This window comes from Streptomyces sp. NPDC107454 (assembly GCF_055582885.1).
The window spans coordinates 1-57671 of record NZ_JBVJPA010000012.1; the positions used below are offsets into that span (position 1 = coordinate 1).

The 57671-nt window shown below is 72.3% G+C and carries 51 protein-coding genes (1 of these 51 running past the window's edge); 33 read left to right on the forward strand and 18 right to left on the reverse strand.

Features of this window, described 5'->3' with window-relative positions; all coding sequences use genetic code 11:
- The coding region (gene dnaE / locus ACZ69M_RS29255; RefSeq protein ID WP_470054419.1) for a DNA polymerase III subunit alpha at window positions 1–2550 on the forward strand (2550 nt) is incomplete at its 5' end.
- Between the two features lie 143 nt (window positions 2551–2693).
- Here the strand turns inward: dnaE and ACZ69M_RS29260 are convergent.
- Window positions 2694–2870 carry a hypothetical protein gene (locus ACZ69M_RS29260; protein ID WP_167552113.1) on the reverse strand — a complete coding sequence of 59 codons (177 nt, stop codon included), beginning with the start codon at window positions 2868–2870 and terminating at the stop codon, window positions 2694–2696.
- 228 nt (window positions 2871–3098) lie between these two features.
- Between ACZ69M_RS29260 and ACZ69M_RS29265 the strand changes: the two genes are divergently transcribed.
- The 4 genes from ACZ69M_RS29265 (at window position 3099) to ACZ69M_RS29280 (ending at window position 7179) form a co-directional block, all read left to right on the forward strand.
- The gene (locus ACZ69M_RS29265) at window positions 3099–4316 is read left to right on the forward strand and encodes an NYN domain-containing protein (protein ID WP_352046572.1); all 1218 of its coding nucleotides are present in this window, start codon (window positions 3099–3101) and stop codon (window positions 4314–4316) included.
- 167 nt (window positions 4317–4483) lie between these two features.
- Window positions 4484–5506, forward strand: a complete 1023-nt coding sequence (locus ACZ69M_RS29270; RefSeq protein WP_470054422.1) for an ABC transporter ATP-binding protein — start codon at window positions 4484–4486, stop codon at window positions 5504–5506.
- Window positions 5507–5657: 151 nt separating this feature from the next.
- Window positions 5658–6479, forward strand: a complete 822-nt coding sequence (locus ACZ69M_RS29275; protein WP_470054424.1) for an ABC transporter permease — start codon at window positions 5658–5660, stop codon at window positions 6477–6479.
- Between the two features lie 34 nt (window positions 6480–6513).
- Entirely contained in the window at window positions 6514–7179 is a 666-nt protein-coding gene (locus ACZ69M_RS29280) for an AAA family ATPase (RefSeq protein WP_470054426.1), read from the forward strand.
- Window positions 7180–7356: 177 nt separating this feature from the next.
- On the opposite strand, the gene ybaK is transcribed toward ACZ69M_RS29280, so the two are convergent.
- The 4 genes from ybaK to ACZ69M_RS29300 all read right to left on the reverse strand — a co-directional run bounded on the left by ybaK (window position 7357) and on the right by ACZ69M_RS29300 (window position 11404).
- Complete coding sequence (ybaK, locus tag ACZ69M_RS29285) at window positions 7357–7857, reverse strand: Cys-tRNA(Pro) deacylase (RefSeq protein WP_470054428.1); 501 nt, start codon at window positions 7855–7857, stop codon at window positions 7357–7359.
- Window positions 7858–7870: 13 nt separating this feature from the next.
- Window positions 7871–8611 (reverse strand): LON peptidase substrate-binding domain-containing protein, encoded by a 741-nt coding sequence (locus ACZ69M_RS29290; RefSeq protein ID WP_470054430.1) that lies wholly within the window; start codon window positions 8609–8611, stop codon window positions 7871–7873.
- An 11-nt stretch (window positions 8612–8622) separates the two neighbouring features.
- On the reverse strand, window positions 8623–9654 hold the full coding sequence (locus ACZ69M_RS29295; RefSeq protein ID WP_470054975.1) for a hypothetical protein: 1032 nt from the start codon (window positions 9652–9654) through the stop codon (window positions 8623–8625).
- 172 nt (window positions 9655–9826) lie between these two features.
- Window positions 9827–11404 (reverse strand): oxidoreductase, encoded by a 1578-nt coding sequence (locus ACZ69M_RS29300; protein WP_470054432.1) that lies wholly within the window; start codon window positions 11402–11404, stop codon window positions 9827–9829.
- A 174-nt stretch (window positions 11405–11578) separates the two neighbouring features.
- Here ACZ69M_RS29300 and hisD point away from each other — a divergent pair, with 174 nt between their 5' ends.
- The 10 genes from hisD (at window position 11579) to ACZ69M_RS29350 (ending at window position 19286) form a co-directional block, all read left to right on the forward strand.
- Window positions 11579–12904 carry a histidinol dehydrogenase gene (hisD, locus tag ACZ69M_RS29305; RefSeq protein WP_470054434.1) on the forward strand — a complete coding sequence of 442 codons (1326 nt, stop codon included), beginning with the start codon at window positions 11579–11581 and terminating at the stop codon, window positions 12902–12904.
- Complete coding sequence (locus ACZ69M_RS29310) at window positions 12901–14016, forward strand: histidinol-phosphate transaminase (protein ID WP_470054435.1); 1116 nt, start codon at window positions 12901–12903, stop codon at window positions 14014–14016. The genes hisD and ACZ69M_RS29310 overlap by 4 nt, the downstream gene beginning before the upstream one ends.
- Window positions 14013–14606 (forward strand): imidazoleglycerol-phosphate dehydratase HisB, encoded by a 594-nt coding sequence (gene hisB / locus ACZ69M_RS29315; RefSeq protein ID WP_054217455.1) that lies wholly within the window; start codon window positions 14013–14015, stop codon window positions 14604–14606. Before ACZ69M_RS29310 ends, hisB begins: the two co-directional genes overlap by 4 nt.
- Before the next feature lie 4 nt (window positions 14607–14610).
- Window positions 14611–14775 (forward strand): hypothetical protein, encoded by a 165-nt coding sequence (locus tag ACZ69M_RS29320; RefSeq protein ID WP_054231464.1) that lies wholly within the window; start codon window positions 14611–14613, stop codon window positions 14773–14775.
- Window positions 14766–15413: an imidazole glycerol phosphate synthase subunit HisH gene (gene hisH / locus ACZ69M_RS29325; protein WP_470054436.1), complete on the forward strand. Its 648-nt coding sequence runs from the start codon at window positions 14766–14768 to the stop codon at window positions 15411–15413. Before ACZ69M_RS29320 ends, hisH begins: the two co-directional genes overlap by 10 nt.
- Complete coding sequence (gene priA / locus ACZ69M_RS29330; protein ID WP_470054437.1) at window positions 15410–16135, forward strand: bifunctional 1-(5-phosphoribosyl)-5-((5-phosphoribosylamino)methylideneamino)imidazole-4-carboxamide isomerase/phosphoribosylanthranilate isomerase PriA; 726 nt, start codon at window positions 15410–15412, stop codon at window positions 16133–16135. The genes hisH and priA overlap by 4 nt, the downstream gene beginning before the upstream one ends.
- Window positions 16132–16545, forward strand: a complete 414-nt coding sequence (locus tag ACZ69M_RS29335) for a RidA family protein (RefSeq protein ID WP_470054438.1) — start codon at window positions 16132–16134, stop codon at window positions 16543–16545. The genes priA and ACZ69M_RS29335 overlap by 4 nt, the downstream gene beginning before the upstream one ends.
- Entirely contained in the window at window positions 16542–17297 is a 756-nt protein-coding gene (gene hisF / locus ACZ69M_RS29340; protein ID WP_470054439.1) for an imidazole glycerol phosphate synthase subunit HisF, read from the forward strand. Before ACZ69M_RS29335 ends, hisF begins: the two co-directional genes overlap by 4 nt.
- Window positions 17298–17433: 136 nt before the next feature.
- Window positions 17434–18024, forward strand: a complete 591-nt coding sequence (locus tag ACZ69M_RS29345; protein WP_470054441.1) for an ArsR/SmtB family transcription factor — start codon at window positions 17434–17436, stop codon at window positions 18022–18024.
- A gap of 14 nt (window positions 18025–18038) precedes the next feature.
- Window positions 18039–19286 (forward strand): MFS transporter, encoded by a 1248-nt coding sequence (locus tag ACZ69M_RS29350; RefSeq protein ID WP_470054443.1) that lies wholly within the window; start codon window positions 18039–18041, stop codon window positions 19284–19286.
- 360 nt (window positions 19287–19646) lie between these two features.
- Here the strand turns inward: ACZ69M_RS29350 and ACZ69M_RS29355 are convergent, their stop codons facing one another.
- On the reverse strand, window positions 19647–20282 hold the full coding sequence (locus ACZ69M_RS29355; RefSeq protein ID WP_470054445.1) for a TIGR03085 family metal-binding protein: 636 nt from the start codon (window positions 20280–20282) through the stop codon (window positions 19647–19649).
- A gap of 119 nt (window positions 20283–20401) precedes the next feature.
- On the opposite strand from ACZ69M_RS29355, the gene hisI reads away from it, so the two are divergent.
- From hisI to lgt, 11 genes are all read left to right on the forward strand, one after another.
- Window positions 20402–20827: a phosphoribosyl-AMP cyclohydrolase gene (hisI, locus tag ACZ69M_RS29360; RefSeq protein WP_470054447.1), complete on the forward strand. Its 426-nt coding sequence runs from the start codon at window positions 20402–20404 to the stop codon at window positions 20825–20827.
- Window positions 20828–20838: 11 nt separating this feature from the next.
- Complete coding sequence (locus ACZ69M_RS29365; RefSeq protein ID WP_470054449.1) at window positions 20839–22326, forward strand: anthranilate synthase component I; 1488 nt, start codon at window positions 20839–20841, stop codon at window positions 22324–22326.
- A gap of 96 nt (window positions 22327–22422) precedes the next feature.
- The gene (locus tag ACZ69M_RS29370) at window positions 22423–23076 is read left to right on the forward strand and encodes a TIGR02234 family membrane protein (protein ID WP_352046555.1); all 654 of its coding nucleotides are present in this window, start codon (window positions 22423–22425) and stop codon (window positions 23074–23076) included.
- A 169-nt stretch (window positions 23077–23245) separates the two neighbouring features.
- Window positions 23246–23497, forward strand: a complete 252-nt coding sequence (locus ACZ69M_RS29375) for an HGxxPAAW family protein (RefSeq protein ID WP_352046554.1) — start codon at window positions 23246–23248, stop codon at window positions 23495–23497.
- 113 nt (window positions 23498–23610) lie between these two features.
- On the forward strand, window positions 23611–24063 hold the full coding sequence (locus tag ACZ69M_RS29380) for a DUF2752 domain-containing protein (RefSeq protein ID WP_470054452.1): 453 nt from the start codon (window positions 23611–23613) through the stop codon (window positions 24061–24063).
- A gap of 158 nt (window positions 24064–24221) precedes the next feature.
- Window positions 24222–25031, forward strand: a complete 810-nt coding sequence (gene trpC, locus ACZ69M_RS29385) for an indole-3-glycerol phosphate synthase TrpC (RefSeq protein WP_470054454.1) — start codon at window positions 24222–24224, stop codon at window positions 25029–25031.
- Window positions 25032–25038: 7 nt separating this feature from the next.
- Window positions 25039–25323, forward strand: a complete 285-nt coding sequence (gene trpM / locus ACZ69M_RS29390; protein ID WP_373561064.1) for a tryptophan biosynthesis modulator TrpM — start codon at window positions 25039–25041, stop codon at window positions 25321–25323.
- Window positions 25324–25519: 196 nt separating this feature from the next.
- Window positions 25520–26812 carry a tryptophan synthase subunit beta gene (gene trpB, locus ACZ69M_RS29395; RefSeq protein ID WP_470054456.1) on the forward strand — a complete coding sequence of 431 codons (1293 nt, stop codon included), beginning with the start codon at window positions 25520–25522 and terminating at the stop codon, window positions 26810–26812.
- A complete protein-coding gene (gene trpA, locus ACZ69M_RS29400) occupies window positions 26809–27624 on the forward strand; it encodes a tryptophan synthase subunit alpha (protein ID WP_329369278.1) in 816 nt (271 codons plus the stop codon). The genes trpB and trpA overlap by 4 nt, the downstream gene beginning before the upstream one ends.
- Window positions 27625–27741: 117 nt before the next feature.
- Entirely contained in the window at window positions 27742–28518 is a 777-nt protein-coding gene (locus ACZ69M_RS29405; RefSeq protein ID WP_470054459.1) for a DsbA family protein, read from the forward strand.
- 191 nt (window positions 28519–28709) lie between these two features.
- Window positions 28710–29798 (forward strand): prolipoprotein diacylglyceryl transferase, encoded by a 1089-nt coding sequence (lgt, locus tag ACZ69M_RS29410; RefSeq protein ID WP_470054461.1) that lies wholly within the window; start codon window positions 28710–28712, stop codon window positions 29796–29798.
- Window positions 29799–29854: 56 nt separating this feature from the next.
- Here the strand turns inward: lgt and ACZ69M_RS29415 are convergent, their stop codons facing one another.
- Genes ACZ69M_RS29415 through ACZ69M_RS29445 form a run of 7 tightly spaced genes read right to left on the reverse strand, consistent with a single transcriptional unit; the run spans window position 29855 to window position 37908 of the window.
- Window positions 29855–30691, reverse strand: a complete 837-nt coding sequence (locus tag ACZ69M_RS29415) for an HpcH/HpaI aldolase/citrate lyase family protein (RefSeq protein WP_470054463.1) — start codon at window positions 30689–30691, stop codon at window positions 29855–29857.
- Complete coding sequence (locus ACZ69M_RS29420; protein WP_470054465.1) at window positions 30688–31908, reverse strand: CaiB/BaiF CoA transferase family protein; 1221 nt, start codon at window positions 31906–31908, stop codon at window positions 30688–30690. Before ACZ69M_RS29420 ends, ACZ69M_RS29415 begins: the two co-directional genes overlap by 4 nt.
- Complete coding sequence (rbsK, locus tag ACZ69M_RS29425; protein WP_470054467.1) at window positions 31905–32816, reverse strand: ribokinase; 912 nt, start codon at window positions 32814–32816, stop codon at window positions 31905–31907. Before rbsK ends, ACZ69M_RS29420 begins: the two co-directional genes overlap by 4 nt.
- Window positions 32813–34186 carry an ADP-ribosylglycohydrolase family protein gene (locus tag ACZ69M_RS29430; RefSeq protein ID WP_470054977.1) on the reverse strand — a complete coding sequence of 458 codons (1374 nt, stop codon included), beginning with the start codon at window positions 34184–34186 and terminating at the stop codon, window positions 32813–32815. Before ACZ69M_RS29430 ends, rbsK begins: the two co-directional genes overlap by 4 nt.
- Window positions 34186–35346: an ADP-ribosylglycohydrolase family protein gene (locus ACZ69M_RS29435; protein WP_470054469.1), complete on the reverse strand. Its 1161-nt coding sequence runs from the start codon at window positions 35344–35346 to the stop codon at window positions 34186–34188. Before ACZ69M_RS29435 ends, ACZ69M_RS29430 begins: the two co-directional genes overlap by 1 nt.
- A 7-nt stretch (window positions 35347–35353) precedes the next feature.
- On the reverse strand, window positions 35354–36811 hold the full coding sequence (locus ACZ69M_RS29440) for an ADP-ribosylglycohydrolase family protein (RefSeq protein WP_470054471.1): 1458 nt from the start codon (window positions 36809–36811) through the stop codon (window positions 35354–35356).
- Window positions 36808–37908 carry an ADP-ribosylglycohydrolase family protein gene (locus ACZ69M_RS29445; RefSeq protein WP_470054473.1) on the reverse strand — a complete coding sequence of 367 codons (1101 nt, stop codon included), beginning with the start codon at window positions 37906–37908 and terminating at the stop codon, window positions 36808–36810. The genes ACZ69M_RS29440 and ACZ69M_RS29445 overlap by 4 nt, the downstream gene beginning before the upstream one ends.
- A 249-nt stretch (window positions 37909–38157) precedes the next feature.
- On the opposite strand from ACZ69M_RS29445, the gene ACZ69M_RS29450 reads away from it, so the two are divergent.
- The 3 genes from ACZ69M_RS29450 (at window position 38158) to ACZ69M_RS29460 (ending at window position 45300) form a co-directional block, all read left to right on the forward strand.
- Window positions 38158–38889: a VIT1/CCC1 transporter family protein gene (locus ACZ69M_RS29450; protein WP_470054475.1), complete on the forward strand. Its 732-nt coding sequence runs from the start codon at window positions 38158–38160 to the stop codon at window positions 38887–38889.
- A 365-nt stretch (window positions 38890–39254) separates the two neighbouring features.
- Window positions 39255–43847, forward strand: a complete 4593-nt coding sequence (gene gltB, locus ACZ69M_RS29455) for a glutamate synthase large subunit (protein WP_470054477.1) — start codon at window positions 39255–39257, stop codon at window positions 43845–43847.
- Window positions 43840–45300: a glutamate synthase subunit beta gene (locus ACZ69M_RS29460; protein WP_470054479.1), complete on the forward strand. Its 1461-nt coding sequence runs from the start codon at window positions 43840–43842 to the stop codon at window positions 45298–45300. Before gltB ends, ACZ69M_RS29460 begins: the two co-directional genes overlap by 8 nt.
- A 141-nt stretch (window positions 45301–45441) precedes the next feature.
- On the opposite strand, the gene ACZ69M_RS29465 is transcribed toward ACZ69M_RS29460, so the two are convergent.
- From ACZ69M_RS29465 to ACZ69M_RS29475, 3 genes are read right to left on the reverse strand one after another with little or no spacing between them, the layout of a single operon-like run.
- Window positions 45442–46452 (reverse strand): ABC transporter ATP-binding protein, encoded by a 1011-nt coding sequence (locus ACZ69M_RS29465; protein WP_470054481.1) that lies wholly within the window; start codon window positions 46450–46452, stop codon window positions 45442–45444.
- A complete protein-coding gene (locus tag ACZ69M_RS29470; RefSeq protein ID WP_470054483.1) occupies window positions 46449–49226 on the reverse strand; it encodes an ABC transporter permease in 2778 nt (925 codons plus the stop codon). The genes ACZ69M_RS29465 and ACZ69M_RS29470 overlap by 4 nt, the downstream gene beginning before the upstream one ends.
- Before the next feature lies 1 nt (window position 49227).
- A complete protein-coding gene (locus ACZ69M_RS29475) occupies window positions 49228–52662 on the reverse strand; it encodes an FtsX-like permease family protein (protein WP_470054485.1) in 3435 nt (1144 codons plus the stop codon).
- A gap of 103 nt (window positions 52663–52765) precedes the next feature.
- On the opposite strand from ACZ69M_RS29475, the gene ACZ69M_RS29480 reads away from it, so the two are divergent.
- Window positions 52766–53497 (forward strand): ABC transporter ATP-binding protein, encoded by a 732-nt coding sequence (locus ACZ69M_RS29480; protein WP_470054487.1) that lies wholly within the window; start codon window positions 52766–52768, stop codon window positions 53495–53497.
- A 68-nt stretch (window positions 53498–53565) separates the two neighbouring features.
- Here the strand turns inward: ACZ69M_RS29480 and ACZ69M_RS29485 are convergent, their stop codons facing one another.
- Both ACZ69M_RS29485 and ACZ69M_RS29490 read right to left on the reverse strand, forming a co-directional pair.
- A complete protein-coding gene (locus ACZ69M_RS29485; RefSeq protein WP_470054489.1) occupies window positions 53566–54414 on the reverse strand; it encodes a chitosanase in 849 nt (282 codons plus the stop codon).
- Between the two features lie 20 nt (window positions 54415–54434).
- Window positions 54435–55382 carry a rhomboid family intramembrane serine protease gene (locus tag ACZ69M_RS29490; protein ID WP_470054491.1) on the reverse strand — a complete coding sequence of 316 codons (948 nt, stop codon included), beginning with the start codon at window positions 55380–55382 and terminating at the stop codon, window positions 54435–54437.
- Between the two features lie 157 nt (window positions 55383–55539).
- Here ACZ69M_RS29490 and ACZ69M_RS29495 point away from each other — a divergent pair, with 157 nt between their 5' ends.
- The 3 genes from ACZ69M_RS29495 to qcrB form a co-directional block, all read left to right on the forward strand.
- Window positions 55540–56259, forward strand: coding sequence for a vWA domain-containing protein (locus tag ACZ69M_RS29495; RefSeq protein WP_470054493.1), 720 nt, complete (start codon window positions 55540–55542; stop codon window positions 56257–56259).
- The gene (locus ACZ69M_RS29500; RefSeq protein ID WP_470054495.1) at window positions 56256–56816 is read left to right on the forward strand and encodes a HutD/Ves family protein; all 561 of its coding nucleotides are present in this window, start codon (window positions 56256–56258) and stop codon (window positions 56814–56816) included. Before ACZ69M_RS29495 ends, ACZ69M_RS29500 begins: the two co-directional genes overlap by 4 nt.
- Window positions 56817–57116: 300 nt before the next feature.
- Window positions 57117–57671, forward strand: the 5' portion of a protein-coding gene (gene qcrB, locus ACZ69M_RS29505; protein ID WP_470054497.1) for a cytochrome bc1 complex cytochrome b subunit. The gene runs 1107 nt beyond the window's last position; 555 of the gene's 1662 nt are visible here — the first part of the coding sequence; its start codon is at window positions 57117–57119; the stop codon falls past the right edge of the window.

Consider the following 57671-nt stretch of genomic DNA (forward strand, 5'->3'; position numbering starts at 1 on the left):
GGCGGCGTCCCCGACGACCGCCAGAAGCAGGCCGAGTACGAGATGGACGTCATCATCCAGATGGGGTTCCCGGGGTACTTCCTCGTCGTCGCCGAGTTCATCATGTGGGCCAAGAAGCAGGGCATCGCCGTGGGCCCGGGCCGTGGCTCGGCGGCCGGATCGATCGTCGCGTACGCCATGGGCATCACCGACCTCGACCCGATCCCGCACGGTCTGATCTTCGAGCGGTTCCTGAACCCCGAGCGCGTCTCCATGCCCGACGTCGACATCGACTTCGACGAGCGCAGGCGCGTCGAAGTGATCAGGTACGTGACCGAGAAATACGGCGCCGACAAGGTCGCCATGATCGGCACCTACGGAAAGATCAAGGCGAAGAACGCCATCAAGGACTCCGCGCGCGTCCTGGGCTACCCGTACGCCATGGGCGACCGCCTCACCAAGGCGATGCCCGCCGACGTGCTCGGCAAGGGCATCGACCTCAGCGGCATCACCGACTCCTCGCACCCGCGCTACAGCGAGGCCGGCGAGATCCGCGCGATGTACGAGAACGAGCCGGACGTGAAGAAGGTCATCGACACCGCCAAGGGCGTCGAGGGCCTGGTCCGGCAGATGGGCGTGCACGCCGCCGGCGTCATCATGTCCAGCGAGCCCATCGTCGACCACGCCCCGGTCTGGGTGCGGCACACCGACGGTGTGACCATCACGCAGTGGGACTACCCGCAGTGCGAGTCGCTCGGCCTGCTGAAGATGGACTTCCTCGGCCTGCGCAACCTGACGATCATGGACGACGCCGTCAAGATGGTGAAGTCCAACAAGGGCGTCGACCTCGACCTGCTGGCCCTCCCGCTCGACGATCCGACGACCTTCGAACTGCTCCAGCGCGGCGAGACCCTCGGCGTCTTCCAGTTCGACGGCGGCCCCATGCGCTCGCTGCTGCGCCTGATGAAGCCCGACAACTTCGAAGACATCTCCGCCGTCTCGGCGCTCTACCGTCCCGGCCCGATGGGCATGGACTCGCACACGAACTACGCGCTCCGCAAGAACGGCCTTCAGGAGATCACGCCGATCCACAAGGAGTTGGAGGAGCCCCTCCAGGAGGTCCTGGCGGTCACCTACGGCCTGATCGTGTACCAGGAGCAGGTGCAGAAGGCCGCCCAGATCATCGCCGGGTACTCGCTCGGCGAGGCCGACATCCTCCGCCGCGTGATGGGCAAGAAGAAGCCCGACGAGCTGGCGAAGAACTTCACCATCTTCCAGTCCGGCGCCCAGAAGAACGGCTACAGCGACGAGGCGATCCAGGCCCTGTGGGACGTGCTGGTCCCCTTCGCCGGCTACGCCTTCAACAAGGCGCACTCGGCCGCGTACGGACTGGTCTCGTACTGGACCGCCTATCTGAAGGCGAACTACCCCGCCGAGTACATGGCGGGCCTGCTCACCTCGGTCAAGGACGACAAGGACAAGTCCGCGATCTATCTGAACGAGTGCCGGCGCATGGGCATCAAGGTGCTGCCGCCCAACGTCAACGAGTCGGAGCAGAACTTCGCCGCGCAGGGCGACGACGTGATCCTCTTCGGCCTCTCCGCTGTCCGCAACGTCGGCACGAACGTCGTCGAGTCGATCATCAAGAGCCGCAAGGCCAAGGGGAAGTACGCCTCCTTCCCGGACTACCTCGACAAGGTCGAGGCCGTCGCCTGCAACAAGCGCACCACGGAATCGCTGATCAAGGCGGGCGCGTTCGACACCATGGGGCACACCCGCAAGGGCCTCACCGCGCAGTTCGAGCCGATGATCGACAACGTGGTGCAGGTCAAGCGCAAGGAGGCCGAGGGCCAGTTCGACCTCTTCGGCGGCATGGGCGACGAGGACACCAGCGAGCCCGGCTTCGGACTCGACGTGGAGTTCACCACCGACGAGTGGGACAAGGCCTATCTGCTCGCCCAGGAGCGGGAGATGCTCGGTCTTTACGTCTCCGACCACCCGCTCTTCGGCCTGGAGCACGTGCTGTCCGACAAGGCCGACGCGGGCATCTCCCAGCTCACCGGAGGTGAGCACGCGGACGGCGCGGTCGTCACCATCGGCGGCATCATCTCGGGCCTCCAGCGCAAGATGACCAAGCAGGGCAACGCCTGGGCGATCGCCACGGTGGAGGACCTGGCCGGTTCCATCGAGTGCATGTTCTTCCCGGCGACGTACCAGCTGGTGTCGACCCAACTCGTCGAGGACGCGGTCGTCTTCGTCAAGGGCCGCCTCGACAAGCGCGAGGACGTGCCGCGGCTGGTCGCGATGGAGCTTCAGGTCCCCGACCTGTCGAACGCGGGCACCAACGCACCCGTGATCCTCACGATCCCGGCGCTCAAGGTCACCCCGCCGATGGTGAGCCGTCTCGGCGAGATCCTCAGCCACCACAAGGGCGAGAGCGAGGTGCGCATCAGGCTCCAGGGCCCGCGCAAGACCACCGTGCTGCGGCTCGACCGGCACCGGGTGAAGCCGGATCCGGCGCTGTTCGGTGACTTGAAGGTGCTGCTGGGCCCGTCCTGCCTCGCGGGCTGACGGATCACTCGCGAGCTGACGGATCAGCTGACCGGATCAGATGATGTAGCTGACAGGATCAGATGATGTACGCGAGGGGCGCATCCGTTGCCGGATGCGCCCCTCGGTGTGTGCCTGGGCTTCAACAGCCCTTATGCGAGGCCTCAGTTGTGGCCGAAGCGCTTCTGGTGCTTGCGGGCGACATCCGCGGGGCTGCCCTGGGCCTGCGACATCGGCGTGTGAGCCTCCGTCGAGGACCGCTGCGCCTGCTCCTGCGCACGCTCGGCCTGCGAGGAGCGGTCCTGCTGGCCGCCCTGCTTGCGGTTCTTGTTCTTGGCCATGGTGATTGCCTCCTGTGGGGCCCTAGGGGTCAGGGCCGGATCCAGATTCACATAGCCTGACAAGCAGTGCATTTCGGAGAATTACCCTGTGTAATAAGCCCTGTCGGAGCGTTATCCCCCGATTCGCCACGCCGAAGATCGAGTTCGGGCCGTTAACCTCCGCGCCGTCGGGCAGACTCGAAGGAAGCCCGAAGCAAACCTCCCGGAACCGGAAAGAGGGTGGACCGCGTGGACCGCTGCATCGTCCTGGTGGACGCCGGGTATCTGCTCGGGGCTGCTGCCAGTCTCCTCGCCGGGGAGCCTTCGCGATCCCGGATCACCGTCGACCACGCCGCCCTCATCCAGGGCCTGCGCGAGCGCGCCGAGTCCGACACGGAGCGGCCCCTGCTGCGCATCTACTGGTTCGACGGCGCGCCCGACCGCGTACCGCAACCGGAGCACCGCCGGCTGCGCGTGATGCCACGGGTCACGGTGCGCCTGGGCGCGCTGACCCGCAGCGACGGGCGGTGGGCGCAGAAGGGCGTCGACGCCGCCATGCACGCCGAGCTGACCGAGCTGGCCCGCAACCGCGCCTGCTCCGACGTGGTCCTGGTGACCGGCGACGGGGACCTGCTGCCGGGCATGATGGCCGCCAAGGAGCACGGCGTCGCCGTACACCTGTGGGCCGTGCAGGCCGCGGACGGCGACTACAACCAGTCCGAGGACCTGGTCGCCGAGGCCGACGAGCGCCGGGTGCTGGACCGGGCGTGGATCACCAAGGCCGTACGGGCCAAGGACCTCGGCGGGATCTGTGCGCCGCAGCCCGTGCCGCGCCCCGAGATCGCCGCGATCCTCTCCGCGCCGCTGCCCGACTCCTCGCTCGCCGGCGCGGCCGAGCGGCCCTCCGAGACCGCGGAGCACAGCCCCGTCGCCGAGTCGCCGAACGGGGCCGAGGAGCGGGTTCCCGCCCCCAAGGGCGTGCCGACGCCCAAGGACCTCGCCGCACTGCGCGCACCGGGCGTCCAGGCCCCCCAGCACCCCGCGAGCGCGACACTGCGGTGGTCGTCCGACAAGGGGTGGATCGAACGCCCCGGGGGTGCCACGGAGTCCACGGAGGCCGCCGCGCTGCCCACGCTCGCCCAGCTCACCTCCGCCGAGCAGCGCTGGGCCGACCGCGAGGAGGACATCACCACGGTCGGCGGCGATCCGTACGAGGTGGGGCAGGTCTTCGCGCGCCGCTGGATGGAGCGGCTCACCGACCCGAGCCATCTGCAGAAGCTGTCCACGATGTACCCGCGGGTCCCGCACCGCGTGGACGGTGAGCTGCTGCGGTACGCGGCCCGCTTCGGGCTGCTCGCCCACAAGGACGACCAGATCGACGAGCACGACCGGTATGCGATCAGGGCGGGGTTCTGGCGGGAGATCGATGTGCGTACGGCGGCGGAGCACGCCCCTGCCGGGGAGTGAGCCGCAGGAGGGGCCGGACCCCGGGTGTGGTGCTCGGGTGCGGGTGGGTGGGGGCGCTTCTGCGGCGCGCCGGACCTTTGAGAACCGGTCCAGGACGGCTCGTGGACCGGCTGAGGCGAGGGCCCCGGGCGCATAACGGGGCATCGGACCCCGTAGGCTCGTCCTTCGTGAGTACGCGCACGGCACAGGCAGTCCGGGACGGGCACAGGGGCGATGTCGTGTGCTCGGTGCGCGCGCTGACCAAGACCTACCCGGCGGTCCGCGGACGCCGTGGCAGCGCCGGTACGCCCGAGGTGCGGGCCACCGACGGGGTACGGCTGGACATCCGGCGCGGCGAGATCTTCGGACTGCTCGGGCCGAACGGCGCCGGGAAGTCGACCCTCGTACGCCAGCTGACCGGGCTCATGCGCCCCGACAGCGGCAGTGTCGAGATCCTCGGGCACGACATCGTGCGTCACCCCGAGCGGGCGGCGCGCATCCTCGCCTACCTCGGACAGGAGTCCACCGCCCTCGACGAGCTGACCGTGTCGCTGGCCGCGGAGACGACCGGACGGCTGCGCGGGCTCGAACTGCGCGAGGCGCGGACCGAGCGGGACGCCGTGCTCGACGAGCTGGGCCTCACCCCGATCGCCTCCCGCCCCCTGAAGAAGCTGTCCGGCGGACAGCGGCGGCTGGCCTGCTTCGCCGCCGCGCTGGTCGGGCGGCGGCCGCTGCTCGTCCTCGACGAGCCGACCACCGGCATGGACCCCGTGGCCCGGCGGGCCGTGTGGTCCGCAGTCGACCGGCGCCGGGCCGAGCACGGCGCCACCGTGCTGCTGGTCACCCACAACGTCATCGAGGCCGAGACCGTGCTCGACCGGGTCGCCGTCCTCGACCGGGGCCGCGTCATCGCCTGCGACACGCCGGCCGGGCTGAAGGAGCGGGTCGCGGGCGAGGTGCGGGTCGAACTCGTCTGGCGCGAGAGCGCGCCGCTGGATGTGCCCGAGGTCGCCGCGCTGCGCGCCCGGGCCGTCGAGTCGGGCCGCCGCTGGACCCTGCGGCTCGCCCCGGAGGAGGCCCGCGCGGCCGTCGCCACGGTCACCGGAGGCGCCGCGTTCGCCGCGCTCGACGACTTCACGCTGGCCACGCCGAGCCTGGAGGACGTGTACCTCGCGCTCGGCGGCGATGCGCAGGGGTTGGTGAAGGCGTGAGCGCGCGCGGTCTGGAATCCGTAGGGGAGTCTGTACGGACGGGGAGGGACGTCGTGAGTGTGGGAAGCGGCGTGGGAATCGGCGTCGGAAACACCGGAAACGCCGGAAACAGGGACAGGACGGCTGCCGGAGTGAAGAGGAGCAGCTCGACGTGAGTGTCGTACGCGCTGAGGTGCTGCCGGGCAGTGCGCTGTCCGTGCCCGAGGACGCCGGTGACGCCGCCGAACTCGGGCCGCGGGCGCGGCTGTGGCCCTCTCTCGCCGCCATGTACCGGGCCCAGCTCTCCCGCGCGCGTGTGGCGCGGATTCCGTTGCTGTTCGTGGCCACGGTGCAGTCCGTCGGCATCATGGTCATGATGCGTGGCGTGGTGGACGGCGGGGGCGAGGCCCGGTCCATCGTGGCCGGGGCGTCGGTCCTGGTCGTCGCGTTCGTCGGGCTCAACCTGCTGGCCCAGTACTTCGGACAGCTGCGGGCCGGCGGCGGGCTCGACCACTACGCGACCCTGCCGGTGCCGCCGGCCGCCGTCGTGCTCGGTGCCGCGGGCGCGTACGCCTCCTTCACCGTGCCCGGGACCGTGGTCACCGCCGTCGTCGGCTGTGTCCTCTTCGGGCTGCCGATGGCACATCTGTGGGTGCTCGTCGCGGTGATCCCGCTCGCGGGCGCCGCGCTCGCCGGGCTCGGGGCGGCGCTCGGACTGCTCGCGCCTCGGCCCGAACTCGCCACGCTGCTCGGACAGTTGGGGATGTCGGCGGCGCTGCTGCTCGGAGTGCTGCCGGCGGACCGGCTGCCCACGGTGGTGCAGTACGCCCGTGATCTGCTGCCCTCCACCTACGGCGTCGAGGCCTTCGCGCGGAGCTTCGGGGCGCACCCCGACTGGGCCTTCGTCGTCGGTGACCTCGCCGTCTGCGCGGGCGTCGGGATGGCCTCGCTGGCGGTGGCGACCTGGGCGTACCGCCGGGCGGCCGTCCGGTGACGCGGCCGACAGCGGGGCCTGGCACGATGTCAGTGTGACCGCACCGCTGACGCCGCCTCCGCCGCCGCATCAACCGCCCTCCGACGACGCCCATGTCTGGCAGGCTCCGCCCGCCGGGGGCCTCGCGGGGACCGTCGGGTACGAACAGGACGGGCCCGGGATGAAGACCGAAGTGAAGGAGGCCGCCGTCGTCACGGTGGCGGTGGCGCTCGCGGGAGTACTGCTCGGTGTGCTGTGGTGGTGGCTGGCGCCGCATGTGCCGTTGATCGCGGACGACAGCGCGGTGTATCTGAAGGACACCGAGGGTGAGCAGGCCATCGGGGTCGACGGGACGTTCACGCTGCTCGCGCTGGCGTTCGGTGCGGTCAGTGCGGTGGCGGTGTTTCTGGTGCGGCGGCGTGGGGGTGTGCCGCTCGTGGTCGCGCTGGCGGTGGGGGGTGTGCTCGGGTCGCTGCTCGCCTGGCGGATCGGGATCTGGCTCGGGCCGACGCAGAACGTGGTCGCCCATGCCAAGCAGGTGGGCAAGGGGGTGACGTTCTCCGCGCCGTTGAAGCTCGGCGCGAGGGGGGCGTTGCTGGCGTGGTCCCTGGCGGGGCTGGTGGTTCATCTCGGCCTGACCGCGTTGTTCGGTCCCCGGGACCCGGATCCCTACGCGAGCCCGTACGGGGCTCCGACCCCACCGGCGCCTCCGACGACCTGACCCGGCCTTCTCCCGCCAGGGGCGCCGCGCCCCCTGGACCCCGGCCCAGGGGGCGCGTGGGTCATGGAGGTCGGTGGCCGTGGTTCGAGCGGCCCTTCTTCGTGCGCCACCTGCGTTTGCGGGTTCGTTTCGACATGCCTCTCGTGCTTAACGCAGGACGACGCATCCGTCGAGGGGTCACGCACGGGCGACGGGCGCGGACACCGCTTCCGTGAGGTGCGCCAGGTCGTCGAGGGCGAGCTCCACCTCAAGGCCCCGGCGGCCGGCCGAGACGCAGATCGTGGCGTGGTGGTGGGCCGAGGCGTCCAGGACCGTACGGAGTCTCTTGCGCTGGCCCAGGGGGGAGATGCCGCCGCGGACATAGCCCGTGGTGCGCTCGGCGGCCGCCGGGTCGGCCATGGCGGCGCGCTTGCCGCCCACTGCCGTGGCCAGGGCCTTCAGGTCCAGGGAGCCCGCGACGGGGACCACGGCGACCACGAGGGAGCCGTCCACGTCCGCGACCAGGGTCTTGAAGACGCGGTCGGGGGAGACGCCCATCGCCTCGGCGGCCTCCTCGCCGTACGAGGGGTGCGCGGGGTCGTGCTCGTAGGCGTGGACGGTGTACGCGACGCCCGCCGCCGTCAGGGCCACCGTCGCGGGCGTGCCCCCGGACTGCTGCTTCTTCGACTTCTTCGCCAAGGTGCCGGGGCCTTCAGTTGAGACTGGTCGGGTTGCGCGTCAGTTCCGCCGCGGGCAACGACGGCAGATTACGGATGATGGCGGTCTCGGCGCGCAGGAGTTTCAGCTCTTCGTGCAGGCGGGTGGCCGTGTCGGGGGCCTGGAGCAGCTTCTGCTTGGCCGGGATGTCGAGCATCACGGCGGCCGCCACCAGGTAGGAGACCACCGCCGGGTCGTCCGGCAGGTCCGCTCCGGTGGACAGCGAGCGTTCGCGGGCGCCCGCCAGCCGCTTCTGGTACTGGCGGAAGGCCCGCAGGACGCCCTCGGCGAGCGCGCCCGCCTCCTCGCCGGGTTCCTCCGGAAGTTCCTCCAGCTCGGCCGTCAGGAACGCGCCGGAGGCGTCCACGGACAGGAGCCGTACCCGCGTGGTGCCGGTGGCCAGTACCTCGAAACTGCCGTCGGCGCGCTCCCGGATGGTGGCCGCGTCCGCGACGCAGCCCACCTCGTGGAAGGCCTTGAGCGGGTCGTCGCCGAACCCGGCCGCGGCACCGCGTTGCGGCAGCGCCGTCTGGTCCGGCATACCGGGTGCGGTGTGCGCGACCTCGTAGCCGTCGCGGATGGCGACGACGGCGAAACGGCGCGGTTCGTCCTCGGGGGTCTTCAGCAGTTCGCGCATCATGGCGCGATAGCGCTCCTCGAAAATGTTCAGGGGAAGCACGAGACCCGGGAACAGAACCGAGTTCAGGGGGAAGAGCGGGAGCCGGACGGTGGTCACGACGCGAAAGCCTAATGGTCGCCGGAGCGAGCACGTCCGCCGTGCCCACTCCGTGGATGGAGGGGGATGTTCGAGGCGACCTCCAGGCGGACTCCGTCGCGCAGTTCCAGGAACTGGCTCAGCGGGTCGTCGGAGATCCGGTCCCAGGGGAACGAGGTCGCGTACGGACCGATCAGACGGAGCTGGTCCAGGGCGTCCTGCCAGCGCTCCAGTCTGATCAGGACGTAGGTGAGGAGGTTGCGCACCTCCGCGGGCCACGGGTCGGCGGGTGCGTACGCCGCCGAGACCGCGATGGCGAGGTCGGCCGCCTCGTCGAGCCGCTCACGCGGGATGACGGCCCGGCCGCCCTCGGTCAGATAGGCGAAGGCCGCGCGCACCGGAAGCGCCTGTACGAGTGAGCCGGGCAGCGCGTCCTGCGCGGCCCGCTCGGCGAAGTCGAAGCACTCGCGGTGCGAGCCGTACCAGGCGGCCGACAGGTACTTCAGGGCGGCCACATGGCAGCCGTAGTGGTGCGGGGAACGGCGTACGGCCTCGGCCCACAGCTTCTCGAACTCGGTGTGCCCGGCGTTGGTGCCCCGGGCGTGGTCGAGCGCGATCCGCCAGGGCACCGGGTCGCGCGGGTCGCCCTCGGCGGCGGCGGCGATCAGCGGGCCGACCTCGCGCAGCAGCTCGGCGCGGGCGGGCGACTCCCACCAGCGGCGCACCGCGAGCTCGGCCTTGACCAGGAGCGCGTCCGGGTCGTGCGGGGACCCGCTCTGCCAGGTCTGGAGCCATTCGTCGCGGGTGCGCGCGAACGCGGCGAGGCGCCTCGCGTACCGGTCGCGGTTCTCCCACTCGGCCGCCTCGCGGGTGGCGGCGAGCAGTTTGGCCGCGATGTCGTACTCACCGCGGGCCGCCGCGACGAGGGCCGGGGCGAGCCGTTCGTCCGGGGCGTCCAGCAGTACCTCGTCGTCGGCGGGCAGTCCGGCGGCGAGGCGCGAAGTGTTCTTGACCATCCGGGCCGTACGGATGAACGCGCGCAGCAGTGCCATGGTGTCGACCATTGAAAGCCGCAGGTCGGAGCTGTACCAGAGGGTGTGCGGTGACACTTTCGTAACCCTCGTTTGGTTGTATGCCGGATGGTCAAGGGTGAGTAAAAAGTGACTGTTGTTCTACTATTGAACACCTGTCAACAGTATGGCCGGATGCCGCCCCCGCCCATCCCCGCCAGGCCCCTCAGCTGCGGCGCAGCAGCCGCGTCGCCCCCGCCGCCACCGTCGTCGCCAGGATCCAGCCCAGGAGGATCACCACCGCGGCCAGCCACTGCCAGCCGCCGCGCAGCTGCCAGACGCCCACCTGGCCGAGGTCGATCACCGGCAGCAGAAGGTCGAGGGCGAACAGCGCGGCGTTCCACGGCGGATGCCCGCCGTTCGCCGGGGTGTGGGTCGCGTGCGAGAAGGCGATCGAGGACGCCGCCCACAGCACCGCCATCCACAGGGCGGCCCGGCCGGGCCGGTACCCGTAGGCGACCGTCCAGTCCTGCGCGTACCCCCACAGCTTGGCCGCGAGCGGCAGGGTCTCGCGGCGGCGGCGCTGCTTGGCGAGCAGCACCTCGCGCGCGTCCTCGTCCTCGCCGGAGTCGCGCAGCACGGTGGCCAGCCGCTCGTACGGCTCCGGGCTGTACTCCGCGGTCGCCGCCGCCACCCACTCCAGGCGCCGGGTCAGCGGGAAGCCCCCCTGGGGTACGAGGTTCTCGTAGCTGAAGCCGCCCATGTGGAGGTTGCCCGGGCCCGGCCAGCTGTCCGCCCGGTCGACGAGATTGACGATCCGCGCCCCCGACAGCACCACCTTGCCCCGCTCGGGACGCTCCCCGAGGAAGCGCAGCTCGGGCGTCTGCACCCGCAGCAGGGACAGCTCCTGGTCGTCGTCGAAGGTGAAACGGGCCCGCTCGAAGTCGAGGGCGTCCCCGAACCGTCCGTCGTCGAGGCGGATCCCGCCCTGGCACTCGAAGCGCTGCACCAGCGTCCCGCGCGCCGGGGTGGTGCCGCTGGTCAGCAGGGGATTGCCGAGGCCCGCGGGGGTCATGTAGAGCGTGCGGTTGACGGTCAGCTGGGGAGCGTTCAGCGCCAGCCGCGAGTACGGGTTGTTCAGCTTGCTGCCGCGCAGGCTGAGCGAGACACCGACGGTGGCGCCGCGCAGGCTCAGCTCGCCGTGCGACTCCAGCATCTCGGCCTGAAGGTCCTGCCCCACCGTCATGCCGTCGCCGGTGAGCGAGCGGCCGCGCCGGTCCCGGTAGACCACGGCCTGGTTGAGCAGCAGATCCGTACCGATGTGCGCGTCGGTCAGCCGCACCCCGTTGTGGAAGCGGCAGCGGGGCAGATGCAGATCGCCCTCGGTGTGCACCCGGGCCGCCTCCAGGCGCGGCACCGAGCAGTTGACCAGACGTACGGTCGTGAAGTGCGCCTCCGGCAGCAGGATCTCCTTCTCGAACCGGCAGCCCTTCAGCTCGACGTACGGCACCACCGTGCCGCCCGCGAGGTCGAGGACGTCCGTGATCTGCACGCCGGTCAGCTTCAGGGAGGCGACCCGGCCCTGTAGGGCGGGCGGCCCGTCGAGCAGCAGCCATGCCACGATCCGGGCCCGGACACTGCGCTCGGGCCCCCAGGGATGGCCGCCGTGCGGATCGTCCACGGTCATGTCCCCGCTGCGCAGGTCGTACACGCTGCCGTTGCGGAAGGCCTGCCACATCCCGGCCTCGGCGGCGGTCAGCTCGTCCGGCAGGTCCCCACCGCGGAGGCCGGCACCCTCGGTCACGTCACGTCCCTCCCTCCCCAGCTACTCGCGGGTTTCGTACAGCCGTTCATGCCCGCTGTGTGACGGACCGAACGCTACTGGTGACGGAGATCTCCAGGGGGAGCCTGGGACGGCTTGTATCAGCCATTGATACAGGCGTCCGGCGCCTTATCGCCGTCTGAGAGAATTGGGACCGTGATCTCCCGAATCGATCTGCGCGGCGACGCCCTCCCCGAGGGCTCCGCCCTGCGCGACCTGCTGCCCCGAGCCGACTTCGACGTATCGGCCGCCCTGGAGAAGGTGCGTCCGATCTGCGAGGCCGTGCATCATCGTGGCGACGCGGCGCTGATCGACTACGCGGAGAAATTCGACGGGGTGCAGCTGGAATCCGTACGGGTTCCGGCCCAGGCCCTCGCCGAGGCCCTGGAGCAGCTCGACCCGGCCGTGCGCGCGGCCCTGGAGGAGTCCATCCGCCGCGCCCGCCTGGTCCACCGCGAGCAGCGCCGCGCCGCGCACACCACCCAGGTCGTGCCGGGCGGCTCGGTCACCGAGAAGTGGGTGCCGGTCGAGCGTGTGGGCCTGTACGCGCCCGGCGGCCGCTCCGTGTACCCGTCATCCGTGATCATGAACGTGGTCCCGGCCCAGGAAGCCGGCGTCGGTTCCATCGCGCTCGCCTCCCCGGCCCAGTCCGAGTTCGGCGGGCTGCCGCACCCGACGATCCTGGCCGCCTGCGCGCTGCTCGGCGTCGACGAGGTGTACGCGGCGGGCGGTGCCACCGCCGTGGCGATGTTCGCGTACGGCACCGAGTCCTGCCCGCCCGCCAACATGGTCACCGGGCCCGGCAACATCTGGGTCGCCGCCGCCAAGCGGTACTTCGCGGGCAAGATCGGCATCGACGCCGAGGCCGGTCCCACCGAGATCGCGATCCTCGCGGACGAGACGGCCGACCCGGTGCACGTGGCCTCCGACCTGATCAGCCAGGCCGAGCACGACCCGCTCGCCGCCGCCGTCCTCGTCACGGACTCCGTCGAGCTGGCGGAGGCGGTCGAGAAGGAGCTGGAGCCGCAGGTCGCGGCCACCAAGCACATCGAGGACCGGATCGTCCCCGCGCTGCGCGGCAGGCAGTCCGCGATCGTCCTCGTCGACGGCGTGGACGAGGGCCTGCGGGTCGTCGACGCGTACGGCGCCGAGCACCTGGAGATCCAGACGGCGGACGCTGCCGCCGTCGCCGACCGGGTGAAGAACGCGGGCGCGATCTTCGTCGGCGCCTGGGCGCCGGTGTCGCTGGGCGACTACTGCGCGGGCTCCAACCACGTGCTGCCCACCGGCGGCTGCGCCTGCCACTCCTCGGGGCTGAGCGTCCAGTCCTTCCTGCGCGGGATCCACATCGTGGACTACACGCGCGACGCCCTCGCCGAGGTGGCGCACCACGTGGTGACGCTCGCGGAGGCGGAGGACCTGCCGGCCCACGGCGCGGCGATCAAGGCTCGTTTCGGGTGGAAGGTTCCAGAGAGCAAGTGACCGGTATCGACGATCTCCCCGTACGGGACGAGCTGCGCGGCAAGTCCCCCTACGGCGCGCCCCAACTCGACGTGCCCGTACGGCTGAACACCAACGAGAACCCGTACCCGCTGCCCGAACCGCTCGTCGAGCGGATCGCCGAGCGGGTCCGCGAGGCCGCCCGCAACCTCAACCGCTACCCCGACCGCGACGCGGTGGAACTCCGTACGGAGCTGGCCAAGTACCTGACGAGGACCGGCGGGCACCGGGTCGCCGTCGAGAACGTCTGGGCGGCCAACGGCTCGAACGAGGTCATCCAGCAGCTGCTGCAGACCTTCGGCGGCCCCGGCCGTACGGCGATCGGCTTCGAGCCCTCGTACTCGATGCACGCGCTCATCGCACGCGGCACCGGAACGGCCTGGATCTCGGGTCCCCGCGGCGAGGACTTCACGATCGACCGGGCCGCCGCCGAGCGGGCCATCGCCGAGAGCCGCCCGGACGTCGTCTTCATCACCACCCCCAACAACCCCACGGGCAACGCGGTGCCGCGCGAGACGGTCCTCGCGCTGTACGAGGCCGCGCAGGCCGCCAAGCCGTCCATGGTCGTGGTCGACGAGGCGTACATCGAGTTCAGCCACGGCGACTCGCTGCTGCCGCTGATCGAAGGCCGGCCGAATCTCGTCGTGTCGCGGACGATGTCGAAGGCGTTCGGCGCGGCCGGACTGCGCCTCGGCTATCTCGCCGCGCACCCCGCGGTCGTCGACGCGGTCCAGCTCGTACGGCTGCCCTACCACCTGTCGGCCGTCGCGCAGGCCACCGCCCTCGCCGCCCTGGAGCACACCGACACGCTGCTCGGATACGTCGAGCAGCTGAAGGCCGAGCGGGACCGCCTGGTCGCCGAACTGCGTGCGATCGGGTACGAGGTGACCGAGTCCGACGCGAACTTCGTCCAGTTCGGGCGATTCGACGGCGAGGGCGGCTCCCACGAGGCCTGGCAGAAGATCCTCGACCAGGGCGTTCTGGTCCGGGACAACGGCGTACCGGGATGGCTGCGGGTCTCCGCCGGCACCCCGGCCGAAAACGACGCGTTCCTCGACGCGGTCCGTGAGTTGAAGAAGGAGCAGAGCGCATGAGCCGCGTCGGAAGAGTGGAGCGGACGACCAAGGAGACGTCGGTCCTCGTCGAGATCGATCTCGACGGGTCCGGCAAGGTCGAGGTGTCGACGGGCGTCGGCTTCTACGACCACATGCTCGACCAGCTCGGCCGGCACGGTCTGTTCGACCTGACCGTGAAGACCGAGGGCGACCTGCACATCGACTCGCACCACACCATCGAGGACACCGCCCTCGCGCTCGGCGCCGCCTTCAAGCAGGCACTCGGCGACAAGGTGGGCATCTACCGCTTCGGCAACTGCACGGTCCCGCTGGACGAGTCCCTCGCCCAGGTGACCGTCGACCTGTCGGGCCGCCCCTACCTCGTGCACACCGAGCCCGAGAACATGGCGCCGATGATCGGCGAGTACGACACGACGATGACCCGGCACATCCTGGAGTCCTTCGTCGCCCAGGCCCAGATCGCACTGCACGTGCACGTGCCCTACGGGCGCAACGCGCACCACATCGTGGAGTGCCAGTTCAAGGCGCTCGCCAGGGCGCTGCGGTACGCCTCCGAGCGCGACCCCCGCGCCGCCGGCATCCTCCCCTCCACGAAGGGCGCGCTGTAAAACCATGACAGGCCTCAACACCATCCTCATCGTCGTCGGGCTCTTCCTCCTGGGCGGTGTCTACTCCTTCGTCAAGCAGAAGATGCCCGCGAGTCTCATCGTGCTGCTCTCCATCGGCGCCGCGATGTGTCTGATCGCGGGCGTCATGAGGCTGGAGGTGTGGAATTGACCCCTCCTAAGAACGTCGTCGTCTTCGACTACGGCTTCGGGAACGTGCGTTCCGCCGAGCGTGCCCTCGCGCGCGCGGGCGCCGAGGTCGAGATCACGCGAGACTTCGACCGGGCCATGAACGCGGACGGGCTGCTGGTGCCCGGCGTCGGAGCCTTCGCCGCCTGCATGAAGGGCCTCAAGGACGCCCGCGGCGACTGGATCATCGGCCGCCGTCTGTCCGGTGGCCGCCCGGTGATGGGCATCTGCGTCGGTATGCAGATCCTCTTCGCGCGCGGCATCGAGCACGGCGTGGAGACCGAGGGCCTCGACGAGTGGCCCGGCACGGTCGAGCCGCTCCAGGCCGACATCGTGCCCCACATGGGCTGGAACACGGTCGAGGCCCCGGCCGGCTCCCAGCTCTTCGCGGGCCTCGACGCCGACACGCGCTTCTACTTCGTGCACTCCTACGCCGTCCACGACTGGTCCCTGGAAGTGGGCAACCCGGCGCTGCGCGCACCCCTGGTGACCTGGTCGACGCACGGCAAGCCCTTCGTGGCGGCCGTCGAGAACGGCCCCCTGTGGGCCACGCAGTTCCACCCCGAGAAGTCCGGCGACGCCGGAGCCCAGCTCCTCACCAACTGGATCGGAACACTGTGAGCAAGCTCGAACTCCTCCCCGCCGTCGACGTCCGCGACGGCCAGGCCGTCCGGCTCGTGCACGGCGAGTCCGGGACGGAAACTTCTTACGGCTCCCCCCTTGAGGCCGCCCTCGCCTGGCAGAGCTCGGGTGCCGAGTGGCTGCACCTCGTCGACCTGGACGCCGCGTTCGGCACCGGCGACAACCGCAAGCTGATCGCCGAGGTCGCCGGCGCCATGGACATCAAGGTCGAACTGTCCGGCGGCATCCGCGACGACGACACGCTCGCCGCGGCCCTGGCCACCGGCTGCACGCGGGTCAACCTCGGCACCGCCGCCCTGGAGAGCCCCGAGTGGGTCGCCAAGGTCATCGCCGAGCACGGCGACAAGATCGCGGTCGGTCTCGACGTACGCGGCACGACGCTGCGCGGCCGCGGCTGGACCCGCGACGGCGGCGACCTCTACGAGACGCTGGAGCGCCTCAACGCCGAGGGCTGCGCGCGCTATGTCGTCACGGACATCGCCAAGGACGGCACGCTGCAGGGCCCGAACCTGGAACTGCTGCGCAATGTGTGCGCCGCGACGGACCGCCCGGTGGTCGCGTCGGGCGGGGTCTCCTCCCTGGACGACCTGCGCGCCATCGCCGAGCTCGTGCCGCTGGGCGTCGAGGGCTCCATCGTCGGCAAGGCCCTCTACGCCAAGGCGTTCACCCTGGAAGAGGCCCTGGAGGCGGTAGCCAAGTGAGCGACGTGCGACGTGTCACGACCGGGGCGCCCTGGGAGGACGCCTTCGGCTACTCCCGCGCGGTGGAGCTGCCGAACGGCCTGGTGCTGGTGGCCGGCTGCACCTCCGTGATCGACGGGGCGGTCGTCGACGGCGACCCGTACGAACAGGCGGTCAACTCCTTCAACGCCGCGTTCGCCGCGTTGCGGGAGCTCGGCCTCGGCCGTGACGACGTCGTCCGTACGCGCATGTACATCACCCACGCCCGGGACGTGGAGGAGGTCGGACGCGCCCACAAGGAGCTGTTCGACACCGTGCGTCCCGCCGCGTCCATGATCATCGTCTCCGGCTTCGTGGACTCGCGACTGGTCGTCGAGGTCGAGGTGGAGGCGTTCCGCTCCGGCGGAGAAGACGGAGTGTCCGCAGCATGACCCTTGCCGTACGAGTCATCCCCTGCCTGGACGTGGACAACGGCCGGGTCGTCAAGGGCGTCAACTTCCAGAACCTGCGTGACGCGGGCGACCCCGTCGAGATGGCCAAGGTGTACGACACCGAGGGCGCCGACGAGCTGACGTTCCTGGACATCACCGCGTCCTCGGGCAACCGCGAGACCACCTACGACGTGGTGCGGCGCACGGCCGAGCAGGTCTTCATCCCGCTCACCGTGGGCGGCGGCGTACGCACCGCCGAGGACGTCGACAAGCTGCTGCGGGCGGGCGCCGACAAGGTCGGGGTCAACACGGCCGCGATCGCCCGGCCCGAGCTCATCCGGGAGATCGCGGAGCGGTTCGGGCGGCAGGTGCTGGTGCTGTCGGTGGACGCCAGGCGCACTCCCGGGGGGACCTTCGAGGTCACCACCCACGGCGGGCGCAAGGGCACCGGCATCGACGCGGTCGAGTGGGCGCACCAGGCCGCCGAGCTGGGCGCGGGCGAGATCCTGCTCAACTCGATGGACGCGGACGGCACGAAGGACGGCTACGACATCGAGATGATCGAGGCCGTCCGCAAGCACGTCACCGTGCCGCTCATCGCCAGCGGGGGCGCGGGCCGGCTCACCGACTTCCCGCCCGCCATCGCCGCGGGCGCCGACGCGGTGCTCGCCGCGTCCGTCTTCCACTTCGGGGATCTGCGGATCGGCCAGGTGAAGGAGGCGCTGCGGGGGGCGGGCCGCCCCGTTCGCTGACGTCGGACGCCCGGCGGTGCGGGCAGTGCACTGAGCCCCGGTCACTGGGTGGCCGGGGCTCGCTTGCGGACAGATGCGAAAGACAAGTTGCGCAAAATCTGTTGTGCAATTTTTCTTTCGTATCTACGGTGAGCTCATGGCCGAGAAGGAGAACCTCCGCCGCATCGCGGACATGGGCACGCTCAAGGCGATAGCCCATCCGCTGCGGATGCAGCTGTACCGGGCCCTGTACGTGGCCAGGACCGCGACCGCGTCCCAACTGGCCGAGCAGGTCGACGAGGCGCCCTCACTGGTCAGCTACCACCTGCGCAAGCTCGCCGAGCACGGGCTGATCGAGGAGGCCGAGCCCCGGAGCGAGGACGGCCGCGAGCGCTGGTGGCAGCCCGCTTCGGAGGGCGTGAGCATCCACGACGAGGACTTCCGGGACGCGCCCGAGAAGAGGGCCATGCATCTGGCGGCCACCCGGCTCTTCCACGAGCAGCGCAGCGACATGTACCGGCGCTACCTCGACGAGCGTCCCACCTGGGCCCCGGAGTGGAACACCGCCGCTCCGGACAACGAGTCCCTGCTGCGACTGACGGCGACAGAACTGTCCGAGCTCGGTGCGGAGCTGCTCGCTCTCATCAAGAAGTACGACGAGAAGAGCCGCGCCGACGAGGCGGCCGGCGCCAAGGAAGGCCGCGAGAACGTGGCGCTGCATGTGTACGGCTTCCCGTTCCGCCCCTGAGAGGACGTACTCCAGTGACCGCGACCGTCATAGGCTCCGCCCCCGCGGGCACCGACCGTCCGGCCCACCGTGACGGCAATGTGCTGCGCTGGCTGGGCGCCTACACGTCGTCGATGATCGGTGACAACGTCTACTACATCGCGTTGTCCTGGGCGGCCGTGCGGGCAGGCACACCCTCGCAGGCCGGACTGGTGATGGCCGTGAGTGCCGTGCCGCGGGCCCTGCTGATGCTGGGCGGGGGAGTGCTCGCCGATCGGTTCGGGCCGCGCCGGGTCGTCATCGGCAGCGACGCGGTGCGCTGCGCGGCCGTCCTCGCGGTGGCCGCGCTGCTGCTCGTGGTCGGTCCCGGCCTGTGGCCGCTGACGCTGCTCGCCCTCGTCTTCGGCACCGTCGACGCCGTCTTCATGCCCGCCGTGGGCGCTCTCCCGGCCCGGGTCACCGGTCATGGCCAGCTCGCCCGCGTGCAGGGTATGCGGGGCCTCGCCATACGCTTCGCCAATGTCGTCGGGGCGCCGCTCGGCGGCCTCGCCGTGGCGCTCGGCGGCTCGGCGACGGCGTTCGGCCTGGCGGGCCTGCTGATCGCCGTGTCCGTGCCGCTGCTTGTGTCCGTACGGATGAGGGAACTGCCCACCGACGACAAGGCCGCGGAGCGCACCGCCTGGCGGGATCTCCGTGACGGCCTCGGCTACATCAGGCGACACCGCGTCCTCGCCCCGCTCATCGCCGCCATCGCCCTCGGTGACTTCGGCTTCGTCGGGCCGCTCAACGTGGGCCTGACCCTGCTGGCCGACCGGCGTGGCTGGGGCGCCGCCGGGATGGGCTGGGTGGTCGCCGGGTTCGGGACCGGTGCGGGCGTCGCCGCACTGCTGCTGACCGTGCGCGGGCACCTGCCGCACGCGGGACGTCTGGCCGGGGTGGCGATCCTGGCGGGCTCGGTCGCGATCGGCGCGCTCGCCTATGCGCCGAGTGTCGCCACGGCTGTCGGTGTCGCCCTGCTCGTGGGGCTGCTCGCGGGGCTCAGCGGCGCCTTGTGCGGCGCCCTGCTGCAGACCCATGCGGACCCCGCCTACCTGGGCCGCGTCACCGCCGTCGCGGGCCTCGTCAGCCTCGGTCTCGCCCCGCTGAGCATGCCGGTGGCCGCCGCCGCGATCGGCTGGTGGGGCACCGGACCGGTCTTCGTGGCCAGCGCCGCGGTCTGCGGCCTCGGCGGGGTCCTCGCGCTGTGCGTCCGCGACCTGCGCCGCGCCGAGCTGCCGAGCTGAGCCGCCGAGCTGCGCCGCCGAGCTGAGCTGCCGAGCTGTGCCGCCGAGCTGTGCCGCCGCGCTGAGCTGCCGAGCTGTGCCGCCGAGCTGTGCCGCCGCGCTGAGCTGCCGAGCTGCGCCGCCGCGCAGAGCTGCCGCGCAGAGCTGCCGAGCTGCGCCGCCGCGCAGAGCTGCCGCGCAGAGCTGCCGAGCTGCGCCGCCGCGCAGAGCTGCCGCGCCGAGCTGCCGAGCTGCGCTGCCGAGCTGAGCTGCCGAGCTGAGCCGCCGCACTGGGCCGCCGAGCTGAGCCGCCGCACTGGGCCGCCGCACTGGGCCGCCGAGCTGTGCCGCCGAGCTGTGCCGCCGAGCTGGGCAGGCCGCTCAGAGACCCAGCTGCTTCGTCTCGCTCAGCTTCGCGATCGCGTCCTCGTCGCCCTCCAGCTCCACGTCGGCCGTCTTCTGCCGGCCGAGGGCGAACATCAGCAGCTCCGAGGGCTCGCCGGTCACCGTCACCACAGGTGTGCCCCGGTGGGCGACCGCAGTCTGGCCGTCAGGGCGGCGCAGCACCAGGCCGGTCGGGGCGCCACGGCCGGCGAGGCGGGCGGTGCGCTCCAGGCGGGACCACAGGGCGTCCTGGAAGACCGAGTCCAGCGGGCGCGGCGTCCAGTCCGGCTGGGCCCGCCGCACGTCCTCGGTGTGGACATAGAACTCCACCGTGTTCGACGCCTCGTCGATCTGCTTCAGCGCGAAGGGCGAGAAGCGCGGCGGGCCCGTACGGATCAGCTGGATCAGCTCCTCGTAGGGCTTCTCGGCGAACTCCGCCTGCACCCGCTCCAGACGCGGCGCGAGCTGTTTGACCAGCAGCCCGCCCGCGGCGTCCGCGCGGCGCTCGCGCACCACCACGTGCGCGGCGAGATCACGGGTGTTCCAGCCCTCGCACAGGGTCGGGGCGTCCGGGCCCTCGGCCTCCAACAGGTCGGCGAGGAGAAGTCGTTCACGCTTGGCATGGGTCGACATGCCAGCAAGCCTACGACCGCCCCGGGACCGCGCACAGTGGACACCGGCGGGCGGGGCAGCACGGTCCGGCCTGTGGACAACCGGCGGGCGCGTCCCACGGGCGCGGCACAATGGTCTGCATGACCAGCACGCCCCCGCCCAGCAGTCCCAGCGGCCTGGATCCCGAGATCGCCGCGCGCCTCAAGCGCAGCGCCGACGGACTCGTCCCCGCCATCGCCCAGCAGTACGACACCGGTGAGGTGCTGATGCTCGGCTGGATGGACGACGAGGCGCTGCACCGCACGCTCACCACGGGCCGCTGCACGTACTGGTCGCGCAGCCGCCGGGAGTACTGGGTGAAGGGCGACACCTCCGGCCACTTCCAGTGGGTGAAGTCCGTGGCCCTGGACTGCGACGCCGACACGATCCTGGTCCAGGTCGACCAGGTGGGCGCCGCCTGCCACACGGGCGCCCGTACCTGCTTCGACGAGGACGTGCTCCTCAAGGAGGCGGCCCTCGTGGACACCCAGGGCGCCGATTCCGGCGTACCGTCACTGGATCAGTAAGGTCAGCCGCCATGGACCTCGAGACGTTCCGCAAGCTGGCCACCGACCGTCGTGTCATCCCCGTCAGCCGCAAGCTCCTCGCCGACGGCGACACGCCGGTCGCGCTCTACCGCAAGCTGGCCGCCGAGCGCCCCGGCACCTTCCTCCTGGAATCCGCCGAGAACGGCCGCGCGTCCTTCTCGTGGTCCCGGTACTCCTTCATCGGCGTCCGCAGCCACGCCACCCTGACCGAGCGCGACGGACAGGCCCACTGGCTCGGCACCCCGCCCGTCGGCGTCCCCGTCGAGGGGGACCCGCTGGCCGCCCTGCGCGCCACCATCGAGGCCCTGCACACACCGCACGGAGAGGGCCTGCCCCCGTTCACCGGCGGCATGGTCGGCTACCTCGGCTACGACATCGTGCGCCGCCTGGAGAAGATCGGCCCCGGCGAGCGGGACGATCTGAAGCTCCCCGAGCTGACCATGCTGCTCACCAGCGACCTCGCCGTCATGGATCACTGGGACGGCTCGGTCCAGCTGATCGCCAACGCGATCAACCACAACGACCTCGACACGGGCGTCGACGAGGCCTACGCGGACGCGGTCGCCCGCCTCGACGCCATGGAGGCCGACCTCTCCCGCGCGGTCTCCCAGCCGCCCGCCGCGCTCCCGCCCTCCGAGCTGCCCGAGTACAGCGCCCTGTGGGGCGGCCCGGACTTCCAGGACGCCGTCGAGGACATCAAGGAGCGCATCCGGGCGGGCGAGGCCTTCCAGGTCGTCCCCTCCCAGCGCTTCGAAACGCCGTGCACGGCAAGCGCGTTGGACGTCTATCGCGTACTGAGGGCGACCAATCCCTCCCCGTACATGTACCTCTTCCGCTTCGACGGCTTCGACGTCGTCGGCTCGTCTCCCGAGGCCCTGGTCAAGGTCGAGGACGGGCAGGCGATGGTGCACCCCATCGCGGGCACCCGGCCGCGCGGCGCCACCGTCCAGGAGGACCAGGCCCTCGCCGACGAGCTGATCGCCGACCCCAAGGAGCGCGCCGAGCACCTGATGCTCGTCGACCTGGGGCGCAACGACCTGGGGCGGGTCTGCGAGCCCGGCTCCGTCGAGGTCGTCGACTTCATGTCCATCGAGCGCTACTCGCACGTGATGCACATCGTGTCCACCGTGACCGGACGCGTCTCGGCGGGCCGTACGGCCTTCGACGTGCTCACCGCCTGCTTCCCGGCCGGCACCCTCTCCGGCGCCCCCAAGCCGCGCGCGATGCAGATCATCGACGAACTCGAACCGTCCCGGCGGGGACTGTACGGCGGCTGCGTCGGCTACCTCGACTTCGCCGGCGACTCCGACACCGCCATCGCCATCCGTACGGCCCTGCTGCGCGACGGCACCGCGTACGTCCAGGCGGGCGCCGGCATCGTCGCCGACTCGGACCCCGTCGCCGAGGACGACGAGTGCCGCAACAAGGCCGCCGCGGTCCTGCGCGCGGTGCACACCGCCAACCGGCTCGGCCGGTAGCAGGCGGCGGAATCCGGGTTCTGCCCTACGAGTTCGGGCGATAGGACGAGGGTCACGTGAACCCCGGGTGACGGTTCGCCCGGGGTTCAGGCGATAGTGGACTACGTGACAGCTGTACCTCCCCCCCGATCCGAAGCCGCGGGACCCGCCCGGTCCGGCCGCCGAAGCCTCGCCGTCGCCCTGCTCAGCGGCGCCCTCGGCGCGGCCGTGGCGCTGCTCTCCACCCGGCAGAGCTGGTCGGCGGGCACCGCGACGGTGGCCGGCGGCGCCTTCCCGCTGACCGCCAAGGGCAGCGACGTCACGGGCGTGCCCGCGGCGCTCGCCATAGTGGGCCTCGCCGCACTCGTCGCCGTCTTCGCCGTCCGCAGCTCCGGGCGCTTCCTCGTCTCCGCCCTGCTCGCGCTCTCCGGCGCGGGCACGGTCGTGGCGGCGGTGCTCGGCGCGAACGACAGCTCCGCCCTCGACGAGAAGGCCGCGGCCGCCTCCGGCGACACCGCCGCCACCGCGAGCGCCCTCAGCCACACCGCCTGGCCCTACGCGGCCGCGGCGGGCGGCGCGCTCATCCTCCTCGCGGGGCTGCTCGCGCTGCGCTACGGACGGCTGTGGCCCGCGATGTCCGGCCGCTACGAGCGCGACGGGACGCCCCGGCCGCGCAAGGCCAAGCCGGTCGACCCCGACCGGCCCGAGGACATCTGGAAGGCGCTCGACCGGGGCGAGGACCCGACGGGACCGGATCCGGCCGGGACCTAGGACCGGAATCGGGCAGACCGGGCCGGGCCCTACGGCCCGGGACCTTGGTCGTGACGTGCAGAATGTGACGTGGCAGTCGCCACCCCGCGCTCCCGCCCCAGGCGTGCGTACGGGAGAATGGACGATGAGCGTCCGACTCACACACGTAATCAGCAACGAGGAGCAAGTCATGGCGGGCAGCAGCCACGGTCACACCCCGGCCGCCTGGACCGGTGTCATCATCGCCTTCATCGGTTTCTGCGTCGCGGGTGCCTTCATGGTGATGGCCAACCCGCTGGGCTTCTGGGCCGGCATGGTCATCGTCGTCCTCGGCGGTGTCGTCGGCATGGCCATGCGCGCGGCGGGCCTCGGCCAGCCGAAGAGGACCGCGGCCCCGGTCGCCGCGCACCCGGTCCGCGAGGCCGTCGGCGCCGAGAGCTGACCCCCAGGGCTTCTCGAGAGGCGGTCCCGGCACTCCCGCCGGTACCGCCTCTCGCGCGTCCGCCCGGGGCGCGCCGCACCCGCGGCGAGCGCGCCACGCCCGGGACGGGCAGAATGCGACGGGTGAACGCCGAAACCCGGAGGGTGACAGGGCCCCGACCTGCTGAGCGGCTCCTGCCGCGGCGGCTCGTCGTCCCCGCGGGGATGCTCGCGGCCGTCGCCGGTGCCTTCGCGTACGTCGGGGCCGTGGACCCCAACCAGCCAGGGCACTACCCCGTCTGCCCGCTGCTGCGCTACACGGGCCTGTACTGCCCCGGCTGCGGCGGTCTGCGCAGCGCGCACGCCTTCGTGCACGGGGACCTCGCGGCGGCTTTCACGGACAACGCGCTCGCTTTCACGGGCTACTTCGTCTTCGCGGTGGTGTGGACCGTCTGGGCGGTCCGCTCGGCGCGTGGCCGGCCGCTGCGGATCGACCTGGGGCCCGTGCACCTGTGGAGCGCGGGTGTGTTGCTCCTGGCCTTCACCGTTGTCCGGAACCTGCCCTTCGGTGGCTGGCTGCACCCTTGATCAAATGGCAAACGTCCAGGTAGTGGGACCGGCGTCAACCGGATGTGAAGCCTAGGCCTTCCTCCGGATACCATCGGAGTGACCCGTCATGACCGTCGGAACGGCGGTCTGGGGTCGACAGGCTCAACCGTTCACCGTCAGGGAAGGGGGCCGCTCGCGTGAGTGTGCTCGACGAGATCATCGACGGAGTCCGTGCCGACCTCGCGGAGCGGCAGGCGCGCGTCAGCCTCGACGAGCTCAAGGAGCGCGCGGCCAAGGCTCCCGCGGCCAAGGACGGCCTCGCCGCCCTGCGCGGCGACGGCGTCAAGGTCATCTGTGAGGTCAAGCGCTCCAGCCCGTCCAAGGGCGCGCTCGCCGCGATCGCCGACCCCGCGACCCTCGCCGCGGACTACGAGGCGGGCGGCGCGGCCGTCATCTCGGTCCTGACCGAGCAGCGCCGCTTCGGCGGCTCGCTGGCCGACCTGGAGGCGGTCCGCGCCCGGGTCGACATCCCCGTGCTCCGCAAGGACTTCATCGTCACGTCGTACCAGCTGTGGGAGGCCCGCGCGTACGGCGCCGACCTCGCGCTGCTGATCGTGGCCGCCCTCGACCAGGCCGCCCTGGAGTCCCTCATCGAGCGCGCGGAGTCCATCGGGCTCACACCGCTCGTCGAGGTGCACGACGAGGACGAGGCCGAGCGGGCGGTGGACGCCGGGGCGAAGGTCATCGGCGTCAACGCGCGCGACCTCAAGACCCTCAAGATCGACCGCTCCACCTTCGAGCGGGTCGCTCCCGAGATCCCGTCCGGCCTCATCAAGGTCGCCGAGTCCGGCGTCCGCGGGCCGCACGACCTCATCGCGTACGCCAACGCCGGCGCCGACGCGGTCCTGGTGGGCGAGTCCCTCGTCACGGGCCGTGACCCGAAGACGGCGGTCGCCGACCTCGTCGCGGCCGGGGCCCACCCCGCGCTGCGCCACGGACGGAGCTGACACCCCGGTGCACAGCGCGCCCCACGCCACCGCCGTCACCCGTCCGGGCCCACGCCCCGACGGGGGAGTGGCGTGCGTGCGGGCGGCTGCCGCCGGGGCGCGCGATCCCTACGCCCGCCTCGCCCGCGGCTGCCGGCCGCGCGGCTGCCGGGCACCGGCCCGCCGCGTCCACGGGCGCCGCGTGCGGTATGTCATCGGTGACGAACCGGGCCAGGTCAACGGCATGCGATGGCCCGCCGGCGCACGCGTATCAGGCGCCGTTCCGGGCCCGCCGCACCCCGCGGTGAGCTGACGGCTCCCCGGCTCGGCCGGGGGCTTCCCGGCTGCCGCTTTCCGTGTCCCCCGGCTCGTTTCCCGAGGACTTCGTCTCCGGGAATCGGCGGGTGGGCGGGAAGCGGACGGTGTCGTCCGGGCGACCTGTGCGTGCGCGACCGACGTGACCCCTGTCCGACCTGTAACCGGGGCTGTCGCCCCTGCGAGGTATCCGCATGCCCAGCGAGTTCTTCATTCCCGACCCCGAGGGTCAAGTTCCCACCGCCGAGGGGTACTTCGGCGCGTTCGGCGGCAAGTTCATCCCGGAGGCGCTGGTCGCCGCCGTGGACGAGGTCGCCGTCGAGTACGACAAGGCGAAGGCGGACCCCGAGTTCGCCCGCGAGCTCGACGACCTGCTCATCCACTACACCGGGCGCCCGAGCTCACTCACCGAGGTGTCCCGCTTCGCCGAACACGCCGGTGGCGCGCGCGTCTTCCTCAAGCGCGAGGACCTCAACCACACCGGGTCCCACAAGATCAACAACGTGCTCGGTCAGGCCCTCCTCACCAAGCGGATGGGCAAGACCCGCGTCATCGCCGAGACCGGCGCCGGTCAGCACGGCGTGGCCACCGCCACCGCCTGCGCGCTCTTCGGCCTCGAGTGCACGATCTACATGGGTGAGATCGACACCCAGCGGCAGGCACTCAACGTGGCCCGCATGCGCATGCTCGGCGCCGAGGTCATCGCCGTGAAGTCCGGCTCCCGCACCCTCAAGGACGCCATCAACGAGGCCTTCCGGGACTGGGTCGCCAACGTCGACCGCACGCACTACCTCTTCGGGACCGTCGCGGGGCCGCACCCCTTCCCCGCCATGGTCCGCGACTTCCACCGGGTCATCGGCGTCGAGGCCCGGCGGCAGATCCTGGAGCGCGCCGGACGGCTCCCCGACGCGGCCATCGCCTGCGTCGGCGGCGGCTCCAACGCCATCGGCCTCTTCCACGCCTTCATCCCGGACGCGGACGTACGCCTCATCGGCTGCGAGCCCGCCGGACACGGCGTGGAGACCGGGGAGCACGCCGCGACCCTGACCGCCGGTGAACCCGGCATCCTGCACGGGTCGCGGTCGTACGTCCTCCAGGACGAGGAAGGGCAGATCACCGAGCCCTACTCCATCTCGGCGGGCCTCGACTACCCGGGCATCGGACCCGAGCACTCCTACCTCAAGGACAGCGGCCGCGGCGAGTACCGCGCGGTCACCGACGACGCGGCCATGCAGGCCCTGCGCCTGCTCTCCCGCACCGAGGGCATCATCCCGGCGATCGAGAGTGCCCACGCGCTCGCCGGGGCCCTGGAGGTCGGCAAGGAGCTGGGCAAGGACGGGCTGATCATCGTCAACCTGTCCGGGCGCGGCGACAAGGACATGGACACGGCCGCCCGCTACTTCGGCCTGTACGACACCACCGCCGACGCCGTCGTCGAGCCGGACGCCGGCAGTGACACCGCCGAGATCGAGGGGGACGCCAAGTGAGCGGCAACATCCAGCTGTTGAGCGACACCCTCGCCGCCGCGAAGGCGGAGGGGCGCTCCGCGCTCATCGCGTACCTGCCGGCCGGGTTCCCGACGGTCGACGGCGGGATCGCGGCCGTCAAGGCCGTCTTCGAGGGCGGCGCGGACATCGTCGAGGTCGGTCTGCCGCACAGCGACCCCGTCCTCGACGGTCCCGTCATCCAGACCGCCGACGACATCGCCCTCAAGGGTGGCGTCAAGATCGCCGACGTCATGCGCACGGTCCGTGAGGCGCACGGGGCCACCGGGAAGCCGGTGCTCGTCATGACGTACTGGAACCCCATCGACCGCTACGGCGTCGAGCGCTTCACCGCCGAACTGGCGGAGGCGGGCGGCGCAGGCTGCATCCTGCCCGACCTGCCCGTCCAGGAGTCGGCGCTGTGGCGTGAGCACGCGGAGAAGCACGGCCTCGCGACCGTCTTCGTCGTCGCGCCCAGCAGTAAGGACGCCCGGCTCGCCGAGATCACCGCGGCGGGCAGCGGCTTCGTGTACGCGGCCTCGCTGATGGGCGTCACGGGCACGCGGGAGTCCGTGGGGGCCCAGGCCCAGGACCTGGTGCGGCGCACCAAGGCCACCACCGAGCTGCCGGTCTGCGTCGGCCTCGGCGTCTCCAACGCCACCCAGGCGGCCGAGGTGGCCGGCTTCGCCGACGGTGTGATCGTCGGCTCGGCCTTCGTCAAGCGGATGCTGGACGCGGCGGACGAGGCCGCGGGCCTCGACGCGGTCCGCGCCCTCGCGGGCGATCTGGCGAAGGGCGTGCGCGGCACGGCCTGAGACACCTTCCGCCGCGTACGCGTCCTGTTGCGTACGTAACGGACAATCCACTCACTCGAACGGGTGGACCTGGGACCGGGGAGGCGCGCTGCGCCTCCCCGGTTCGTTCTGCCGGTTGTGAGCGAGAAGAACCGTGACGGAAAGCGCACCGCCCGCGAGCGGATGGCGGTCGAGCGAGAGAAGCAGAAGTCCGCGGACAGGCGCCGCCGGGCGCTGATCGTGGGCGCGTCGGTGGTGTGCGTCCTGGCCCTTGCCGGGGTGGTGGGCATCCTCGCCGCCAACTCGGGCAAGGACAAGAAGAGCGCCGCGTCGGGCCCGGCCGTGTCGCCCTCGGGTGCGACCGGCAAGGACGGCCTCGCGATCCCCGTCGGCAAGGACAGCGCCAAGTCGACCCTCACGGTCTGGGAGGACTTCCGCTGCCCGGCCTGCCAGGCCTTCGAGACGGTGTACCGCCCGACGATCCACGAGCTGGTGGACGCCGGAAAGCTCAGGGTCGAGTACCACCTGGTCACGCTCATCGACGACGGCAGGGGCGGCAGCGGCTCCCGGCACGCGGCCAATGCCGCGGCCTGCGCCCAGGACGCCGGAAAGTTCACGGCGTTCCACGACGTGCTGTACGAGAACCAGCCCAGCGAGACCACCGACGACTTCTCGAGCGACAGCAAGCTCATCGGGCTCGCGGGCAAGGTCGACGGCCTGGACACCCCCGCCTTCCAGAAGTGCGTCAAGGACGGCACGCACAACAGCTGGGTCGTGAAGTCGAACGCGGCCTTCCAGAGCAGCGGATTCCGGGGCACGCCGACCGTGCTGCTGGGCGGCAAGAACATCTACGAGGACCAGACGATGACCCCCGCGAAGCTCAAGCAGATGGTGGAGGCGGCGAACAAGGCCTGAGCCCCGAGTCGGCCCTGTGCCCCCGGCTCGGACACGGGCCGGGGGCGACTCATGTCGTTGCTCACGTCCTGAGCCGAGTTGTGGCCTCTGTCACAGCCCCTGTCAGGGCCTCTGTTCGGGGCCCCTGTTATGGACCCGTAGCCGGGCTGCTTGCCGTGGGTCCGGTCCGGCAGGGTAGCGTCGACCCTGCCATGGATATCGCCTACATTCCCAGCCCGTCGCACGGTGTGGTGCACCTCGGCCCCATCCCGCTGCGCGGCTACGCGTTCTGCATCATCATCGGCGTCTTCGTAGCCGTCTGGCTCGGCAACAAACGCTGGATCGCCCGGGGCGGGCGGCCCGGCACGGTGGCCGACATCGCGGTGTGGGCCGTCCCGTTCGGCCTGGTCGGCGGCCGGCTCTACCACGTGATCACGGACTACGAGCTGTACTTCAGCGACGGCCGTGACTGGGTGGACGCCTTCAAGGTGTGGCAGGGCGGCCTCGGCATCTGGGGCGCGATCGCGCTCGGTGCGGTGGGCGCGTGGATCGGCTGCCGCCGACGCGGCATCCCGCTCCCCGCCTGGGCCGACGCCCTCGCCCCCGGCATCGTCTTCGCCCAGGCCATCGGGCGCTGGGGCAACTGGTTCAACCAGGAGCTGTACGGCAAGGCGACGGACGTCCCGTGGGCGCTGCACATCACGTCCTCCACGGACGGGCGCGTGCCGGGGTACTACCACCCGACGTTCCTGTACGAGTCCCTGTGGTGCGTCGGCGTCGGCTTCCTCGTCATCTGGGCGGACCGCCGCTTCAAGCTGGGCCACGGGCGGGCGTTCGCGCTGTACGTCGCCGCGTACTGCGTCGGCCGCGGCTGGATCGAGTACATGCGCGTCGACGACGCCCACCACATCCTGGGCCTGCGTCTCAACGACTGGACCGCGATGGTGGTCTTCCTCCTCGCGGTGACCTACATCGTGGTGTCGGCGCGGCTGCGGCCGGGACGCGAGGAGGTCGTCGAGCCGGACGGGGACACCCCCGACGGGGATGCGGTCGACCTCGACAAGAAGGCCGACAGCGAGGCTGACAGCAAGGCCGGCGGCAAGGCTGACGACGAGGCCGACGAGACGACCGACAAGAAGTCCGACGGCAAGAAGCTCGACACCAAGAAGTTCGACGCCAAGAAGTCCGAGGCGCAGACGGACACCGAGTCCGACGAACCCGCGCAGTCCGAGGAGTCCGCGGAATCCGAGGAGTCCGCGGAGGCGGCGAGGGGCGAGGCCGAGTCGGCCAAGAAGGTCTGAGCTCTTCCGGTACGTCGAAGGGGGCGCCGCGTCCGAGGACGCGGCGCCCCCTTCGCTCATTTCCGGCGGGAGAGCGCCAGCGTGCGGCGGGCGCCCGCCACGACCGCCGCGTCCACGAACCGGCCGTCGGGCAGGGCCTGGGCGCCCGGCTCGGTGGCGGCGGCCTTGACGATGAGCTCGGCGGTCTCGACCTCGGCCGGGGTCGGGAGATAGGCGTGTTCGATCACCGGGAGCTGGCGGGGGTGGATGGCCGCGCGGCCGAGAAAGCCCAGGGTGCGCCCGTGGGCACAGGAGGCGGCCAGGCCTTCGAGATCCCGGATGTCCGGGTAGATCGACTGCGTGGGCGGCGCGAGGCCGGCGGCCCGGGCGGCGACCACGATCCGGGCGCGGGCCCAGTCCAGGCCCGCGTCCTCCCGTACGCCCAGGTCGGCCCGTAGATCCGCCTCCCCCAGTCCGATGCCGCGCACCGCCGGGTGGGCCGCGGCGATGGTGAAGGCGTGTTCGACACCGAGGGCGGTTTCCAGGAGGGCGTACAGGGGGATCGCGCCTCCCTCGGAGGGGGCCGAGTGCTCCGCGACCCGGACGACGTCGGCCGGGGAGGTCACCTTGGGCAGCCGGAGGCCGGAGAGGCCGGGGAGCGGGGCGAGCGTCCTCAGGTCGGCCTCGGCGAAGGGACCGTCCAGCGCGTTCACGCGGACGTGGACCGGGACCGGGGGAGGGTCCGAGAGCAACTCGGCGGTGGCGGCGCGGGCGTACTTCTTGCGGTGCGGGGCGACCGCGTCCTCCAGGTCGATCAGGACGACGTCCGCGCCGGAGACGAGGGCCTTCGCCACCACTTCCGGGCGGTCTCCGGGGGCGTAGAGCCAGGTGAGCGGGAGGGCCGGGATCCTCATAGGGCGCCTTCCGATCTGAGGGTGGTGATCTCGGCCTCGGACAGGCCGAGTTCGCTGAGGACGGCGTCCGTGTCGGCGCCGTGGGGGCGGCCCGTCCAGCGGATCGCGCCGGGGGTGGTGGAGAGCCGGAAGAGCACGTTCTGCATGCGCAGGGGGCCGAGTTCGGGGTCGGCGACGGTGGTGATCGTGTCCAGGGCCGCGTACTGCGGGTCCTCCATCACATCCCGTACGTCCTGGATCGGGGCCACCGCCGCCTCCGCCTTCTCGAAGGCGTCCAGGACCTCGGCGCGGCGGTGGCGGGCGATCCAGGAGCCCACCGCCTCGTCCAGGACGTCCGCGTGGCGCGCCCGGTCGGCGCCCGTCGCGAACCACGGTTCCTCGATCAGCTCCGGGCGCCCGACCAGCCGCATCAGCCGCTCGGCGATCGACTGGGCGGAGGTCGAGACGGCGACCCAGGAGCCGTCCGCCGTGCGGTAGGTGTTGCGGGGCGCGTTGTTCGCGGAGCGGTTGCCGGTGCGGGGCTGGACGTAACCCACCTGGTCGTACCAGAGCGGCTGCGGGCCGAGCACGGTGAGGATCGGCTCGATGATCGCCATGTCGACCACCTGGCCGCGGTCCGAAGCGTCGCGGGCGCGGAGCGCGGCCATGACGGCGTACGCCGTCGCCAGGCCCGCGATCGAGTCGGCCAGGCCGAAGGGTGGGAGGGTCGGCGGGGAGTCCGGTTCGCCGGTGATCGCCGCGAAGCCGCTCATCGCCTCGGCGAGGGTGCCGAAGCCGGGGCGGTGCGCGTACGGGCCGAACTGGCCGAAGGCGGTCACGCGGGCGAGGACGAGGCGGGGGTTGGCGGCCGACAGCTCCGCCCAGCCCAGGTCCCACTTCTCCAGGGTGCCGGGCCGGAAGTTCTCGATGATCACGTCGGCGGTGGCGGCGAGACGCAGCAGGGTGGCGCGGCCGCCGGGCCTGGACAGGTCGAGGGTGATGGTGCGTTTGTTGCGGCCGAGGAGTTTCCACCACAGGCCGACGCCGTCCTTCGACGGGCCGTGGCCCCGGGAGGGGTCGGGCTTGGCCGGGTGCTCGACCTTGACGACCTCCGCGCCGAAGTCGCCGAGCATGGTGGCGGCGAGCGGTCCGGCGAACAGGGTGGCGAGGTCGAGGACGCGCAGCCCGGTGAGCGGACCGAGTTCCGTCCCCGTTTCCGCACCCGTATGCCCGCTCATGAGGTGTGCCGGGTGTGCGAGGCGGCCTGGGCGTCGATCTCGGAGCGGTACGGCATCGAGGACGAGGCGCCGACGCGCTGCACCGACAGGGACGCGGCCGTCGACGCCCATGCGAGGGCGGCGCGCATCGGCCGGCCCTCGGCGAGTGCGACCGCCAGGGTGCCGACGAAGGTGTCGCCCGCGCCGGTCGAGTCCACGGCGGTGACGCGGGGCGCGGGCACGCTGAGGGGTTCGGCGCCGCGGGCCGCGTACAGACTGCCCGCCGCGCCCAGGGTGACCACGACTTCCGGTACCTGGTCGAGCAGGGCGGTGGCCGCTTCGTGGGGGTCGGTGACGCCGGTGAGCGCGGCGGCCTCGTGCTCGTTGGGCACCAACAGGTCGATGGAGGCGAGGAGTTCGGGCGGCAGGGACTGTACGGGGGAGGGGGTCAGGATGGTCCGGACGCCGTGGCGGCGCGCGGCCTCGGCGCCCGCGAGGACGGCGGCCAGCGGGATCTCCAGCTGGAGCAGCAGCGCGCCGGCGCCGGCGATGAGGGCTTCGTCGCCGGGGGCGAGGTGGTCGACGGTGGCGTTGGCGCCGGGGATGACGACGATCGCGTTGCCGCCCTCGTCGTCCACGACGATGTGCGCGGTGCCGGACGGGCCCTCGGTGGTGCGCAGGTGGTCGGTGTCCACACCCGAGTGCTCCAGGGTCGTACGGAGCTGGGAGCCGAAGGTGTCGGCGCCCACCGCGCCGATCATCGAGACGTCGGAGCCCGCGTGAGCGGCGGCCACCGCCTGGTTGGCGCCCTTGCCGCCGGGGATCGTACGGAACTCCCGTCCCGTCACGGTCTCTCCGCGCTGGGGGGCCTTCGCGACGTACGCGACGAGGTCCATGTTCGTGCTGCCGAGCACGGCGATAAGGGTCATGGGTGACGGGTCTCCCGGTGCGTGAGCTGGTGGGTCAGCTGGGCGAGGGTGTCGAAGCCGACGCCGTCGAAGTCGGCGACGGAGGTGGCGAGGCGGTTCTTGAGGGGGGTGGTCCAGCGGTTGGGGAGCGCGGCGGGGGCGCCGGCGAGGAGGCCCGCGACGCTGCCCGCCGTCGCGCCGTTGGAGTCGGTGTCCCAGCCACCGGACACCGCGCGACAGATGGAGCCGGAGAAGTCGCCGTCCGCGTGGGTGAGGGCGGCGGTGATCAGGGCGGTGTTGGGGAGGGCGTGGACCCAGTGGTAGGCGCGGTGGGTGGTGTGCAGTGTGTCGACGACCGTGTCGAAGTCCTCGGTGGTGCGGGCGAGGTGGACGGCGTGGCGGATCGCCTCGGCCAGCCGGGAGGCGGGGGGCACGACGGTGAGGCCGGTGCGCAGGCAGGCGTGGACGTCGCCGTGGCCGGTGGCCGCCTCGGCGACGGTGGCCGCCGTGAACATCGCGGCGTACACGCCGTTCGCGGTGTGGGTGAGGGTGGCGTCCCGGTGGGCCGCTTCCGCGGCGGCGGCCGGATCGCCCGGATTGGTCCAGCCGTGGACGTCGGCGCGGATCAGGGCGCCGATCCATTCGCGGAAGGGGTTGCGGTGCTCGGCCGTGTGCGGGGGTTCGATGCCGGTGAGGAGGTTGCGGTAGGCGACGCGTTCGGCGGTGAACGTGCGGCCGGCGGGGAGTTCGTCCAGCCAGAGGCGGGCCACGTCGGCGGTCGTGAAGTCCCTGCCGTGCCGCTGGAGCAACAGGAGGTTCAGGAGGGGGTAGTTGAGGTCGTCGTCCTCGGGCATGCCGTCGATGTTCTCGGCGAGGGAGGTGGGCGCGGAGCGTCTGTTCCAGGGGTGGGCCCGCAGGAGGTCGTCGGGTACGCCCCGGGCGGTGAACCAGGTGCGCAGGGGCCAGTTTCCGCCGGCCCGGGCCAGGTCGCGGATCCCGTCGAGGGGGAGCTTCTCCACCGGTTTGCCGAGCAGACAACCGACCGCTCTGCCGAGCCAGGCGGCTTCCAGGCGGGCCTGGGCGGGGGCCGATGCGGGCTCCGGCCGGGCGGGCCAGTCCGGGCAGTGGGCCTTGATCCGCTCCAGGTCCGTCGGCTCCGTGTCCGCCAACCCGCTGGGCAGCTCCGCCAGTTCGTCCAGGAGGTCTCCCGCCAGTGCGCGCAGATACCGCGAGGCCGGAGTCGGGGACGTGCCCGCGCGCGGTGGGGCCTTTGCTCCGCCCGCCGCGTGCCAGCGGGCGGCGATCGCCTCCGGTGCGCGGCCGTCCTGGTACGCCTGGGCGAGTTCGTGGCCGAGCAGGTCCTCGGGCTGGACCCAGGTCAGTCGGAGCATCATGGGGTCCCCGTCAGCTCGGCGTACGCGGACTCGTGGGCGCGGCGACGGCCCACGTCACGAGCGAAGATCTCGCGGGTCACCCCGGTGAGGGTGGCCGCCGGGGCGTGCAGGTCCAGGCGGCTGGACTCGGCGACGGTCTTGGCCCAGTCGTGGGGGATCTCGGAGCCGAGGGCACCGGCGAGGGCGCCGGACATGGTGGCGATGGAGTCGCAGTCGCGGCCGTAGTTCACCGAGCCGAGGACCGCGTGCCGGTAGTCGCCCCCGGACACCACCAACATGCCCAGGGCGACGGGGAGTTCCTCGATCGCGTGGAGGCGGGAGGGGCGGCGGGCGGCGAGGGAGGGGGAGCGGTAGTCGGGGCCGACCGTGTCGTAGGGGGCCACCGCCTTGCGGAGCGGGATCAGCGCCGACTCGAAGTCCTTGTGGCGGGCGGCGACTTCGCAGACCGCCTCGATCGCCGACCGGGTGCCGTCCTTCGCCAGGGACAGGCAGGCCGCGACGACCGAGTCCGGGCTCGCCCCGGGCGCGCACGCCGCCGCGACCCCCGCCGCGAAGACGCCCGCCGCCTCCCGTCCGTACGACGACTGGTGGGCGCCCGCGACGTCGAGCGCCTCGGTGTACGCGCCCGCCGGGTTGGCCGCGTTGACCAGGCCGACCGGCGCCATGTACATCGCGGCGCCGCAGTTGACGATGTTGCCGGTGCCGGCCTCCCGTGGGTCCACATGGCCGTAGTGGAGGCGGGCCACCAGCCACTTCTCCGCGAGGAAGATCCGCTGGAGGGGGATGGCCTCGGCCTCCAGTTCCGGGATCCAGCGCGGGCCCGTCATGAGGTCGGGGACCAGGTGCTCGGCGACGGCGTACGCGTCGAGGTGGTCGCGGACGGTGGCGTACACGCGTACCAGCGCGTGGGTCATCAGGGTGTCGTCGGTGACGTGTCCGTCGCCCTTGTGGTACGGGGCGATGGGGCGGGCGGTGCGCCAGGCGTCGCCGTTCCAGGGGCCGACGATGCCGTGGATCCGGCCGCCGTGCCGTTCGACGATCTGCTCGGGGGTGTAGCCCTCGACGGGGCCGCCGAGCGCGTCGCCGACGGCGGCTCCGACGAGGGCTCCGGTGATGCGTTCGTCGAGGGTTCCCGATCCTTCTCCTTTGGGCGTCATGCCCGAATCATCCCTCTGGGGTGGCCAGTTCCGTCGCTTCCAGGAGGTCGGCGAGTCCGATCAGGTCCGTGCCCGTGAGCCGGGGCAGCGCGCAGCCGGACAGGATGCGGCAGGCGTCGCGCCAGGAGGCCGGGATCGCGGCGCCGCCGCCCAGCGCGCCGGTGAGCGCGCCCGCGAGGGCCGGGGCCGAGTCCGCGACCCGGGACAGACAGGCGGCGGCGGGCACCGCCTCCGCGATCCGGCCGCGTGCGGCGGTGGCCAGGGCGAGGGCGACCGGCACGGTCTCCGCCGCCGCGATGCCGTAGCTGTAGACGTGGTCGACGATCTGGTGTTCCAGGAGGGGGACCAGGGCGAAGGTGTCCTCACTGGCGCGGGCGAGCCGCAGTGCGTGCCGTGCGTTGCGGCCGATCTCCGTCGACTCGGGGAGCTCGGCGAGGGCGGCGTCCGCGCAGGCGTCGACGTCGGCCCCGGCGAGGGCGAGCGCGAGGGCCGCGGCCATCGCGCGGGCGCCGTGCACCCCGTCGCCGTCCTGGGTGTAGCGGGCGTCGAACTCGGCGAGTTCCGCGGCGAGTCGGGGGTCGCCCGGGTGTGCCACGGCGAGCACGCAGGCCCGTACGCAGGCCGCGTCGTCGAAGTAGTGCGGGTTGTCGTGGCCGGTGGCGGGCGGGCGCAGCCCGGTGGCGAGGTTGCCGAGGCCCGCCCGTACGGAGATCCGGGCGCGGAGGGGGAGCAGCGCGGACTCGACCTCGGGGGCGCGCTCGGCGGCCGCGGCGACCTCGCTGGCGACGGCGTTCCAGGACAGGTCGATGGACGCCCGCATCCGGCGTTCCCGGCTCAGGTCGCCGAGCGCGCTGCGGTCCCCGGCGCGCAGCACGGCCTCCGCCGCGAACGCCGCCCATTCCGCGTCGTCCGACGGGCCGAGCCGCAGGGGTTCCGGCGGCTGGTTGAGCGCGATGGGTACGGGCAGGGTCGTCGTCGCGTTCTGTTCCGCGAAGGTGTCCAGCTCGCGGGTCAGCCGCCGGGTCCACTCGGGCATCCGGGCCGCGCGGTGCCGGCCGGCGGGCCAGCCCGCGGCGTCGCCCGCGGCCAGCCCGAGCAGGAGGCCCTCGATCCGGCGGGCGCGTGGGGCGGGTGCGGGGGCTGCGCCCGGCTCGGTACGGGGGGCGGCGTCCGACGAGAGTGAGTCCCCGGTGTCGGTCGTCGAGGGGGAGTCCCCGGTGTCGGACGTCGAGAGTGAGTCCCCGGTGTCGGTCGTCGAGGGGGAGTCCCCGGTGTCGGTCGTCGAGAGTGAGTCCCCGGTGTCGGTCGTCGAGGGGGAGTCCCCGGTGTCGGTCGTCGAGAGTGAGTCCCCGGTGTCGGACGTCGAGAGTGAGTCCTCGATGTCGCAGATCGAGACCGATCCCCCGGCTTCCGGTGCCGAGGCCGATCCCGTGCCGGGTTCGTCGCCCACCAGGCCGGGTCTCATGGCTGCACCTCGTCATCGTCGTCGGCAAGGATGTAATCGCTGGTGAGGGCGTACAGGTCGGGGGGTGGAGGTGCCGTGCTCCCGGTTCCCCACTTCCCGTCGTCCCCCGGTGTGAGCAGCTCCGCCACGTCCAGTACGTGGTGGCCCGCCATGGAGGGCAGGCAGCTGCCGCGCGCCGGGCCGATCGCCGCCGCCCAGTCCGCCGGGATCGCGGCGGCGCCCCGGGTCGCCCCGGCCAGCGCGCCCGCCACCGCGGCCGTGGTGTCGGCGTCGCGGCCCATGTTGACGGCGGTCAGGACGGACTCGGTGAAGTCGCCGTCGGCGGCGGCGTACGCGCCGAAGGCGAGGGCGACGGCCTCCGGGGCCAGGTCGGTCCAGGGGTAGCCGCCGATGACGACCGCCGAGCGGACCGCCCGTTCCCCGCGGTGGGCGACGGCCACCGCCCGGCGCAGGGAGCGGGCCGTCCAGGAGTCGTCCGGGATCACGGCGAGCGCGGAGGCGACCACCGCGATCGTGGCGGCGCCCGCCATCGCCGCCGCGACCCCCGCCGCGACCGCCTGGCCGCCGTAGATGCCCTCGCCTTCGTGGCTCACCGAGCCGTCGATCGCCACCAGCCGGGCCGCCTCCGCCGGGCGGCCCGCCGCGAAGACGCCGAAGGGGGCCGCGCGCATCGCCAGGCCGTCGCTCCAGGCGTGCCGGTGCTGGGCGGAGATGGGGGCCGCGAGTCCCCGGCGCAGGTTCTCCAGGGTGCCGCGCTCGCTGAAGCCGGCGCCCCGGAACGGCCCCTCGTCGCGGTCGGCGATCCACTGGTGCCAGGCCGCCTCGACATGCGTCACGGTGAGCGCCGAGCCGTGCCGGGCCAGCAGCAGCCCCGAGAAGATCGCGTACTCCGTGTCGTCCGTCCCGGCCGGGTGCTCGGCGACGTACCCCGTGATCCGTCCCCACTTCGCGCGGATCTGCGACGGCCTCATGTTCTCGGCGGGCGCGCCCAGCGCGTCCCCGACGGCGAGGCCGAGCAGCGCGCCGCGGGCCCGCTCGCGCACAGCGGCCGAGTCCCCGGGTGCCGGGACGGAGGGAATGCAGGCGATGGAAGCCATACGGTGCCTCTCCTCTCAGGGCGCAGAGCCCTTTGGGGATGTGTCCCACGGGAGGGGGCGGGGAGAGCCGTCCGCGGCTCCTCATTCACCCGGTCGACATCTGTGCATGATCCTTAACAGATGAGCGCTTGAGGGCAAAACCGCAGGTTAGCCCAGCCTTTCCTTGCTGGCGGAGAAGAAATTCCAGGCGTAGTTTCGTGGTTGTCGAAAAGTAGAAACAGTCCAATCGACGGATCCTGGGGGACCGGTATGTCCATCATCGAGACCGAGGCGACGCTGCACGAGGCGCACCGCGACAACCACACCCACCGGGATGTGAACGGCGGATGGCTGCGCCCGGCCGTGTTCGGCGCGATGGACGGGCTCGTGTCCAACCTCGCCCTGATGACCGGTGTCGCCGGCGGGTCCGTCTCCCATCGGACGATCGTCATCACCGGGCTCGTGGGCCTGGCCGCAGGCGCCTTCTCCATGGCCGCGGGCGAGTACACCTCCGTCGCCTCGCAGCGCGAGCTCGTCCAGGCCGAACTCGACGTCGAGCGCCGTGAGTTGAGCAAGCATCCGCAGGACGAGGAGCGCGAGCTCGCCGCGCTGTACGAGTCGCGCGGCGTCGATTCCGCGCTCGCCCGCGAAGTGGCCAAGCAGCTCTCGCGCGACCCCGAGCAGGCCCTGGAGATACACGCCCGCGAAGAGCTCGGCATCGACCCCGGCGACCTGCCCTCCCCGGCCGTCGCCGCCGTGTCGAGCTTCGGCTCCTTCGCCCTGGGTGCCCTGCTCCCGCTGCTGCCGTATCTGCTCGGCGCGACCGTCCTGTGGCCCGCGCTGCTGCTCGCGCTGATCGGGCTCTTCGCGTGCGGCGCGATCGTGGCCCGGGTGACGGCTCGAACCTGGTGGTACAGCGGAATCCGGCAGCTCGCGCTCGGGGGTGCCGCGGCGGGTGTGACATACGTCCTGGGCAGCCTGTTCGGCACCGCCGTAGGATGATGTCTCGCGCACTTATGCATGGGACTGTATAAGTAGCCGTTACTCGCTGGTTTCGATTGCTTAACCACTGGGAATGAGCCGTAAGCGCTGCGGGCAATGAGGCCTGCGCCGCGCCAGTGCGGTGGGTGACGTTGCCTGCCGTGCTCCGGGCCCACGGACACCGATCTGTCCGCTTAGGCCCCCTTAACTTCACTGTCGTGCGAGGTACCCCCACGCCACCCCTGGGTGTCCGCATGTTGGAACGCAGTATCCGGTTCCCGAGAACCACTCCATCATGTAACCTGCACGAAATTTTGCACCCCTAAGCAGAGGGCCAACGTCGTCCCTCGGCACATGCATATGCCACGACGACGACGGGAGAGCCGATGCGTACGCCGCGCCAGCCGTCCCAGCACTCCACGAATGGCCAGAACTGGTCCTTCATGGATGCTCGCCCTGCTGCGCAGGGTATGTACGACCCCCGCAACGAGCACGACGCCTGTGGCGTCGGCTTCGTGGCCACCCTCACCGGTGAGGCGAGCTACGCGCTGGTCGAGCAGGCGCTCACCGTGCTGCGCAACCTGGAGCACCGGGGTGCCACCGGCGCCGAGCCCGACTCGGGCGACGGTGCGGGCATCCTGTCCCAGGTCCCCGACGCGTTCCTCCGTGAGGTGGCCGGATTCGAGCTGCCCGAGGCCGGCGCGTACGCGGTCGGTATCGCCTTCCTGCCGCAGGACGGCACCGAGGACGCCGTCTCACGGATCGAGACGATCGCCGCCGACGAGGGCCTGACCGTCCTCGGCTGGCGCGAGGTCCCGGTCGCCCCCGAGCTGCTCGGCGCCACCGCCCGCTCCACGATGCCCGCCTTCCGCCAGATCTTCGTCACGGACGGCGTCTCGACCGGCATCGAGCTGGACCGCAAGGCGTTCGTGCTGCGCAAGCGCGCCGAGCGCGAGGCCGACGTGTACTTCCCGTCGCTCTCCGCGCGCACCATCGTCTACAAGGGCATGCTGACCACCGGCCAGCTGGAGCCCTTCTTCCCGGACCTGTCCGACCGCCGCTTCGCCTCCGCGATCGCGCTCGTGCACTCCCGGTTCTCCACCAACACCTTCCCGAGCTGGCCGCTCGCCCACCCGTACCGCTTCGTCGCGCACAACGGCGAGATCAACACGGTCAAGGGCAACCGCAACTGGATGAAGGCCCGCGAGTCCCAGCTGGTCTCCGACCTCTTCGGTGACAAGGGCCTGGAGCGGGTCTTCCCGGTCTGTACGCCCGACGCGTCCGACTCCGCCTCCTTCGACGAGGTGCTCGAGCTCCTCCACCTCGGCGGCCGCTCGCTCCCGCACTCCGTGCTGATGATGATCCCGGAGGCGTGGGAGAACCACGACTCCATGGACCCGGCCCGCCGCGCCTTCTACCAGTTCCACTCCACGATGATGGAGCCCTGGGACGGCCCGGCCTGTGTCACCTTCACCGACGGCACCCAGGTCGGCGCGGTCCTCGACCGCAACGGTCTGCGCCCCGGCCGCTACTGGGTCACCGACGAGGGTCTCGTCGTCCTCGGCTCCGAGGTCGGCGTCCTCGACATCGACCCCGCGAAGGTCGTCCGCAAGGGCCGCCTCCAGCCCGGCAAGATGTTCCTCGTCGACACCGCCGAGCACCGCATCATCGAGGACGACGAGATCAAGGCCGCCCTCGTCGCCGAGAAGCCGTACACGGAGTGGCTGGAAGCCGGCGAGATCGAGCTCTCCGACCTCCCCGAGCGCGAGCACATCGTGCACACCCACGCCTCGGTCACCCGCCGCCAGCAGACCTTCGGCTACACCGAGGAAGAGCTGCGCATCATCCTCGCGCCGATGGCCAACACCGGCGGTGAGCCGCTGGGCTCCATGGGCACGGACTCCCCGATCGCGGCCCTGTCCGCGCGCCCGCGTCTGCTCTTCGACTACTTCACCCAGCTGTTCGCGCAGGTCACCAACCCGCCGCTGGACGCGATCCGCGAGGAGCTCGTCACCTCGCTGCGCTCCTCGCTCGGCCCGCAGGGCAACCTCCTGGAGCCCACGGCCGCGTCCTGTCGTAGCGTCACCCTGCCCTTCCCGGTGATCGACAACGACGAGCTGGCCAAGCTCATCCACATCAACGCCGACGGCGACATGCCGGGCATGAAGGCCGCGACGCTGTCCGGTCTCTACCGGGTCAGCGGTGGCGGCGACTCCCTGGCCGCGCGGATCGAGGAGATCTGCGCGGAGGCCGACGCGGCCATCGAGAACGGCGCCCGTCTGATCGTCCTGTCGGACCGCCACTCCGACGCCGAGCACGCGCCGATCCCCTCGCTGCTGCTCACCGCGGCCGTCCACCACCACCTCATCCGCACCAAGCAGCGCACCCAGGTGGGCCTGCTGGTCGAGGCGGGCGACGTCCGCGAGGTCCACCACGTGGCCCTCCTCATCGGCTTCGGCGCCGCCGCGGTCAACCCCTACCTGGCGATGGAGTCGGTCGAGGACCTGGTCCGCGCCGGCACCTTCCTGACCGGCATCGAGGCCGAGCAGGCCATCCGCAACCTGATCTACGCGCTCGGCAAGGGCGTCCTCAAGGTCATGTCCAAGATGGGCATCTCCACCGTCGCCTCCTACCGCGGCGCCCAGGTCTTCGAGGCCGTCGGCCTCGACCGGGCCTTCGTCGAGAAATACTTCAACGGCACCGCCACCAAGATCGGCGGCGCGGGTCTCGACGTCATCGCCAAGGAGGTCGCGGCGCGGCACGCCAAGGCCTACCCGGCTTCCGGCATCGCACCGGCGCACCGGGCCCTCGACATAGGCGGCGAGTACCAGTGGCGCCGCGAGGGTGAGCCGCACCTGTTCGACCCGGAGACGGTCTTCCGCCTCCAGCACTCGACGCGCTCCGGCAGCTACGACATCTTCAAGAAGTACACGGACCGGGTGAACGAGCAGTCCGAGCGCCTGATGACGCTCCGCGGCCTGTTCGGCTTCACGTCCGACCGGCAGCCGATCCCGCTCGACGAGGTCGAGCCGGTGAGCGAGATCGTCAAGCGCTTCTCCACCGGTGCCATGTCGTACGGCTCCATCTCCAAGGAGGCGCACGAGACCCTCGCCATCGCCATGAACCAGCTGGGCGGCAAGTCCAACACCGGCGAGGGCGGCGAGGACGCGGACCGGCTCTACGACCCGGCGCGCCGCTCGTCGATCAAGCAGGTCGCCTCCGGCCGCTTCGGCGTCACGTCGGAGTACCTGGTCAACGCCGACGACATCCAGATCAAGATGGCGCAGGGCGCCAAGCCCGGCGAGGGCGGCCAGCTGCCCGGCCACAAGGTCTACCCCTGGGTCGCCAAGACCCGGCACAGCACCCCGGGCGTGGGCCTGATCTCCCCGCCCCCGCACCACGACATCTACTCCATCGAGGACCTGGCCCAGCTGATCCACGACCTCAAGAACGCGAACCCGCAGGCGCGGATTCACGTCAAGCTGGTCTCCGAGGTCGGTGTCGGCACGGTCGCCGCGGGTGTCTCCAAGGCGCACGCGGACGTGGTGCTCATCTCCGGCCACGACGGCGGTACGGGCGCCTCCCCGCTGACCTCCCTGAAGCACGCGGGCGGCCCCTGGGAGCTCGGCCTCGCCGAGACGCAGCAGACGCTGCTGCTCAACGGCCTGCGCGACCGTATCGTCGTGCAGACCGACGGCCAGCTGAAGACCGGCCGTGACGTCGTCATCGCCGCGCTGCTCGGCGCCGAGGAGTTCGGTTTCGCGACCGCGCCGCTCGTCGTCTCCGGCTGCGTCATGATGCGCGTCTGCCACCTGGACACCTGCCCGGTCGGCATCGCCACCCAGAACCCGGTGCTGCGCGACCGCTTCGCCGGCAAGGCCGAGTACGTCGTGAACTTCTTCAAGTTCATCGCCGAAGAGGTCCGCGAGATCCTCGCCGAGCTGGGCTTCCGCACCATCGAGGAGGCCGTCGGCCACGCCGAGAACCTCGACGTGGAGCGGGCGGTCACCCACTGGAAGGCGCAGGGCCTGGACCTGTCCCCGCTCTTCCACGTGCCCGAGCTGCCCGAGGGCGCGGTGCGCCACCAGGTCGTCGCCCAGGACCACGGTCTGGAGAAGGCGCTCGACAACGAGCTGATCAAGCTCGCCGCCGACGCGCTGGCCGCGAACACCCAGGCCGATGCCCAGCCGGTGCGCGCCCAGGTCGCGATCCGCAACATCAACCGCACGGTCGGCACCATGCTCGGCCACGAGGTGACGAAGAAGTTCGGTGGCGGGGGCCTGCCCGACGACACCATCGACATCACCTTCACCGGCTCCGCGGGCCAGTCCTTCGGCGCCTTCCTGCCGCGCGGTGTCACGCTGCGCCTGGAGGGCGACGCCAACGACTACGTCGGCAAGGGCCTCTCCGGCGGCCGGGTGATCGTCCGTCCCGACCGGGGCGCCGACCACCTCGCCGAGTACTCGACCATCGCGGGCAACACCATCGCGTACGGCGCGACGGGCGGCGAGCTCTTCCTGCGCGGCCGCACCGGCGAGCGCTTCTGCGTCCGCAACTCCGGCGCGACGGTGGTCTCCGAGGGCGTGGGCGACCACGGCTGCGAGTACATGACCGGCGGTCACGCGGTCGTCCTCGGCGAGACGGGCCGCAACTTCGCGGCCGGCATGTCCGGTGGCATCGCGTACGTCGTCGACCTGAACCGCGACAACGTCAACGTCGGCAACGTGGGCGCCGTCGAGGCCCTCGACGAGACCGACAAGCAGTGGCTGCACGACGTGGTGCGCCGCCACCAGGAGGAGACCGGCTCGACCGTCGCCGAGAAGCTCCTGGCGGAGTGGGACACGGCGGTGGACCGCTTCAGCAAGATCATCCCCAGCACGTACAAGGCAGTGCTCGCCGCCAAGGACGCCGCCGAGCGAGCCGGACTCCCCGAGTCCGAGATCACCGAGAAGATGATGGAGGCGGCGACCAATGGCTGATCCCAAGGGCTTTCTGAACCACGGCCGCGAGGTCGCCAGGACCCGCCCCGTCGAGGAGCGCGTCAAGGACTGGAACGAGGTCTACGTTCCGGGTTCGCTGCTCCCGATCATCTCCAAGCAGGCCAGCCGTTGCATGGACTGCGGGATCCCGTTCTGCCACAACGGCTGTCCGCTGGGGAACCTGATCCCCGAGTGGAACGACTACGCCTACCGCGAGGACTGGGGGGCCGCGTCCGAGCGTCTGCACGCCACGAACAACTTCCCGGAGTTCACGGGCCGCCTGTGCCCCGCTCCCTGCGAGTCGGCGTGTGTGCTCGGCATCAACCAGCCCGCCGTGACCATCAAGAACGTCGAGGTCTCGATCATCGACAAGGCGTGGGACACGGGCGACGTCGCCCCGCGGATCCCCGAGCGCCTGTCGGGCAAGACCGTCGCGGTCATCGGTTCGGGCCCGGCGGGTCTGGCCGCCGCCCAGCAGCTCACCCGGGCGGGCCACACGGTCGCCGTGTACGAGCGCGCCGACCGCGTCGGCGGCCTGCTGCGCTACGGCATCCCCGAGTTCAAGATGGAGAAGCGGCACATCAACCGCCGCATCGAGCAGATGCGCGCGGAGGGCACCCGCTTCCGCACCGGCATCGAGATCGGCCGCGACCTCAAGGCGACGGACCTGCGCAAGCGGTACGACGCCGTGGTCATCGCCGCCGGTGCGACGACCGCGCGTGACCTCCCGGTCCCCGGCCGCGAGCTCAACGGCATCCACCAGGCCATGGAGTACCTGCCGCTGGCCAACAAGGTGCAGGAGGGCGACTACGTGGCGCCCCCGATCACGGCCGAGGGCAAGCACGTCGTGGTCATCGGCGGCGGCGACACCGGCGCGGACTGCGTGGGCACCGCCCACCGCCAGGGCGCGGCCTCGGTCACCCAGCTGGAGATCATGCCGCGACCGGGCGAGGAGCGGAACCCGGGCCAGCCCTGGCCGACGTTCCCGATGCTCTACAAGGTCACCTCCGCGCACGAGGAGGGCGGTGACCGCGTCTACGCGGTCTCCACCACCCACTTCGAGGGCGACGAGGACGGCAACGTCCAGTGGCTGCACCTCACCGAGGTCGAGTTCGTCGACGGCAAGCTGAACCAGAAGCCGGGCACGGAGCGCAAGATCCCCGCCCAGCTGGTCACGCTGGCCATGGGCTTCACCGGCACCGACGTCGAGAACGGCGTGGTCTCGCAGTTCGGCCTGGAGCTCGACGCGCGCGGCAACATCGCCCGCGACGCCGAGTTCGCGACCAACGTGCCCGGCGTGTACGTCGCCGGTGACGCCGGCCGCGGCCAGTCGCTGATCGTCTGGGCCATCGCGGAGGGCCGCTCTGCCGCCCGCGGGGTCGACCGCTTCCTGACCGGGGCCAGCGACCTGCCGGCCCCGATCCGCCCGACGGACCGCTCGCTGATGGTCTGACGCTCCACCCCGATGAACGTCCCGTACAACGGCGTACGGAACTGAACGCGGCGCCTGCCTTGTCCCCGACCGGACGGTGGTGGGCGCCGTGGTGCGTCGCCGGCAGGTCGGGCCGGCGGCGGAGCGTCGTGGCGGCCGGTCTCAGTCGGCCGGGCGCCCGGTGTCGTCCGGCCAGACCCCTATGTGGTCCTGCTCCAGTTCCAGCATCACCCGGTCCTCCATCCCGAGGGCCGCGGTGTACTCGGCGGGCAGCTGGAGCCGGCCGGCCCGGTCCAGCGTCGCGAACTCCCGTGCCACCAGGGACTCCTGGCCCTGCGCGTCGACCTCCGTGCGGCGCAGCACCTCCGTCGAGGTACGGCCGTCACGGATCGCGACCGCGCGCCGGACCTCGCCGGCGACCGCCTGGTCGTGCGTGACGATCACGATCGTCGTGCCCAGCTCCTCGTTGGCCCGGCGGAACGCCGCGAAGACCTCCGCGCCGGTCGCCGAGTCGAGTTCGCCGGTCGGCTCGTCGGCGAGCAGCACGGACGGCGCGTTGGCGAGGGCCACGGCGATCGCGACCCGCTGCTGCTGCCCGCCGGACATCTGCGACGGACGGCGGCCGTGGCAGTCGGCGACGCCGAGCATCGTGAGCAGCTCCTGCGCCCGCTCGGCCCGCCGCTTCCCGCGGCCCCGGCCGCCCCTCAACTGCATGGGCAGCGCCACGTTCTGGGCCGCCGTCAGATAGGGGAGGAGATTGCGGGCCGTCTGCTGCCAGACGAAGCCGACCACCTCACGGCGGTAGCGCAGCCGGTCCTTCGCGTTCATCGTGAGCAGATCGCGGCCCGCGACCCGCGCGGCGCCCGCGGTGGGCACGTCGAGGCCGGCGAGGATGTTCATCAGGGTCGACTTGCCGCTGCCGGAGGCACCGACCAGCGCCATCAACTCGCCCTCCCGGACCAGCAGATCGAGCCCCTGGAGCGCCTGTACCTCCACCCCCGCGGAGCCGCCGCGACCGGGGGAGCCGCCCCCGGCCGACCGGCCGGAGAAGATGCGGACCAGCCGGTCGCAGGCGATCAGGGCGTCCCGTCCGTACGCGGGCCGGTCGCGGCGCGCCGCCGCCCGGTGCTCCAGCTCCGCCAGGCTCGTCCGCGAGGTCGTCGCACGGGTCATCGCATGCCTCCTGTCCTGAGTTCGGTGATCGACGTACGGCGCCCCGCCCACCAGGCCTGCGCGACGGCCACCGCCCACGCCAGCAGCACCGTGCCCGCCGCGGGCAGGAGCAGCGACCACACGTCGGTACGCAGCGACGCGCCGACCACCGGCACTCGGCCCGCCGCGGTGGCCAGCGCGAGACGTTCCAGGTCGATGCCGGGAGCGAGCAGCCGGACCGTGGCCCAGCCGGCGAGCATCCCGCCCGAGGCCGCGAGCAGCGCCTGGGGCAGCGCGTCCAGGCTGAGCAGCCGACGGCCCTGGCGGGGCGTGAGGCCCATGGTGCGCAGCCGGGCCAGCAGCGCGGCCCGTTCCGGAGCGGACTGAAGGAGGGAGAGCAGCAGGGCGAGCACGGCGTACCCCGCACCGGCCAGGGTGGCCGTGGTGTAGATCCGCTCGGCGCCCGCCTGCAACGGCGCATCGGAGAGCGCCGCCCGTTCCTCGCCGCGCAATGTCACGGTGAGGCCCTTCCCGGCGCCGCGCACGGCCGTCCGCAGGGCCGGTGCGTCGAGTGCGGCACCGGTCGCCAGCAGCGCCGTCGGGTCGGAGTGTGTGAGGCCCGCGGCGTCGACCAGCAGGAAGTCGGCACCGGGGGCGGCGGGGGTGCGGGAGCGTACGGCGGCGATCCGGACGGTGAGGTCACCGGCGAGGGACGTGATCCGACGCGGTGCGCGGCCCAGGCGCTCCGCGAGACCGGGGGAGGCGACGGCGTTCAGCACACCGCCCGTCCCCGCACCCTTCGCCCCCTTCGGCTTCAGCACATCCGCGGGGAAGGCCCCGAGTCCCGTCTGCCGGGCCAGCCGGGCGTACGACGCCGGCTCGACCCCGATCAGCGTCAGGCCCTCCTTCGCCCCTGCCCCGCCGGAGGTGAGCTCCGCCGTGCGCTCGATCCGCACGGCCGTCACCGCACGTACGCCCGCGACCTTCCGTACCGCCCCTGCCACGCCCGCCGGGAGCGGCGTCACCTCGCCCGGTCCCGCGATCCGCGCGTCCGCGCCGGTCGTCAGCAGCGCGGCCCGGTCGCGGGCGTCGGACACCCCGGCGAGCACGGAACCGCCGAACGCCGCCGTCGTCAGGGCCAGCAGCAGCGCCAGCAGCGGCAGCGCGACGCCCACCGTCGAGGAGCGGCCCGCGCGGGCCAGCGACAGGAAACCGACCACCCCGCGCCCTCGCGCGGCCGGCCGGGCGGCCCACCGCAGCGGCAGCGGATACAGCCGTACGAGCACCAGCGCCGCGATCAGCCCGACCAGGACCGGAGCGGCGCTCACCAGAAGGTCGCCCGCGCCGGACGCGCCGCGCCGCCGCAGCGCCACGACCGAGCCGACGGCCAGCACCAGCACGGTGAGTTCGGCGACCGTGCGGCGTCTGCCGGGCCTGGCGTGGGCGAGATCGTCGCGTTCCGCATGCGCCCGCGGCGTGCGGTGCGCCACGACCGCCCGCGCCGGCAGTACGGCACAGGCGAGGAGAGCGACGGCGGACGCCCCGAGCACGGCGGGCAGGAGCCGGGCCTCGTCGACGGTGAGCACGGCGAGCAGCAGACCGGCCGCGGCCGCGGGCACCGCCACGACCGCGGTCTCGGCGAGGAGCCGTCCGGCGATCCCCCGCAGCGAGCCGCCCCGCGCACGCAGCAGGGCGAGTTCGGCGGCCCGGCGGACGGCGACCAGCCCGCCGGCCATCACCAGGACGACGGCGGCGACCGCGCCGATCCCGAACGCCCCGACCGCCACGACGGGCGTGATCGCCGCGCGGGTCGTCGAGTAGGAGCCGACGACGGTCTCCAGATCGGTGGCGACGGCCGCGGTGCTCCCGGCCACCTCGCGCATCCGCAGCAGCTCGGGCCCGCCTTCGAGGGAGGCGATCCGGGAGACGAGCCCCGGGACGTCCTGTGCGGTGAGCCGTTCGGTGGCGGGGGCGAATCGCCAGTACAACTCCGGCTGTCCCTGGCTGCCGAGGAGCACCGGGGCGGCGCCGGGTGCCAGCAGGAGGGCCGCCTCCCAGTAGAACGGCGACGGGGGGGACGGGTCCGCGGCCACGCCCGGGGTGCGCAGGACCGGCTCCGCGGACCAGTAACCGCCCCGCGGATGCCGGGGCTCCACGATCCCGGTGATCCGCACGGCCAGCGGCGTACCCCCGAAGCCGTCCACGTCGATGACGGAACCGACCCGCAGCCGCAGCGTCCGGGCGGTCGCCTCGGTCACGGCGGCCTCGACCTTCCTGGTGTCCGCCGTCACCTCCCCGGCGGCGGTGGGGAGCCGTCCGCCGCGCACGATGGCGTGGGCGGCGAGTTCCGACTGCGCGGCCAGCGTGAAACGGGGCGGCGCGTCGATCACCGGCAGCCAGGAGTTCAGCCCGACGAGGCTCTTGGAGGTCCGCACCCCGTAGGCCGACTCCGTGGGGTCCGCCCGCAGCGGCGCGGGCAGCCTGGCCAGCGCCGCGCGCCGGACGGCCGCGAGTGCCGGGGGCCGCACCGCCTTCTCCCGGGTGGCCTGCGCGATCTCCAACCCCGGCTGCGGTGCGCTCAGTTCCACCGAGGTGGCGGCCGGGGGCGCCCCCGCGATCTCCTGCCGCAGCCCTTTCGTCTCGTACGCGTCAAGGGCCCGCGGCAGCGCCGCCGCGAGGAACGCCGTGACCAGCACGAGCACTCCGAACGCGACGGCCGCCCCGGGGGCGGTCCGCAGCCGCGTACGCACCCAGGGCGCCACACCGCGCTCCGTGCGCTGCCTCCACCAGGCCATCTCAGCTGTCCCCCTGGTGGCGGAGCGCGACCGCCGGGTCGGCGCGGCGGACGGCCGTCGCGGCACTGATCAGCAGGGGCAGGGCCGCGACGCCCACGAGGAGCAGCGCCACCTGGGACACCGGGAGTTCGACCAGGACGCGGGGGACCGGTCGCGCGGCACCCGGGGTCAGCACGATCAGCGGGACGACCGCCCGGGTCAGGACGGTGCCGAGGCCGAGACCGGCGAGCAGACCGGCCCCGATCAGCAGGCCCTGCTCCACGGCGACCAGCCGGGCGAGTTCCCGGCGGCCCGCGCCCAGGGCCCTGAGCACGGCGAACTCCGCGGACCGCTCGCGCCGGGAGCCCGCGGTGCCCACCGCGAAGCCGCCCGCGGCGAGGGCCGCGGCGGCCACCGCCACCGCCAGCAGCGCCGCGCGGGGCCCGGCGCCGAGCGGGTCGCCCAGCAGCCGGTCCGCGGCCTCGTCCCGTACGAGCACCTGGTCGGGCTCGATGTCGGGGCGCGCCCGCAGCGCGGCCGCGACCTGTGCGGCCCTGCCGGGGGCGGTACTCAGCCACCATTCGGCCGGTGCGAGCGGAGCGCGTGCGCGCTGCGCGAACACGGCGTTCACGGCGCGCAGATCCACCAACAGCGCACCCCCGTCCGCTAGGTCCGCTCCGCCCTCGTCCGCCGCACCGTCCGACGCTCCCGCCGCGTCCGCGGTGGTCCCGGCCCAGGCCGCGCCCGTTCCGGTCGTCGGCAGCTCGCTCACCGACCGCACGACCGTCACCCGCAGCCGCTCCCCGTCCAGCGTCACGTCGATGCTCTCGCCCGGCTCGGTCCCGGCCGCGCGCAGAAACGCCCGGGTGGCTACGGCCGCGATCGGCGCCGGGGGTGTGGCCCGCGCGGCGTCGAGGCGGACGGTGAACTCCGGCGGGCCGGCGGGCGATTCCTCGCTCCCGGGCGCACTGCCCGTCCCGTACGAGACCGTCAGCGGCGCCGTCCCCGACGCGGCCGGACGCAGGGCCGTCGACGGGAGCGCCGCTCCGTCCGCCGTCTCGGTCCTGCTGCCCCGCCAGCGCACCCCGGCGGGCACCGCGACCGCGCGGGCGGTTGTGCCGGGGCCCGTGGACAGCATCCGTACGACAGTGAGCCGGTGCTGCTCGGGCTCGCCCGTGGGAACCGTGCCGTCGAGCTGCAGCCCGGTCAGCCGCAGCGGCCCGGCAGGCGTGGCGCGGGCGCCCGAAGCCGACACGTCCAGGTCGAGGGTGACCCGGTGGACCCGGCCGTCGACAGGCAGCTTCCCGGCGCTCAGCCGGTAGGCGATGCCGTAGCCGTCCTCGACGACGACGGTGACCAGGGGCGCGAGTCCGGAAGGAGAACGCCCCGCCCTCGCCCCTTCACCCGCGGCCGTCGTCCCGCCCGTCGCCGCCGTCTCGTCGGTGATCCGCAGGTCGAGCGCGAGCCGCCGGGTGCCGTCGGGCAGCGACACCGAGGCTCCGGCCGCCTTCTCCCGAGGCGCGAGACCCCCCAGCAGCCGCCCCACGGGCTCGTCGGCGAGATCGCCGCGCATCAGCATCCCCGCCCCGGCGTGCGCCGTGTCCAGAGCGAGCACCGTCGCCCTGCGGCCGCCGGAGAGGTCCGTGGTGGCGCGGTAGGCGGGAGCGGCGTCCCGTACCCCGGGCAGCGCGGCGTACAGACCGGTCTGGCCGGGGCTGCCCGGCCTGCCGTCCAGCACCCGTACGGAAGCACCCGTCCCGAAGTCCGCCTGGTCGCCCTGCGACCGCTGCCACGACGCGCTCTGCCCGATCGCCAGCATCCCGGTCGTCACGGCCAGGACCAGCAGCAGCACCGGCCCCGCCCCACGCAGCGGACGCCGGCTGAACTGCCAGCCCGCCAGCGCCGCCGGCAGGCCCCGCCCGCTGGCGGCCCGCCGCTCCGCGAGCCGCGCCCCCAGCGGCAGCAGCCGCAGCGTCAGCACCGTGCCCGCCAGCAGTGCCAGTGCGGGCGCCGCGACCAGCAGCGGATCGATGCCCAGATCGCCCGCCCGGTCACGGCTGAGCGTGCCGCCACCGGACGAGCCGGTCTGGCGGTCGAGTTGCCAGTACGCCACCGCCGCGATCAACAGCAGCCCCACGTCGGCCCCGGCCCGCACCGGCGCCGTGCCCGCCGCGGCCCGCAAGCGCCGCAGCCGCGGCGGCGCACCCGCCGTCGCGGCCAGCGCGGGCGCCACGACCGCCGCCGCGCAGCACACCGCGACCCCGGCCGCGACCAGCCACACCTGGAGCACCGGAGCGTCCCCGAGCCGCACCCCGGTCCGGTCGAGGGACGACCACCGGGCGAGCAGCCGCACCAGTGGGCCGGACACCAGCGCGGCACCCACCGCCGCCGGCACGGCGAGCAGCAGCGCCTCCAGCGCGGCGAGGCCCGTGATCCGGCGGCGCGAGGCACCCCGCGCCTTCAGCAGATCGGTCTCCCCCGCCCGCTCGGTGTCGAGCAGCCGGGCCACCAGCAGCAGCGCGTACCCGGCGAGCAGCACCAGCTGGACGGAGACGATCATCAGCGTGGACCGGGAGACGAGCAGCGCCCGCCCGGTCCTGTCGAGCACGGCGGGCAGCGCCGTCCGCACGGTCGCCCCGGCTCCGAACGCCGCGTCCTCGCGCAGTACTTCGGGCTCGTGCGCCGCAGCCTCGCGCAGCGCGTCGATGCCGTCGGTGGTCAGACTCCGGTAGTCGGCCGCCGCCACCCACCCGGTGGTGCCCGCGGAGGTGCGGGAGGCGAGGACGGACGGGTCGGCGAGCAGCGGGCCGTAGGTGGTGAAGTCGACGGTGCGCACCCCGTGACCGCCGAGGGTGTCCAGCTGCCAGTACGGATCCGCGCTGTCGGCGGCCCGGTACACACCGGTGACCCGGACCGTCAGGGGCGCGCCGCCCAGCCGGTCGGTCAGGGCGATCCGCGCGCCGGGTCGCACCTTCAGCCGGTCGGCGGCGACTTCGGGCAGCGCGACGGGCACGGGAGCGGTGCGCGCCGCCGGGGCCGGGCCGGGCAGTGTGCCCGAGACCAGCCTGATCCGCGACCGGTCCAGGGCGGCGAAGTGGGTGAGGTCCGGTTGCCCCGTGCGGCCGTCGGTGTCCTGGAGGGAACGGGGCAGCGCGTACGGCCCCGAGCCGCGCAGCGTCCGCACGGTCACCGCGAGCCCGGCGAAGGTCCGGCGCGCGCCGCGTACCGCCGCGTCCTGGGCCGCCTCCTCACGGCCGCGGGGTACGTCGGCGCTGATGACGAGCGAGGCGGAGGTCGCGGCCGGGCCGCTCAGGTTCTGTCGGAGCGCCGCGTCCCCGACCGAGGCGGAGAACGCGGCGAGGGCGGCGAGCACCGAGGTGGTCAGCAGCACCGCGAGCAGGGCGGCGCCGAGCAGCAGCCGGTGCGCCCGAACGCGCAGCAACAAGAAGCCCGTCACTCGTCCCCCACCCGATGGCCGAGCCACCCCCTCGCCAACTCGACATGAATATCATGGGAATCCGTTCCGGGTACATGAGTGCCATTCCGCAGGGGGTACGTCGATGACGGAGAACACCGGCACGCGGTCCGGTGCCGCCCTCGTGGGCGAATCCGCCGACGAACCGATGGTGCGGGTGGAGAACCTGCACCACTCGTACGGCACGGGCGCCGCGGCCGTGCACGCGCTGCGCGGGGCCTCCTTCGAGCTGCGGCGCGGTGAACTCGTCGCCCTCAAGGGCCGGTCGGGCTCCGGCAAGACGACCCTGCTCCATCTGATCGGCGGCCTCGACCGCCCGGACCGCGGCCGCGTCCTCGTCGACGGCACCGACCTGTCCGCGCTCGGCGAGAACGAGCTGCTGGAACTGCGCCGCGACCGTATCGGCTACATCTTCCAGTCCTTCGGACTCATCCCCATCCTCACCGCGGCAGAGAACGTGGGAGTGCCGTTGCGGCTGCGCAGGGCCGATCCCCGCGAACGTGAGGAACGCGTGGCCCTGCTGCTCGCCCTCGTGGGGCTCGCCGACCACGGGGCCCAGCGCCCGTCGGAGCTCTCCGGCGGGCAGCAGCAGCGGGTGTCCATCGCCCGCGCCCTCGCCAACCACCCGGCCCTGCTGCTCGCCGACGAGCCGACCGGACAGCTGGACGCGCAGACCGGCCTTGCGGTGATGGAGCTGCTGCGGGCGGTGGTCGTCAGTGAGGGCGTCACGGCCCTGGTCGCCACGCACGACCCCCAACTCCTGGGCCTGGCCGACCGCGTACTGGAACTGAGCGACGGCGAGGTCGTCGAGCACTGACGGAGCCCGGCCGACCGGGCGCAGGGACGGCACCTCGGCGGAGGGGCCCCGGCACCGTGGGGGAGGGGCTACGGCACCTTGTACGTCTCCCCGTACACCTTCCACTCCAGCGGCGTGCGCAGGTCCAGGTTCCCGTCGTACAGGAACATCCGCTGGGCCGTGTCGATGCGGGTCGTGTCGCGGTGGGCGCTCTCGGTCTTCATCGCCGCGCGACGGACGTCGAGGAAGATGTCGAGGTAGGTCTTCTCGGAGCCGCCCTCGGCCGGGGTGTCGGCCTGGGCCATGGCACGGGTGCGCAGGTCGTAGAAGCCGTCCGCGCCGGTGCCGGGCCCGTGCATGACCATGGCGTCGTAGTAGATGAACTGGCCCAGCGTGCCGAGGCCGTCGAGTTCGGCGCGGCGCACCGCGGGGTCGAAGTAGACGCGGTCCCGCTCGGCGTCCTGCGCCCTGCGGAAGGCGGCCACCGAGGCCTCCTTGCGCCAGGCCGCCACGAAGCCCGGGCCGAGACCCTCGTGCGAGTCCGTCCCGTCGACCTTGCGCAGGGCGGGGAGATAGCGGGCGAGGCCGTTGCCCGGGTGGTCCTTCGTGTAGCCCTCGACCAGGACGAGCAGATCGTGGGTGCCGGTGCAGAAGCCGATCAGGCCCGCCGTGTAGCCCTGGCCGTCGCCGATGTCCTCGATGTAGGCATACGCGCTGCGCCAGTCGAGCGTGGAGTTCTCCGCGCTCGCCACGAGCTTTTGCGCCAGCTCCTTCTTGGCCGGGGCGGCGAGGCCCGCGCCCGCCGCCCGCCCGGCGTCCTGGCGGGCCCGCGCGCGCCCGGCGGCCCCGCTCGCGTCCGTGAGTCCCGGGACGAGGAAGCAGACCGCGACCGCGACCAGGGGCAGGACCGCGAGCAGGAGGAGCCGAGCACGTTTCATGGGCTCAGCCTAGGGAGCGCTCAGGCCGCTCCGCTCGTCAGCTCGGACACCTTGCCGACGGCCGCGATCACCAGCAGCGCCAACAGCGCGGCGCACGCCACCGCTTGGACGAGCGCCCGGCGGCGGTCCCGGGGCGCGTACGCGTAGGCGAGCGTGACCACCCCGCCCGCCAGCAGTCCGCCGAGGTGGCCCTGCCAGGAGGTGAGCCACGCCGAGACGAGCAGCCACAGCAGCAGGCCCGCCATGAAGCGGTTGACGGCGCTCATGTCGGCGCCCAGCCGGCGGGCCATGACGTAGTACGCGGCCCCCAGCCCGAAGACGGCACCCGACGCACCGAGCGTGGGCGTGTACGGCGCGATCACCAGCACGAGGACCGAGCCGCCGAGGGCCGAGAGCAGATAGAGCGTGACGAAGCGGATCCGGCCGAGCTGGGCCTCCACCACCCGGCCCAGGTTCCACAGCGAGACCATGTTCATCACGATGTGCAGAATCCCGAACGTGCCTTCGGTGGGCGGCAGATGGAGGAACGCACCGGTCAGCATCCGGTACCACTCCCCGTCGACCACGCCCTCCGGGTGGAAGTCGTAGGGGTGCTGGGCCTGCCAGACGTAGTGCCCGCCGTCGGGCCCCGCCAGCCCCGCGCCCAGCATCTCGAACCGGTCCACGATCGCCGGGCGCACCACCTCGCCCACATAGGCCAGCACGTTGAGCGCGATCAGGACGTACGTCACCACGGGCACGGTCGAGATACGGCCGCCGAACGCCGTGCGGGCCTGCCGGATCGAACGGGCGCCCTCCTTCACGCACTCCACGCACTGGTGACCGACGGCCGCCTCGCGCATGCAGTCCGGGCAGATGTAGCGGTCGCACCGAGTGCAGCGCACATGGGACTCCACCTTGGGATGGCGGTAGCAGGTGGTGACGGGGGATGGGGCGGACTCAGTGGACTCAGTGGATTCGGATTCCACGACCGGCTCCTCGCGGGTACGGAGATCAGGGGGACGATGAGCCGATGGGGTCGGCGGCGAACAAAATAGCGAACGCCCATGTGGGAGGGGGACAGCAGGGGCCGTCGGTGCCGTAATCTCGGCGTTTTCGCAACCCTCGCGCGATGGGAGCCCCCGCATGGCCGGAATCAGCCTCACCAAGGTGGAGGAGACCGCGCCCGCGCTGGTCAGTCTGTACAAGAGCGCCGGCGTCTCCCTCACCAAGCACGGGCTGAGCGGACAGCGGGCCGCGGTGTACCTGGTCGTCGACTACTCCGGGTCGATGAAGCCGTACTACAAGGACGGCAGTGTGCAGGCGCTGGCGGACCGGGTGCTCGGCCTGTCGGCGCACCTCGACGACGACGGCACCGTCCCGGTCGTCTTCTTCTCCACGGACATCGACGCGGTCACGGACATCGCGCTCGACAACCATCAGGGGCGGGTCGAGAAGATCGTGGCCGGGCTCGGTCACATGGGGAAGACCAGTTACCACCTGGCCATGGACGCGGTCATCGACCACTACCTCGACAGCGGCTCCAAGGACCCCGCCCTGGTCGTCTTCCAGACCGACGGCGGCCCCATCAACAAGCTCGCCGCCGAACGGTACTTGTGCAAGGCGGCGAAACTTCCGCTGTTCTGGCAGTTCATAGGGTTCGGTGACCCGGACAGCAAGCAGTTCGAGTTCCTGCGCAAACTGGACGAGCTGCCGGTGCCGCAGAAGCGGGTCGTCGACAACGCCGGTTTCTTCCACACCGGTTCGCAGCCCCGGGAGGTCTCCGACGCCGAGTTGTACGACCGGATCGTGGGCGACTTCCCCCAGTGGCTGACGGCCGCGCGCGAGCGGGGGATCGTCCGGTGACCGTGTGTGTCCTGCCGGCCGCCGGGCGGGTCGCCGTGCCCTGGAAGAACGGTGGCGGGGTGACGCGCGAGATCGTCGCCCGGCCCGAAGGCGCGGACATGGGGGACTTCGCGTGGCGGGTGAGCCTGGCCGACGTCGGCTTTGACGGGCCGTTCTCGGCGTTCGCCGACGTGGACCGGATCCTCACCATGGTCGAGGGCGAGGGGATGGACCTGACGGTCGGCGGTGAACAGCGCCGGGTGGACACGCGGTTCGTTCCGCAGCGCTTCCCCGGTGACCTGCCGACCGACTGCCGCCTGATCGGCGGCCCGGTCGTCAACCTCAACGTCATGTGGCACCGGGGCGCCGCCGCGACCCCCACCGTCACGGTCGCCGACCCCCGGCGGTCCCTCGCCCTCCCGGCGGGCCCGGCCGTCCTTGTCGTCGCCCTCGACGGCGCGGCCGAGGCGGGCGGGGTGACGCTCGGGCGCCACGACGCCGTGCTCCTGACCAACGAGAAGACAACACTCCGCACAACCGCCCACACCGCCGTGATCACCCTCCCCCCGGCAGCCTGAGCACGGCATGCGAACCGACGCCGACAAGAGCGCCCCGCCAGGGGCGCGGGGAACTGCGCGCTCAGGCCCCACCGGCCGTCGGCCGAGTGACTACGGACGGGCTGAGGCTTTCAGGTGCGCGGGGAACTGCGCGACCAGCCCCCGCCCACCCGCAGGTTGAGAGCCCACCCGGGGGGCTGGGGGCGGAGCCCCCAGGGATGGGACGGGCAGGGGCGGCGGGGGCGAGGGACAGGTGGGGGGTGACGCGCCGTTGGCTTCGGGGAGGTGTCGTGCCACTCTGGTGGGCCGAGGGGGTGGCCCATGGTCGCGGGAGAGATCAACTCCGGTCGGGGACAAGGGACTTCACGTGCGGGGCGAAGGGGCAAGACGCCGGCGGGTGAGCGGGTGGCGGACTGGGCCGACGGACGGCTCGGCCTCTACGCGCTGGCCAAGTCCAACATGCGCAAGGTCTTCCCGGACCACTGGTCCTTCATGCTCGGCGAGGTCTGCCTCTACAGCTTCCTGATCCTGATCCTGACCGGCGTCTACCTCACGCTCTTCTTCGAGCCGAGCGCCTCCGAGGTCGTCTACCACGGCCCGTACGAGCCGCTCAACGGCATCCTCATGACCCGCGCCTACGAGTCCACCCTCCACATCAGCTTCGAGGTGCGCGGCGGACTCCTGGTCCGGCAGATCCACCACTGGGCGGCGATCGTCTTCCTCGCCGGGATGCTCGTGCACATGATGCGCGTCTTCTTCACCGGCGCGTTCCGCAAGCCCCGCGAGGTCAACTGGCTGTTCGGCTGGACCCTGCTGATGCTCGGCCTGATCACCGGCCTGACCGGCTACTCGCTCCCCGACGACCTGCTCTCCGGC

Excerpts from the sequence above, each read along its gene's own strand:
- ACZ69M_RS29435 (WP_470054469.1), bottom strand. The coding sequence starts at position 35,346 with ATGACGCCCAAAGGAGAAGGATCGGGAACCCTCGACGAACGCATCACC.
- ACZ69M_RS29295 (WP_470054975.1), bottom strand. The coding sequence starts at position 9,654 with ATGGTCGACACCATGGCACTGCTGCGCGCGTTCATCCGTACGGCCCGG.
- ACZ69M_RS29465 (WP_470054481.1), bottom strand. The coding sequence starts at position 46,452 with ATGACCCGTGCGACGACCTCGCGGACGAGCCTGGCGGAGCTGGAGCAC.
- hisI (WP_470054447.1), top strand. The coding sequence starts at position 20,402 with ATGACCAGCACGCCCCCGCCCAGCAGTCCCAGCGGCCTGGATCCCGAG.
- ACZ69M_RS29485 (WP_470054489.1), bottom strand. The coding sequence starts at position 54,414 with ATGAAACGTGCTCGGCTCCTCCTGCTCGCGGTCCTGCCCCTGGTCGCG.
- ACZ69M_RS29470 (WP_470054483.1), bottom strand. The coding sequence starts at position 49,226 with ATGGCCTGGTGGAGGCAGCGCACGGAGCGCGGTGTGGCGCCCTGGGTG.
- ACZ69M_RS29440 (WP_470054471.1), bottom strand. The coding sequence starts at position 36,811 with ATGAGACCCGGCCTGGTGGGCGACGAACCCGGCACGGGATCGGCCTCG.
- ACZ69M_RS29480 (WP_470054487.1), top strand. The coding sequence starts at position 52,766 with ATGACGGAGAACACCGGCACGCGGTCCGGTGCCGCCCTCGTGGGCGAA.
- ACZ69M_RS29460 (WP_470054479.1), top strand. The coding sequence starts at position 43,840 with ATGGCTGATCCCAAGGGCTTTCTGAACCACGGCCGCGAGGTCGCCAGG.
- ACZ69M_RS29450 (WP_470054475.1), top strand. The coding sequence starts at position 38,158 with ATGTCCATCATCGAGACCGAGGCGACGCTGCACGAGGCGCACCGCGAC.
- ACZ69M_RS29345 (WP_470054441.1), top strand. The coding sequence starts at position 17,434 with ATGGCCGAGAAGGAGAACCTCCGCCGCATCGCGGACATGGGCACGCTC.
- ACZ69M_RS29445 (WP_470054473.1), bottom strand. The coding sequence starts at position 37,908 with ATGGCTTCCATCGCCTGCATTCCCTCCGTCCCGGCACCCGGGGACTCG.
- trpB (WP_470054456.1), top strand. The coding sequence starts at position 25,520 with ATGCCCAGCGAGTTCTTCATTCCCGACCCCGAGGGTCAAGTTCCCACC.
- hisB (WP_054217455.1), top strand. The coding sequence starts at position 14,013 with ATGAGCCGCGTCGGAAGAGTGGAGCGGACGACCAAGGAGACGTCGGTC.
- lgt (WP_470054461.1), top strand. The coding sequence starts at position 28,710 with ATGGATATCGCCTACATTCCCAGCCCGTCGCACGGTGTGGTGCACCTC.
- ACZ69M_RS29420 (WP_470054465.1), bottom strand. The coding sequence starts at position 31,908 with ATGAGCGGGCATACGGGTGCGGAAACGGGGACGGAACTCGGTCCGCTC.
- ACZ69M_RS29320 (WP_054231464.1), top strand. The coding sequence starts at position 14,611 with ATGACAGGCCTCAACACCATCCTCATCGTCGTCGGGCTCTTCCTCCTG.
- ACZ69M_RS29415 (WP_470054463.1), bottom strand. The coding sequence starts at position 30,691 with ATGAGGATCCCGGCCCTCCCGCTCACCTGGCTCTACGCCCCCGGAGAC.
- ACZ69M_RS29365 (WP_470054449.1), top strand. The coding sequence starts at position 20,839 with ATGGACCTCGAGACGTTCCGCAAGCTGGCCACCGACCGTCGTGTCATC.
- ACZ69M_RS29495 (WP_470054493.1), top strand. The coding sequence starts at position 55,540 with ATGGCCGGAATCAGCCTCACCAAGGTGGAGGAGACCGCGCCCGCGCTG.
- ACZ69M_RS29355 (WP_470054445.1), bottom strand. The coding sequence starts at position 20,282 with ATGTCGACCCATGCCAAGCGTGAACGACTTCTCCTCGCCGACCTGTTG.
- ACZ69M_RS29380 (WP_470054452.1), top strand. The coding sequence starts at position 23,611 with ATGCGACGGGTGAACGCCGAAACCCGGAGGGTGACAGGGCCCCGACCT.
- gltB (WP_470054477.1), top strand. The coding sequence starts at position 39,255 with ATGCGTACGCCGCGCCAGCCGTCCCAGCACTCCACGAATGGCCAGAAC.
- rbsK (WP_470054467.1), bottom strand. The coding sequence starts at position 32,816 with ATGACCCTTATCGCCGTGCTCGGCAGCACGAACATGGACCTCGTCGCG.
- hisF (WP_470054439.1), top strand. The coding sequence starts at position 16,542 with ATGACCCTTGCCGTACGAGTCATCCCCTGCCTGGACGTGGACAACGGC.
- ACZ69M_RS29260 (WP_167552113.1), bottom strand. The coding sequence starts at position 2,870 with ATGGCCAAGAACAAGAACCGCAAGCAGGGCGGCCAGCAGGACCGCTCC.
- ACZ69M_RS29375 (WP_352046554.1), top strand. The coding sequence starts at position 23,246 with ATGGCGGGCAGCAGCCACGGTCACACCCCGGCCGCCTGGACCGGTGTC.
- ACZ69M_RS29430 (WP_470054977.1), bottom strand. The coding sequence starts at position 34,186 with ATGCTCCGACTGACCTGGGTCCAGCCCGAGGACCTGCTCGGCCACGAA.